At 36.6% G+C, this 43,649-nt stretch carries 29 protein-coding genes and 3 pseudogenes; 17 read left to right on the top strand and 15 right to left on the bottom strand.

Annotation, left to right across the window (positions count from 1 at the left end):
• The 3 genes from BOQ62_RS03460 to BOQ62_RS03450 form a co-directional block, all read left to right on the top strand.
• Positions 1-979, top strand: a 979-nt coding sequence (locus BOQ62_RS03460; protein ID WP_317127354.1) for an RHS repeat-associated core domain-containing protein, incomplete at its 5' end; no start/stop codon positions are given.
• The gene (locus BOQ62_RS03455; RefSeq protein WP_129037141.1) at positions 976-1,416 is read left to right on the top strand and encodes a hypothetical protein; all 441 of its coding nucleotides are present in this window, start codon (positions 976-978) and stop codon (positions 1,414-1,416) included. The genes BOQ62_RS03460 and BOQ62_RS03455, both read left to right, overlap by 4 nt.
• 162 nt (positions 1,417-1,578) lie before the next feature.
• Positions 1,579-1,944: an RHS repeat domain-containing protein gene (locus tag BOQ62_RS03450; RefSeq protein ID WP_129037139.1), complete on the top strand. Its 366-nt coding sequence runs from the start codon at positions 1,579-1,581 to the stop codon at positions 1,942-1,944.
• 219 nt (positions 1,945-2,163) lie between these two features.
• Here BOQ62_RS03450 and BOQ62_RS03445 read toward each other — a convergent pair whose 3' ends face one another.
• Positions 2,164-3,393, bottom strand: a complete 1,230-nt coding sequence (locus BOQ62_RS03445) for an aminotransferase class I/II-fold pyridoxal phosphate-dependent enzyme (RefSeq protein ID WP_129037137.1) — start codon at positions 3,391-3,393, stop codon at positions 2,164-2,166.
• 157 nt (positions 3,394-3,550) lie between these two features.
• Here BOQ62_RS03445 and BOQ62_RS03440 point away from each other — a divergent pair, with 157 nt between their 5' ends.
• Positions 3,551-4,009: an Lrp/AsnC family transcriptional regulator gene (locus BOQ62_RS03440; RefSeq protein ID WP_129037135.1), complete on the top strand. Its 459-nt coding sequence runs from the start codon at positions 3,551-3,553 to the stop codon at positions 4,007-4,009.
• Positions 4,010-4,032: 23 nt separating this feature from the next.
• Here BOQ62_RS03440 and BOQ62_RS03435 read toward each other — a convergent pair whose 3' ends face one another.
• The 4 genes from BOQ62_RS03435 to BOQ62_RS03420 form a co-directional block, all read right to left on the bottom strand.
• Complete coding sequence (locus BOQ62_RS03435) at positions 4,033-5,118, bottom strand: serine hydrolase domain-containing protein (protein WP_129037133.1); 1,086 nt, start codon at positions 5,116-5,118, stop codon at positions 4,033-4,035.
• A 200-nt stretch (positions 5,119-5,318) separates the two neighbouring features.
• Positions 5,319-6,350, bottom strand: coding sequence for a bestrophin family protein (locus BOQ62_RS03430; protein WP_129037131.1), 1,032 nt, complete (start codon positions 6,348-6,350; stop codon positions 5,319-5,321).
• Between the two features lie 117 nt (positions 6,351-6,467).
• A complete protein-coding gene (locus BOQ62_RS03425; protein WP_129037129.1) occupies positions 6,468-8,540 on the bottom strand; it encodes a thiamine pyrophosphate-dependent enzyme in 2,073 nt (690 codons plus the stop codon).
• 75 nt (positions 8,541-8,615) lie between these two features.
• On the bottom strand, positions 8,616-10,757 hold the full coding sequence (locus tag BOQ62_RS03420; RefSeq protein WP_129037127.1) for a S8 family peptidase: 2,142 nt from the start codon (positions 10,755-10,757) through the stop codon (positions 8,616-8,618).
• Between the two features lie 256 nt (positions 10,758-11,013).
• On the opposite strand from BOQ62_RS03420, the gene dnaE reads away from it, so the two are divergent.
• From dnaE to BOQ62_RS03405, 3 genes are all read left to right on the top strand, one after another.
• Positions 11,014-15,681: a DNA polymerase III subunit alpha gene (dnaE, locus tag BOQ62_RS03415; protein WP_129037125.1), complete on the top strand. Its 4,668-nt coding sequence runs from the start codon at positions 11,014-11,016 to the stop codon at positions 15,679-15,681.
• Positions 15,682-16,028: 347 nt separating this feature from the next.
• Entirely contained in the window at positions 16,029-19,562 is a 3,534-nt protein-coding gene (locus BOQ62_RS03410) for a T9SS type A sorting domain-containing protein (RefSeq protein ID WP_129037123.1), read from the top strand.
• 171 nt (positions 19,563-19,733) lie between these two features.
• Positions 19,734-22,061 carry a GEVED domain-containing protein gene (locus BOQ62_RS03405; protein ID WP_129037121.1) on the top strand — a complete coding sequence of 776 codons (2,328 nt, stop codon included), beginning with the start codon at positions 19,734-19,736 and terminating at the stop codon, positions 22,059-22,061.
• Positions 22,062-22,203: 142 nt separating this feature from the next.
• Here BOQ62_RS03405 and BOQ62_RS22340 read toward each other — a convergent pair whose 3' ends face one another.
• Entirely contained in the window at positions 22,204-22,362 is a 159-nt protein-coding gene (locus tag BOQ62_RS22340) for a hypothetical protein (protein WP_164976666.1), read from the bottom strand.
• Positions 22,363-22,405: 43 nt separating this feature from the next.
• Positions 22,406-23,233: an ion transporter gene (locus BOQ62_RS03400; protein ID WP_129037119.1), complete on the bottom strand. Its 828-nt coding sequence runs from the start codon at positions 23,231-23,233 to the stop codon at positions 22,406-22,408.
• 148 nt (positions 23,234-23,381) lie between these two features.
• Between BOQ62_RS03400 and BOQ62_RS03395 the strand changes: the two genes are divergently transcribed.
• Together BOQ62_RS03395 and BOQ62_RS03390 are read left to right on the top strand one after the other, a co-directional pair.
• Positions 23,382-24,479 carry a Nif3-like dinuclear metal center hexameric protein gene (locus tag BOQ62_RS03395; protein WP_129037117.1) on the top strand — a complete coding sequence of 366 codons (1,098 nt, stop codon included), beginning with the start codon at positions 23,382-23,384 and terminating at the stop codon, positions 24,477-24,479.
• Between the two features lie 2 nt (positions 24,480-24,481).
• The gene (locus BOQ62_RS03390) at positions 24,482-25,258 is read left to right on the top strand and encodes a zinc ribbon domain-containing protein (RefSeq protein ID WP_129037115.1); all 777 of its coding nucleotides are present in this window, start codon (positions 24,482-24,484) and stop codon (positions 25,256-25,258) included.
• Positions 25,259-25,752: 494 nt separating this feature from the next.
• Here BOQ62_RS03390 and BOQ62_RS03385 read toward each other — a convergent pair whose 3' ends face one another.
• Positions 25,753-27,531 (bottom strand): AMP-dependent synthetase/ligase, encoded by a 1,779-nt coding sequence (locus BOQ62_RS03385; protein ID WP_129037113.1) that lies wholly within the window; start codon positions 27,529-27,531, stop codon positions 25,753-25,755.
• 357 nt (positions 27,532-27,888) lie between these two features.
• On the opposite strand from BOQ62_RS03385, the gene BOQ62_RS03380 reads away from it, so the two are divergent.
• On the top strand, positions 27,889-29,028 hold the full coding sequence (locus BOQ62_RS03380; protein WP_129037111.1) for an acyl-CoA dehydrogenase family protein: 1,140 nt from the start codon (positions 27,889-27,891) through the stop codon (positions 29,026-29,028).
• A 22-nt stretch (positions 29,029-29,050) separates the two neighbouring features.
• Positions 29,051-29,416: a hypothetical protein gene (locus tag BOQ62_RS03375; RefSeq protein ID WP_129037110.1), complete on the top strand. Its 366-nt coding sequence runs from the start codon at positions 29,051-29,053 to the stop codon at positions 29,414-29,416.
• 267 nt (positions 29,417-29,683) lie between these two features.
• Here BOQ62_RS03375 and BOQ62_RS03370 read toward each other — a convergent pair whose 3' ends face one another.
• The 6 genes and pseudogenes from BOQ62_RS03370 to BOQ62_RS03345 all read right to left on the bottom strand — a co-directional run bounded on the left by BOQ62_RS03370 (position 29,684) and on the right by BOQ62_RS03345 (position 36,927).
• A complete protein-coding gene (locus tag BOQ62_RS03370) occupies positions 29,684-30,628 on the bottom strand; it encodes a DUF4349 domain-containing protein (RefSeq protein ID WP_129037108.1) in 945 nt (314 codons plus the stop codon).
• 326 nt (positions 30,629-30,954) lie between these two features.
• The gene (locus BOQ62_RS03365) at positions 30,955-32,346 is read right to left on the bottom strand and encodes a hypothetical protein (RefSeq protein ID WP_129037106.1); all 1,392 of its coding nucleotides are present in this window, start codon (positions 32,344-32,346) and stop codon (positions 30,955-30,957) included.
• A gap of 158 nt (positions 32,347-32,504) precedes the next feature.
• The gene (locus BOQ62_RS03360) at positions 32,505-32,945 is read right to left on the bottom strand and encodes a helix-turn-helix transcriptional regulator (protein ID WP_129037104.1); all 441 of its coding nucleotides are present in this window, start codon (positions 32,943-32,945) and stop codon (positions 32,505-32,507) included.
• 809 nt (positions 32,946-33,754) lie between these two features.
• A pseudogene (locus BOQ62_RS03355) lies at positions 33,755-35,349 on the bottom strand (peptide chain release factor 3).
• A gap of 161 nt (positions 35,350-35,510) precedes the next feature.
• Positions 35,511-36,221: a hypothetical protein gene (locus BOQ62_RS03350; protein WP_129037102.1), complete on the bottom strand. Its 711-nt coding sequence runs from the start codon at positions 36,219-36,221 to the stop codon at positions 35,511-35,513.
• A gap of 1 nt (position 36,222) precedes the next feature.
• Positions 36,223-36,927 carry a hypothetical protein gene (locus BOQ62_RS03345; protein ID WP_129037100.1) on the bottom strand — a complete coding sequence of 235 codons (705 nt, stop codon included), beginning with the start codon at positions 36,925-36,927 and terminating at the stop codon, positions 36,223-36,225.
• Positions 36,928-37,035: 108 nt separating this feature from the next.
• Here BOQ62_RS03345 and BOQ62_RS03340 point away from each other — a divergent pair, with 108 nt between their 5' ends.
• From BOQ62_RS03340 to BOQ62_RS03315, 6 genes and pseudogenes are all read left to right on the top strand, one after another.
• Positions 37,036-37,866: a CPBP family intramembrane glutamic endopeptidase gene (locus BOQ62_RS03340; RefSeq protein WP_129037098.1), complete on the top strand. Its 831-nt coding sequence runs from the start codon at positions 37,036-37,038 to the stop codon at positions 37,864-37,866.
• A 30-nt stretch (positions 37,867-37,896) separates the two neighbouring features.
• A pseudogene (gene rdgB / locus BOQ62_RS03335) lies at positions 37,897-38,483 on the top strand (RdgB/HAM1 family non-canonical purine NTP pyrophosphatase).
• A 69-nt stretch (positions 38,484-38,552) separates the two neighbouring features.
• Entirely contained in the window at positions 38,553-39,467 is a 915-nt protein-coding gene (locus BOQ62_RS03330) for a ribonuclease Z (protein WP_105702533.1), read from the top strand.
• A 7-nt stretch (positions 39,468-39,474) separates the two neighbouring features.
• Positions 39,475-40,245 (top strand): TIGR02757 family protein, encoded by a 771-nt coding sequence (locus tag BOQ62_RS03325; protein ID WP_410494173.1) that lies wholly within the window; start codon positions 39,475-39,477, stop codon positions 40,243-40,245.
• Between the two features lie 12 nt (positions 40,246-40,257).
• Entirely contained in the window at positions 40,258-40,815 is a 558-nt protein-coding gene (locus BOQ62_RS03320; protein WP_129037096.1) for a DUF1003 domain-containing protein, read from the top strand.
• Positions 40,816-41,018: 203 nt separating this feature from the next.
• Positions 41,019-43,379: a choice-of-anchor L domain-containing protein gene (locus BOQ62_RS03315; RefSeq protein WP_129037094.1), complete on the top strand. Its 2,361-nt coding sequence runs from the start codon at positions 41,019-41,021 to the stop codon at positions 43,377-43,379.
• Positions 43,380-43,462: 83 nt separating this feature from the next.
• On the opposite strand, the pseudogene BOQ62_RS22335 reads toward BOQ62_RS03315, so the two are convergent.
• Positions 43,463-43,649, bottom strand: a pseudogene (locus BOQ62_RS22335) (IS4/IS5 family transposase); the annotation flags it as partial.

The raw sequence follows: 43,649 nt of genomic DNA, 5'->3' as shown, positions 1-43,649 counted from the left end.
CGGTGCCAGAATGTACATGGCTGACATCGGAAGATGGGGCGTTATTGACCCGTTGGCTGAAACAAGCAGAAGGTTTTCACCATATGCCTACGCTTTAAACAATCCCATCAGCTTTATAGATCCTGACGGAAGAAAAGCATTGATACCTAATGAAGCCAGTGATATGACTCCTCAGCATCCGAACTCAGGATGGTGGATGGGAATTGCAGGAGAAAGAGGCGACAGAACCGAACCGACAGGTGTTGGACGTGGTGGAGGCCCATTTGTAGGAAACCTTCCAACATTTGGAGAAACACAGGCATATAGAGACCTAATGTTAGCTACGCAAAATGGAGGAAACTTCTCACTTAAAACCCACAATGGTTATATGAGCTGGTGGACAGGAGGAGCTGCTGGAAATGCGAATACAGCACAAGAAATGGTAGGACATATGTTGAAGCTTAGTGAGAATTTTCCTTCTAATAAAGAAATAACTCCTTGGCAGTTAGGCGTAGAATGGCTTTCAGGAACTGGTCCAAGGCATCGAGATTTTACTAATGGAGACTTAATGACAGAAATGCTAAGACAACATGATCATGTACAGGCCACTAGAGATATTATCTTATCTAAAATCGCTTTAAAACAAAATAGTTTAGAAGGTTCAAATTCTTATAAGCTAGGTGGTATTAAAGGAGTTGGACTTTATCTTAAAGATTATTCAACGTTGTTAACAGGTGGTTTAACAGGGAATTTAGCAGTAACATATTTAGGATCTTATAATTTGGAATATACGGCAGCAGCATATAATAAGAGTGTAGTTGTTTCATTTAATGTTGAAAATTCCTCTACAATGCAATCTGCGTCTCGCCCTCCTGTGCTTGGCTATCTTCCAATTTGGCAACAGACAGCGGGAAAACTTATTAATGAAAAATTTAAAACAGGTTGGGGATCTAAAACTACTCAATCATTTCACTGGACAGAAGTATTATATTTAAAATGAAAACAAAATTAAAATATTTATTAATCACACTATTATCAATTATGCTATATAGTTGTGGGGGAACTAAACCGAAACAAACAGATTTTATAGGTACTTGGAAATCTTCTGATAATGGATCTATCAAACTAAATAAAAATGGAACTTGCACTTTGAAAGGAGTTGATTATTATAAAATCAGTAGCTTTTCAAAAAATAAAAATAGAGAATTGAATGCTGAAGGAACTTGGCAGTTTATAGAAAATGTAGAAAGTGGAATTGTTGATAATATAGACAATGGAATTGTTATAACATATAATTTGCCCGATGGAACAAAAGGAGAAATTGTATTTTATATCTCGGGGCAAGGTATCAGTGGAAATAATCCACCTTGGAATATTTTTATATGGGAAGGTGATCCTGATGAAATGATGAAATATGAGTTTATAAAAAATAAATGAACAATAAGATAATGTGGTAATGTGGTAATGTTCCAGAGATGTTGGTATTCAATATTTGGAGTTGATACCTTATTTAGGATAAAAAGTTTACACTTCTTATACTTTCTAATTTGAGAGAATTTTATAAAAAATTAGGGTATTGATTTCAATACTCTAATTTAAATTAAAATAAGTTTTACTAAAAACAGCGCAGAAGCTCTTGAAGAAAACAATTATTATCCTTTTGGATTAAAGCATTCAGGGTATAATACTATAGAAGGTAACCCATCTTATAATTACCAGTATAACAGTAAAGAATTACAAAAGGAAACCGGATGGAATGACTACGGTGCCAGAATGTATATAGCCGACATTGGCCGATGGGGTGTTATTGACCCATTGACTGAAACAAGCAGAAGGTTTAGCCCTTATCATTATGCAGCCAGCAATCCTGTAAACTTTATAGATCCTGATGGAAGAAAAGCCGTCCCTGTTCCTTACGAAGGGATGGAGAACCACCTGGTGGTTCTTATATGTGGCAGATGTTAGGAGGCAGCTTTAATCCTCACCAGAAAGTTCCTAATGGAAGTTTACCAAAAGGGTAAGTCCTCAAAAAGGGTAAGTCTCCAGTAATGTTGTTGAATTAAAACCCTAATCCCAACTCCCACACGAATCCTTTCGTGTGGTAACAGGATTGAATCATATTTCAGGACGGGACAAGAAAATAAAAAAAGGCTGTTTCAAACGAAACAGCCTTTTACAATAAATTTAGATGATAGAAATGTTTTCATAGTGGTTGAGAACTCCTACTTTCAGCATACACTCCTTCATTTTCTGGTAAGTTCTTTTAATATCGTGGTCAAGACCGATGGAGAATCTGATTAGTCCGTCGGAAATACCTATGGAGGCTCTTTCTTCTTCAGGGATTTCAGATGAGGTAGATTTTCCTGAGCATGAGAATAAGGTTTTATAGAACCCTAAGCTCACGGCAAGATACCCCAGATTTTCTGTCTGCATCAGTTCCATCAGTTCGTTTGCTTTTTCTGTTGTTCCGGCATCCAGAGTCAATAATCCTCCGTATCCGTATTCTTCATGAATCATGCTTTTCATTAATTCATGGTTTTTATGAGATGGCAATCCGGGATAAGATACTTTTAATCCGTCTTTTTCAAATCTTTCGGCAAGGTACATTGCATTATGACTATGCTGTTTGATTCTGATGTGTAATGTTCTCAGATTTTTTAAAATACTTGAAGATCTTAAGCTGTCCATGGTTGGACCAAGAAGCATACAAGCTCCGGAGTTTACATTTTTAGTATCATCAATGAATGCCTGACTTGCACAATATACTCCTCCTACCGTATCACTGCTTCCGTTGATGAACTTTGTCAAACTGTGAATCACTACATCAGCCCCGAATAAAGTAGGAGAGATAGAAAGAGGAGAGAAGGTATTATCCACAATCAGCTTCAGATTATGTTTTTTACAGATTTCGGAAAGTTTTCTAAGGTCTGCTACTTCAAGAAGCGGGTTACTTACACTTTCACAATAGATCACTTTTGTATTAGGAGTGATTGCTTTTTCTATAGACTCAAAATTGTTGATATCAACAAATGTAGTTGCTACATTAAACTGAGGCAAGAAGTTTTTAAGAAAAGCATAAGTTCCTCCGTAGATCGTTCTGCTTGAAATAATATGGTCGCCACTTTTGCACACCTGCATTAGGACAGAAGTAATAGCTCCCATTCCAGATGCTGTAACATTGGCAGATTCTGTGTTTTCCAGCTTGGCAAGAGCCTGGGCCAGATAAAGATTCATGGGTGATGAATGTCTTGAGTACAGATAGCATCCTTCCGCATTTCCTTCGAAAGTATCAAACATGGTCTTTGCAGAAAGAAATGTATAGGTAGAGCTGTCAGAGATAGAGGGATTCACTCCTCCGAATTCACCAAAATACTGAAGATCCTGGATCTCGTTGGCTGCGTTAAAGTTTTCCATAAATATTGTTCTTATTTTATTGTCCCAATTTGCATTAATTTCCTAATAATTACAATATAAATTTGAATTTATAGAATATAAAACTGTAAAATATTGTTTATTTAGAAAAAATATTTAGTATCTTCGATATTATTAAATTTTTACCAAAAAAATATCTATGGAACTTGACGAAACAGATAAGAAACTGTTACTTTTTTTACAGGAAGATTGTAAGCAAACCACCAAAGAGCTGTCCGGTAAGCTTGGATTGTCGGTTACAGCTGTTTATGAGCGTGTGAAAAAGCTTGAAAACGCAGGCGTTATTTCAAAATATGTTGCCTTGCTGGACAGGAGTAAAGTTAAGAAAAATTTTATAGTTCTGTGTCATGTAAAACTAAGTCAGCACAAGAAGGAATTTGTACTGCAGTTTGAAAAAGAAGTGATGGATCTTCAGGAGGTTACAGAATGCTTCCACGTGAGTGGTGATTATGATTACATTCTTAAAATAGGGGTGAAAGATATTGAAGACTACCGAAGCTTTATGCTGACGAAACTTACGACACTTCAGCATATCGCCAGTACACACAGCTCATTTATGATTTCCGAAGTGAAAAACACAACGGCCATCGTATTATAAATTTTGAAAAATTTCGTGACTGATTACAGATTTTCTTTAGTCATTTTATCAATGAAATAGTGAAGTCTTTTGATTTCGGTTCTGCCTTTGTTTTTGTCATTCAGAAAGCAGGTGGTTACAATGACCATCTTTAAATCAGGTATGACACAGATAAGCTGGCCGCCATATCCGGTTGCTACAAAAGCCTGATGTCCGTTGGTTTTTCTTCTCCACCAGTAATAACCGTATCCATTGGCATTGGGCATTACATCCCATGAATCCAGCTTTGCATGTTCAGCTGTAGATTCCTGAATCCATTTTGAAGAAACTACCTGTTTGCCGCTAAATTTTCCGTTATTCAGAATCATAGTACCAAATTTCAGCAGATCTTCAGGCTTCATAAACATTTCCGAACCACCGATATTTCTGTTCATAGAATCTGTATCCCATCGTGGCGTATTCATTTTTAAAGGTCTAAAAAGATTTTCTGCAGCAAATTGTTTCAGATTCGTCTTTACAATTTTTGCCAAAGCAGCCCCAAAAAGATGGGTTTCACCACTGTTATAATTAAATACAGTTCCCGGATATTCTTCAAAAGGCAGATCCAGTACAAATTTTACGGGATCACCGGAAAAAGACATCGCTGTTGAAATTTTTGAATTTTCAACCCAGTCAAAACCGCCTTGCATGGTCAACAGATTTTTTAATGTTAATGTATTTCTGATGGAGTCATGAGCTACCTTTCCTTCAATATTGGAGATGTTTTTAAAACTGCTTCTTGAAATATTGTATTCCGGAAGGATTTTTAAAACCGGAGTGTTGAGGTTGGGAAGTATGTTTTTATCCTGTGCAATTCCTGCGAGTACAGAGACAATACTTTTCGTAACCGATTTTATACTGAAAATAGTTTCTTTGTTCGCTCCGTGAAAATACTGCTCATATATTACCTTATTATTTTGTGAAACAATGAAAGATCCCAGAGAAGGAATGCTGTCATTAATTTCTTTGGTGAATTTCTCTGAAAATTCCTTCGGTAATTCTTTGTTGAAGGCTGCCTGTGACTTCACTTTGGTGCAGAATAGGGTAAGACAAAGCATTGTCAAAGCCTGCAGGAGTTGCTTGGATCTCATTGTTTAAAAAAGAAGGGATAAATGGATTAGCTAATGAACAAGTAAAAGCTAAATCAATCCGGATGGATTAACATCGCTTATGCTTTCAATGCCTCTAAATTATGAAAAACAATGAACTTTTAAAATATATTTTGTTGGATATTTTAAATTTTTTTAATGATTCTTAAATTCATTTTTTGCTTAAAATGATACCTTAGGAATTACACCAACACTCCATGTTTAGAGGCAATAGGATCCGGAAGATCTGTTTCTCCACTCATCTGAAGAAGATCTATTTCAATCGTTCTGCAGATAGAAAGCATGGGAACGTCAAACATCAATCCTGCGAAAGGGTTTTCAGAATAATCTCCTACGAGTTCCATAATGATGTAAATCCATCCGATAATGATACAGAAAGGAATAGAGGTCCAGATTCCCCAGTCTCCCAATTTTGCAAATTCGTTGACTAATCCCAACGGGAGCAGCATAATGAACAGGATGTTAAAAACAAAAGCTGTACTGGCAAACTGTCTTGGAGAAGGGAACTTCTTAATTCTTTCTGCCTGCCCCTGGAAGTTGTAAAATTCATTCAGAGCATTTTGCAGCTGAGTCTGGTTGAATTCTGTAATGGCTCCCATGTTTTTAAGCTCATTGATGTCTTTTGCCTGCTGAGCAGTAAGATAGGTGGCGAAGTTTTTATAATCGTTTTTAAGTTCATATTCTTCCTCCGAAAGATATTTGTGAAGGAAAATAGGGGCTCTTCCGTAATCCGGAAAACCTGCTTTAATCAGCCTGTTTCTTCTTAGGTTAATATTCCCGAATTTATTATTTTCTCTACTGATATGCTCCCATTCCGTAGGTACCAAAAGCTGTTCACGGAAAGTATAAAGCCATGCAATGTGACGATAAACAATTCTTCTTTTGCGGTCTTCAAGATCAAAAACGCCAATTTCTTCATTTTTGGTGTCGAAAGCATAGACCATTGAAGCAAATGAACGGCTGGAATTCACAATTCCGCCCCAGATTTTTCTGGCTTCCCAAAGTCTGTCATAGGCCTGGTTGTTTTTAAAACCCACAAGGAACGCTTCTGCCGTACCAATCAATGCAACAGGAACCCAGGGAATTGTCATCCAGTGCCAGTTGAAGAAATAAAAGAAAACAGCAATCAGGGTACACCAGATTGAGATTAAGATAAGATGTACACCGGCAAGATTGAGAACCTGTTTATAATTGACGTATTTGGTTGTGATCATAGATTTGTGTGGAATTTTTGGTGTGCAAACAAACAAAATAGATACCAAAATAGGGCATCCATTCCGTTTATTAAAAATAATAAAAAAAACCTCTGATTTTTCAGAGGTTTCATTTATTTAATATTTCAGCATTTCTTCGATCTTACTCCTGAGCTTTTCAGCATTGGGAAGCATTTCTTTTTCCAACACCAGATTGATAGGAACGGCAGGTACATCCAGAGATCCCATTGTTTCTACAGGTGCGTCAAGATACTTGAAGCAGTTTTTGGAAATACGGTGTGCGAAAGCTTCTGCAAAAGAGTTGTTAAGCTGTTCTTCGGTCAGAACGATACATTTTCCGTGTGCTTTTACTCTTTCAAGAACAAGCTCTTCGTCCAGAGGAATCAATGTTCTTAAGTCAATTACCTCAACTCTTCCATTGAAATTCTTAGCGGCTTCTTTTGCCCAGTAAACTCCCATACCGTAAGTTACAACCAATAAAGTTCTGCCTTTTTCAGTTTCATTCTTATCAGCTTCGATGATTACTTTACCTTTTCCAAACGGAAGAACATAGTCTTCAGCCGGTTCTATCGTTTTAGCATCTTCAGTTCCCGGAACTTTACTCCAGTATAATCCTTTGTGTTCCAGCATTACTACCGGATTCGGATCATAATAAGCAGCTTTTAATAAGCCTTTAAAATCGGCAGCATTACTTGGATATGCTATTTTGATTCCTTTGATATTGGCTAAGATACTTTCAACACTTCCACTGTGGTAAGGACCACCACCTCCATAAGCTCCGATAGGAACACGGATGATGTTGCTTACAGGGAATTTTCCACCACTCAAATAGTTGGATTTTGAAATCTCTGTAATTAACTGGTTGATTCCCGGGTAAATATAATCTGCAAACTGAACCTCAACGATTGGTTTTAATCCAACAGCACTCATTCCGGCTGTAGATCCAATAATATAAGCTTCCTGAATGGCTGTATTGAAGACTCTTTTGCTTCCGAATTTTTTACCTAAAGTAACGGTCTCACGGAAAACCCCACCAATTCTTTCTCCAACATCCTGTCCGTAAAGAAGGGCTTCAGGGTGCTTCCACATCAATTCCTGTATCGCATGGATGGCAGCATCTACCATTACGATTTTTTCTCCGTTAGCAGGCTCACGTGTTCCAGTTTCCTCATTAATAGGAGTAGGAGCAAAAACGTGCTGCATTACGGTTTCAGGCTTCGGATCTTCTGCGTTTTTAGCTTTTTCAAAAGCTTCTTCGGCTTCAAGACGAGCCTTTTTGGTGATTTGCTTTAAAAGATCCTCATCAACACCTGATTCCAGTAAATGTTTTCTAAGGATTTCTCCCGGATCTTTAGCTCTATGTTTTGTTAAATCTTCTTCGTCTCTATAGAATTCTCTTCTTACTCCGGAAGTGTGATGGCCAATCAGTACAGTCTTTGCGCAGACAACCAAAGGTTTTCTTTCTGTTCTTACAAAATCTACGGCCTTTTTCATGGCTTCAAAGCTTTCCACGAAATCAGTTCCATCTACTCTCATTCTGCTTAATCCGGTGAATCCTGCAACAAAATCATAAGCATCGCAGGTTCTTGCTTCATCCTTCGTTACAGAAATTCCCCATTCGTTATCCTGAACCAGGAAAATAATAGGAAGCTGATGTAATGCTGCAAACTGTAATGCCTCACTTACTTCACCTTCTGTAACAGAATTATCTCCAAGGCTGCATACCACAACTGGATTATTTTCAAATTCCTGAAGATTGAAATCCTGAATATATTTGATTCCTTGTGCTACCCCTGTAGTAGGGATAGTCTGCATTCCGGTTGCAGAGCTTTGGTGAACAATTTTAGGTTTGTTTTCATCCCTGCTTGAAGGGTGGGAGTAATAAGATCTTCCTCCAGAAAAAGGATCATCAGCTTTAGCCAGTAATTGAAGCATTAACTGATAAGGTTCAAAACCGATTCCCAGAAGAATACTTTCATCTCTGTAATAAGGAGAAACCCAGTCTTCTTTCTTCAGCTGATAGGCTGTTGCAAGCTGAATAGCTTCGTGGCCTCTTGATGTGCTATGAACATATTTACAGACATTTCTGTTTTCTTCGTAAATATCGGCCATGGCTTTGGCCAGCATCATATGATTATACGCTTTGAGTAATATATCCTGAGAAACTTTTTCGTGAAGTGCATTTTCCATAGGAAGCAAATATACACAAAAAAACAAAATACTAACAACTGTTAGTATTTTGTAGAAAATCTTTGTAGATATAGGCTATTCCTTGATCACTTTTTTAGAAATAACATCTTTGTCTGTTTTTACTTCAATGATGTAAATTCCTTTTGTGTAAGTGGATAAATCGATCTGTTCTTTGTCATTATTGATGATACCGCTTTGTAATTTTTTACCGGTAAGATCATATACATTGAAGGTAGATTTTTTAGGTGCTTTAAGAACGTTTGTAAAATCTTTTGTAATGGTAGGCGAAATAGCAAGATTATTAAGAGGGTTGGAAATATCTTTGGTTCCTAATAGCTCAGTAAATCCTGTTACGATAACAGAGTAGTTTTGAGGAGCATTTCCGCCTGTGTTATTTTTCAAGATGCCTTTGTTGGTGATCTCAATTTTATAAGTTCTTCCTGCAACAGGAGTATCTACTACTACCTGTTCTACGTTGTCTACAATATTGTCTCCTTTTGTAGCTGGAGTCATTGGATTGTTAGCATCTAATTTCCATGGATAGTAAACTGTATTGGTAGTGGTATCAGTAATTTTCAGATCCAGATCATTAACTAGCTTCGAATTTCTGTTGTTGTAAATGTCACTCCATTGATTCGTAAAGTTGGTGAACTCAGGATCTATCCATGAAATAGTTACTTTTAAAGGCTCTGAACCTGATGCTTTTACTGTTTTTACATTAGCAACTCCACTGGTTAAGGTTTCATCATTAAAAATAATACTGTTGTTGGATTTTCCTACCAGTAGCTCAGCTCCTTTTTTAGCATCGATAAATCCCCATCCGAATTGTGGGTCAGGACCAATGTTACCTGCTTCTTTTGCAGAGTGTACCATTAGGGTTTTTGCTGATGCAGCATTTAATAAATTTCCTGCAAAAAGTTGTTTGTTAATTTGTGTCCAAAGCCCCACAATACCAGTTACTACAGGGGCAGAATAGGAAGTACCGTCTCCAATATCGATTTTACTTCCTCCTGTGGCATTATTATCAGTCCATGCGCTGGCAACTTCTGTTCCCACGGTAGTAATATCCGGCTTGATCCCTCCGTCATCTCTTGGTCCTGCACTACTATAGCTGGAGTGAATGACATCTGAAGAAGCTGTATACCTTCCGTCATTAGTGGTAATTCTATCCGTAGCTCCTACCACAATGATGTTCTTTCCAAGAGAACCAATCCCTATACAGTCATACCCAAGAGCACAATTGTTTTGTGGTAGTGTATCGGTTGGAGCGAATTCAACCAAATTACCACTATTGTCTCTGTAATATTTTTTATAAGTACTGGTAGCGGCACTAGGTCCTTCACCAAATGAATTTCCGGCAGACTTTACAATGATGTATGAAGGATTGTTGTATACAATTTGGTCATAATCCCTGTCATTGGTATGGTAAGTTCCCTGGGCGTCATAAGAGGTGTTTGGGCTCGCAAACGCCCCATTCCAAACCCATGAAGGTTCATTATTGATCAGCTGGGGATCTGCCCATCCCTGGTTGCTTCCATAGGAGTGGTTAGAGATATTAGGCTGGGCTGTAATAATCTTTTGAAATACAGTTTTTTGTGTTGTTTCTCCATCCAGTATAGAAGATCCGAAAGCATAAGCATCAATGGTAGAATTAGGGGCAATACCTTTGAAATTAACCTGTCTGGTTGTTCCATTCGTAAATGTTACCGTATAAGGATAGTCTTTGGCGCCTATAAAACTGGATACAGCTGTTGCGTGATCGCCATAATTAACGGTACTGCTTTCTTTATTCGTAATTCTGTTAGGAAGATTGTTGAAAAAAACATGGCCTGCAAATACTCTTGCTACCCCGGAAGAAGTACTCCCGTCAAAAATGGTAAACTTAATACCTTCTCCGTTAAAAGATCCTGTTAACCCTGTGATATTTCCTCCCTGTAAAAAATCAGAATTGGAATTTTTAATTTGGTCACCATCATGGGCCTGCATAAAATAAGGTCTGTTGTCTGGTAAAAAACCTGCCAGAGTGGCTCTCTGTAATTCAATCTGCTTTAAAATTTCAGGGCTTCTGTCAGAGCCAAACCGCTTAGCTACATAAGTATCAAACTTATCATTGTTCTCTATTCTCTGTCTTTCAAACTGTCTGTTTAATTCTTCGTTGTTTTGTGCGCTTAATAATGAAATAGCAAAAGAACTAATTAAAAGTAATTGTTTCTTCATTTTAGGTAGTAAATTGTTAAAAAATATAATGAATCAAAATTATAGTAAAATTTTAATAGTCAGTGATATTTTAATATATAACTCTAATTTTTTAATATTATTTTAATTTAACTTAAAAAATTAGAGTTATTGTTAAGATATTTCAGGTTTGGTATGTTTTGGGTATTATTGATTCTTTGTGTCGCGGCTATAAAACAATTATTGGAAAAAATGAAGTAACTTTACATTCTCTTTTATAAAAAAGTTAGAACATTATATGTATTTAATTTTTGACACAGAAACAACCGGTTTACCAAAAAATTTCAACGCTCCGCTTTCAGACTCGGATAACTGGCCAAGAATGGTTCAGATTGCATGGCAGGTGCACGATGACGACGGAAATTTGATTGAAAACCAGGATTATATAATAAAACCTGAAGGGTATGATATTCCCTTCAACGCAGCACGTATTCACGGGATTACTACTAAGATTGCCAATGAAGAAGGACGAGATCTGCAGGAGATTCTTGAAGAATTTTCTAAAGTCCTTGAAAGAGTAAGAGTAGTTTCCGGACATAATGTAGAATTCGACTATAATATTGTAGGAGCAGAATTTTACAGAAAAAACCTGAAAGATAACCTTCAGGAGAAGCCCAAAGCAGATACCATGATTTTGGGAACCGATTTCTGTCAGCTTGGCGGAGGTCGTGGAGGAAGATTTAAACCTCCGAAACTTGAAGAGCTTTATGAAAAACTATATGGGAGTAAATTTGATGAAGCCCATAATGCTGCTGCTGACGTAAATGCTACTGCCAGAGCTTTCTTTGAAATGGTAAGAATTGGAGTAGTACCCGCTGAAACATTAAAGATTTCAGAAGATCAGCTTGCTTACTTCAGGAGTCTTTATCCGGACCCGATAAAGCCTTTTAATATTGTTATCAGAAGGCAGGTTGCCGATTTTCATAATAAGAAAAAGCAGCAGGATTTCGGAAGTATTGATGAAATTGATTTAGGGAAATATTTCAATTTTGATAACCATAGTGTGTTCTCTACACTTATGGCTACTTCCAGCATCAATGATTTGATTAAAAAAGCTTCTGATGAAAACTTCCCGGCTGTCGGGATGGTAGATCTGGGGAATATGATGGGAGCTTTTAAGTTCGTTTCAGCAGTGGAAGGAGCTAATGGAGACAGAGCAAAGAAACATAAAGAATACTTAGCGAAAAAGCAGGAAGCAGAAGAAAACGGAACAGAATTCAACGAAGAGGAACCTGTTTCGGAACCGCTTATTCCAGTTGTAGGCTGCGAATTTTATATTTCGGAACGTTACGAACAAAAGCAGTTTACCAAAGATGATCCGGACAGAAGAACACAGGTAGTGCTTTTAGCAAAAGACTTTAACGGATATAAAAATCTGGCTAAACTTTCCAGTATAGGTTTCCTTAAGGGATTCTATTTTGGAGTTCCAAGGATAAGCCGTGAACTGATTGCTCAGTATAAGGAAGGAATTATTGCTTTGACTTCCGGAATTATGGGGGATATTCCCGATGCCATCTTAAATACCGGTGAACAAAAAGGGGAGGAGCTTTTCAAATGGTGGAAAGATACCTTTGAAGATGATTTTTATGTACAGATTCAGAATCACAAACTGCCTGAAGAAGAGCATTTGAATGAAGTCCTGCTGTATCTGGCAGATAAATATAATGTTAAAATTTTAGCTCAGAACGAAACCTTTTACACCAATAAAGATGATTCTAATATTCAGGATATTGTAAGCTGTATCAAAGATGGTGAAAAGCTGACAACACCAGTCGGAAAAGGATTTGGTAAAAGAAGAGGATTGGCGACAGGTGAATATTTTATCAAAAATTCTGATGAAATAAAAGAAGCCTTTTTAGCATATCCCGATGCTTTTGATGCTTATGAAGAATTCACAGCAAAGTTTAAGCCTTATACTCTAAAAAGAGACGTTCTCCTTCCGAAGTTTGATATTCCGGAAGAATTTATTCACCCTGAAGATGATATTGATGGAGGAAAACGTGGTGAAATGGCATATTTAACACATTTGACCTATGAAGGAGCTAAGGTTAGATATAAAGATACAGGGATTACGGATGAAATTAAAGAACGTTTAGACTTTGAGCTGGAAGTTGTTGCTAATACAGGTTATCCCGGCTATTTCTTAATTGTACAGGATTTTTGTAATGAAGCAAGAAAAATGGGTGTTTGGGTTGGACCCGGCCGTGGTTCTGCCGCAGGTTCCGCTGTAGCTTATTGTACCGGAATTACCAATGTAGACCCGATTAAATATGATCTCCTTTTTGAGCGATTCCTGAATCCGGAAAGGGTTTCCATGCCGGATATTGATATTGACTTTGATGATGAAGGTCGAGATAAAATTATCAAATGGGTAGTCGAAAAATACGGTAAAAATCAGGTAGCACAGATTATCACGTACTCAGTGTTGGGGGGGAAATCTGCCATCAAAGATGCGGGAAGGGTTCTGGATGTTCCAATTCCTGATACCAATAATATTGCTAAACTTATTCCTCCAAGTCCGGGGATGAACATTGCAAAAGCTTTAGCTAAATATGATAAATTAAAACCGGAAGAACAGATGCTCGTTGATGAGATGAGGTATGTTCTCGATAGTCCTGATGATGCCCGACACGGAGTTTTGGCAAGTGCCAAAAAGATGGAAGGCTGTATCAGAAATACCGGAATTCACGCCTGTGGTGTAATTATTACGCCGGAAGATGTGAGTAATCTGGTTCCGGTGACTATTGCAGCGAAAGATGCTGATATCTTAGTGTCGCAGTTTGATAACTCTGTTGCGGAAAGTGCAGGTCTTTTGAAGATGGACTTCTTGGGGTTGAGAACTTTGACTATTATTAAAGATGCATTGAAGCTGGTAAAAGCAAGATATAATATTGACATTGATCCGGATCTTATTCCGCTTGATGATGCTAAAACGTATCAGCTATTTAAAGAAGGAAGAACAGTAGGTATTTTTCAGTATGAAAGTCCCGGGATGCAAAAGTATATGAGAGAACTTAAACCAACGGTTTTTGCCGATCTTATTGCCATGAATGCCTTGTATCGTCCGGGTCCTATTAAATATATTCCAAATTTCATCAACAGGAAACACGGGATTGAAGAGATTGTTTACGACTTACCGGAAACAGAAGAATATTTAAAGGAAACCTACGGAATCACTGTTTATCAGGAGCAGGTAATGCTTTTGTCTCAGAAACTGGCCAACTTTACCAAAGGTGAAGCAGATACTTTGAGAAAAGCTATGGGTAAAAAGCAGATTGACGTCTTGAATAAAATGTACCCGAAATTTATTGAAGGAGGTAGAAAAAACAACCTGAATGAAGAAAGGCTAGAGAAAATCTGGAATGACTGGAAAGCGTTTGCTGAATATGCCTTCAACAAGTCTCACTCAACATGTTATGCTTTCATTGCTTATCAGACCGCATATCTAAAGGCAAATTATCCTGCAGAATATATGGCGAGTGTAATGAGTAATAACATTAACAATACGGATTCAATTACTATGTTCATGGAAGATTGTAAAAGTATGGGCGTAGACGTATTAGGACCGGATGTGAATGAATCCCAATACAAATTCTCGGTAAATGAAAAAGGTCAGATCCGTTTCGGACTGGGAGCTATCAAAGGAATTGGTGAAGGACCAAGCGAGGGGATTACAAGAGAAAGAGAAAACGGAAGATTTAAAAATATTTATGATTTCTTTGAAAGGATTCTACCTTCGCAAATGAATAAAAGGGTAGCGGAAAGTTTAGTTTTGGCTGGAGGATTTGATGAATTGGATTCTTTCCACAGAGGTCAGTATTTTGATATCGATATGGCTGGAAGAACAAATCTGGAAAGATTGATCAGGTACGGACAAAGCTTTCAGGAAAGTAAAAATGAGATGGAACATTCTTTATTTGCTGATTTTGCTGAAGAAGTTCAAATAGAACAACCTAAGCTGTTACCTTGTCCGGAATGGCCTAATATGCATAAGCTTAACAAAGAAAAGGAAATTATTGGTTTCTATCTTTCTGCACATCCGTTAGATGAGTTTAAGTATCATTTCCAGTTTATGCAGGGGCAGCTTTCTAAAAAATCGGTTCTTGAGAAAAATGAAGAAGATAAAGTAGTTACAGATGAAGCGCCTGTTTTGGAGCAGGATACTCAGGATGATGCTGTAGATCTTACAGGAATTGTATCTGATGATGTGGTGGCAGGAGAAGAAGAAGTGATAGAAGAGGTAACTAAAAAGGCGGAACCAAAAGGTAATTTCTTATTTCTGAATCTGGATGAAGTAGATGCTTACAAAGAACAGGCTTTTGCAAATAAGCAGGAAGAATTATTTGAAGAGAAGAAGAAAGACTGGAAAACGTTGCAAAAAGAAAGAGAAAATGGCGGCGGTGGGAAAGAATATACGGTGGCAGGCTTGATTACAGAATATGTGGTGAAAGATGGTTTCAGAAGTGGTGAGAAAGTGGCTTTTGTTACCTTGGAAGATTATTCAGGATCGTATTCATTCAGGTTGGGAGACAGAGATTATATGAGATTGAAAGAGAAGCTTGAAGTTCAGAGATTTGTTATTTTTAAAATAAAATTTGCTCAGGTTAAAGATGGGAGAGTCTTTGTGAATGTAAATGATGTGATAGAGCTTCAGGAAGCATTTGAAAGGTTTGCAAAAAGCATATCATTGGTGATGGATGTGATGGATGTAAGGAGGGAAGATCTAGACTTTTTCAGAACAGTTCTTGATAGAAACAAAGGAAATCAAAAGTTGAAGTTCTTCATTAAAAACCTGGAAGATGACTCACATATTGAAGTACAGTCTATGAAGCATGCGGTAGATCTGAATGGAGATTTAATTAAAGAAATTCAATTGTTGAATAAATATGAATTTTATTTGAATTAAAATCCAATATGTTATTTAAAAAGAGTGGCTTAGGTTACTCTTTTTTTTGTTTACATATTGAGAATATTGATGAAAAATTCTAAATAGTTTTTTATGTTAAATAGAAAATTTTTCTGAAGTCTATTTTAATTATATGGTAATTTAATATTTTGATTATCAGATTATTAGATTTTTTCATTGTATTGCGAAATAAATATTAAAATTAAATAAACGTTTGATTTTATTGTGTTTTTAAGAGAGTTTTAATTGTTTTTATTTAATATTTTATGATAATTATTAATATTTCTGTTAATAATTAAATTTATATTTATATTTTTACAGCCCTAACTTTTTATTATTATATATTTATGAAGAGATTATTACTTTCGTGCCTGACCGCATTTTATTATTGTGTGTCTGCGCAGGTGGGGCCGCCTCAGCTTGCCACCCCGAACACAAGTAACGGATATGGCTTTGCGCAGTCTTCCGGTACTTATACACCATTATCTGCAAGCAGGACAGTATGGCAGTCTGGTGCGACAATAGGAACAGATTTAGTTTCAGGAGCTATTCCTTTGCCAGGTTCTTTTACTTTTAATAACCAGAAGTATAATTCTGTTTATATCAGTAATAATGGCTTTATTACATTTGGGATTCCCGCTTCCAGTTCTACTTACACGGGATTATCTTCCGATATTTCACCAACTACTTACGAAGGAGCTTTTGCAGGCTTTGCTGTCAACCTACGTCATGCAAATACTACAACTTCTGAGATTGCCTATGAAACAGTTGGTTCGAAATTTATTGTGCAATATACAGATGTACAGGGGAATTCTGCCTCTTCAGCCCAGCTTCTTAATTTTCAGATTCAATTAGACCTTACTGCAAAGACAGTTGCTATTGTGTATGGAAACTGTGTTTCTGGAACTTCAACCCTTACTGGACAGGTAGGGATAAGAGGATCGGAAAGTTCCGATGTCAATAATTTAACAGGAACAAACTGGACTTCTCTCGCTGTAGGAAGTTCAAACAGCTCTACAGCGACTCTAGGAACTACCAACGGAACAACAGTTCCTGCCTCCGGATTGACATTTACTTATACTCCTGGAACATGGCAAAACCCACCCGTAGCATATGCTTCATTACCTTTTACAGAGAGCTTTAGTGCCTGGGAAAATGGTAATTCAACCTCAGATCTGCCAAGTGCCGCCTATTGGAGAACATGGCCGGCAAGAGGAGATAACTCATGGAGACAGAGCGATATTGCAACAACAGGATTTACCTCCGCTTCTGGATGGTCGGGCACTAGTGGATCTGCTACAGTTGCTACGCCTGCAGTGGCCCCTGCTGCCCGATTCCACTCTTACAACTGCCAGTATGCTTCAGGATATATGGACTTGTACGTCAATCTCTCCTCGGGTACAGGAACCAGATATTTAAGTTTTGATTATATCAACCCTTCAGGAAGTGATGTTTTAAAGATTCAGATTTCTACTGATGGAGGAAATACATTCACAGATGTAGGTTCTGCTTTAGGTGTTGCCGCATCATGGACGTCTAACTTTTTAGATTTGGGATCATCCAGTCCTAATGCAATTGTAAGATTCCTAGCCAAAGGAGATAACGGAAGTGACGATATCTACGTAGATAACGTTAAGATTTCCGCTATTACAATTCCGGACTGTACAGTAATTACAGCACCTGCTAATGCAGCAACAGGAGTATCTGTAACACCAAATATCAAATGGAATCCTACAGCGGGAGCAACTTCTTACAAACTAAGCGTAGGAACTACACCAGGAGGTACAAATGTAATGAACGCAGTAGATGTAGGAAATGTGGTGACGTATACACTTCCGGCAGCAAGCCAGTTATTGTATAACACCACGTATTATGCAACGGTACAGCCATCCAATAGCAACGGTACAGCTAGTGCATGTAACTCAATATCATTCGTTACTAAAAATATCGGCTGTCCTTCCGTTACTGCACCATCATCAGCTGCAACAGGAGTTTCTGTAACACCTGCAATCACCTGGGGAGCGGTAACAGATGCTACCGGATATAAACTTTCCATTGGTACTACAACTGGTGGAACTGATGTGATGAATAATGTTGATTTAGGAAATGTTTTAACTTATACACTTTCCACTCCATTAAGCAATGCGACAAAATATTACTATACAGTTAACGCTTATACATCAACAAGTAACTCTGCTTCTTGTACAGAACGTAATTTTACAACAGTTTGTAGTGCAGAAAATGCTCCAACAGCACCGCAAAACTTTACCACATTTACTCCAATGTGCTGGTCAGTTGCCAAAGGAGATGTTACTGCTTCATCTACCCTAACATACGGATCAAGCAAATGGGCGACTGAAGCAGGTTTTGCCAATGCAGGATCTAATGCAGCCGTAAGAATCAATTTATATGGAACCAATACCGGAGATTGGCTGATTTCTCAACCAATTAATCTTGGTGCTACCCCAGGTATGTTTAGAATGAAATATAAAATGGCTGTTACCAGCTATTTGGGAACTACTTCACAAACAACTTTAGGTACTCATCAGGTTAGAGTTATTGTCTCCACAGATGGTGGTACTACTTGGAGTAATACGAACATAATAAAAACTTATACAGGAGCAGCAACTTATTCTGCAACTGGACAAACAGAAACAATAAACCTTGCAGGATATTCAGGGAATGTTAAAATTGCTTTTGTTGCAACAACAAGCTCCAATACTCCTGATATTGACTTCCACGTTGACGACTTTGTGGTAGAAGCTATACCAACTTGTCCGGAACCGGTTTCTCCTGTAGTGGCTAACCCTACAGTTTCTACAGCAGATTTATCCTGGACAGCTCCTGCTACACCACCAGCTAACGGTTACGAATATTATTACAGTACAAGTAGTACCGCTCCTACCGCTGCTACAACAGCTAGTGGAACAAGCAGTACTGTTTCAGCTCCTTTATCCGGACTGGCTTCTAGCAGCACCTATTATGTTTGGGTAAGATCTGTTTGTAGTTCTAGTGATAAGAGTCCTTGGGCTGGGCCGGCTGTTTTCAATACACTTTGTGGTACAGTGATGGCTCCTTTTGCCCAGAATTTTGATAACGGAGTAGTGCCAAACTGCTGGAACAGTGTAAATCCTACAGCAACCGCTACGGATGCAACTCTTTTCTGGAAATTCTCAGGAAGTGCAGATTACGGTGCTAATACAGCTAATAATGGAAGAGCAGCCAGTACTTATGCATGGGTAGATGCAAGCTCCCCATACTCAGGATTAGGTGCCAATACTGTTCAATTGATTACACCTTCAGTAAACTTAACTGGATTAACTGCACCTATAGTTTCTTTTGATTGGTTTAAAAACCACTCTATGTCAACCTCAACAACGGTTACTCCATCTACTTATGATAATAATAAACTTACTGTAGAGGTAAACGATGGAAATGGCTGGGTTGCTATATTTAGTGATAATACAAACTTAAATCAGTGGAGAACAGTGGCTATTCCTTTAGCAGCTTCTTATATAGGGGCTACTATTCAGGTGAGATTTACTGTTGATAAAAATGTGAGTGGTAACGGATATTTCTATGATGATGTTCTTTTAGATAATGTTGAGGTAAAACAAAATCCTAACTTGGCAACTTCTGAAACTGCAGTAAAAGAAAATAAGATTAATGTATATCCTAATCCGTTTACTGATACATTAACAATCTCTGATATATCAAAAGTGCAATCTATTTCTATCATTGATGTTTCCGGAAGACTGGTTAAAACTATAGAAAAACCTTCTTCTGTTCTTCAGTTGAGAGATCTTAAAGAAGGATTATATTTGGTAGTATTGAATATGAAAGATGGATCTAAACAAACCATTAAGGCTATCAAAAGATAAAAAAATCTTTTAAAAATAGAAAAGAGAGACTGCTCAAACTGAGCAGTCTCTTTTTTGTAGTAAAAATTATCTATTATTAAAAGAAAAGATTATTACGTTGTGATATTGTGATAAAAGTATTTTTTTTGTTAATGATTTTTAACTAGATTTGATTAACTAATAATATCTTATATGAAAAATATTTTACTCGTTGGTTTCTTAATGACTGGCTTTTTATCCTCCGCGCAAACTTATTGTACGCCCGAATTTGCTAGTGGGTGTAGTGGAGGAGATGTAATTGATACTTTTAAAATTCCAGGTGCTGGACTTGACCATCAGAATACAGGCTGTTCTGCTGGTGCGTATGGAGATTATACATCTATGACTATTAACATGAGTGCAGGGTTAAACTATGATTTTACTGTCAAACATGATTATAGTGATCAGAATATACGCATTTGGATCGATTTTAATAATGACGGAACTTTTGATGATACTGCACCAGAACTCGTAGCTTCTGCAAGCAGTGATTTCGTAGGGGGTGCCAATATTACTGCCGGACAAATAACGATCCCTGCGACAGTTACTCCGGGTACCTATAGAATGAGGGTAGGAGACCGATTCTCCAGTGAGCCTATTCCTTGTAATGTTGACGGATATGGAGAAGCTCATGATTATACAGTAGTAATTGGGGCGGTTCCAACCTGTTTTGCTCCAACTGCTTTAATGGTGTCTGGAATTACTACCAATACAGCTCAGATTTCATGGACGGCTCCGGCTTCTGCTCCGGCTAGTGGCTATGAATACTATTATTCAACTTCAAGTACTTACCCTGCGCCAACAGCAGTAGTGTCCGGAACAAGTACTACACTTACAGCCAATTTACCTTCTACACTTACCCCAGCTACTACCTATTATGTATGGGTACGCTCTGCATGCAGTACAACAGATAAGAGTGCATGGTCTCCGGCAGCAACATTTATGACATCTTGCGTTTCAGTAGGGGTACCCTATGCATTGGATTTTGAAAGCGTAACAACTCCTAGTCTTCCAACATGTACTTCAGCAGTCAATGATGGCTCCGGAAATATGTGGAAAACCGGTGATCTGGATGCTCAAGGATTTACAGGTAACGTTCTTCAGTATTCATATGATTATGCAAATAACGCCAATACATGGTTCTTCACTAATGGGATTAACCTTACTGCAGGTGTTGCGTACAGAATTAAATATAAATATGCTAATGCGGAAGGATTTGTATATGAAGAAAAATTAAAAGTGGCCTATGGAACTTCAGCGACAGGTGCAGGAATGACCAATACTTTAGCAGATCATCCAAGTGTTGTTACAAGTACGGCAACAAGTGCTTTTGTGAACTTTACGCCATCTACTACAGGAGTATATTATTTTGGATTCCAGGCATATTCTGATGCCAATATGAATCAATTATACGTTGATGATATTAATATAGATGTAGCCCCTTCTTGTAGCGAGCCTACAGCTGTAGCAACTTCCAATGTTACGGCAAGTGGAGCTACGGTTTCATGGACAGCTGCTACTCCAGTACCGGCAAACGGATATGATATTTATTACAGTACAACCAATACAGCTCCTACAGCAACAAGTACACCTAATTTTACAGGAGTTACGGCTACTACCTATAATATTCCTAGTTTAGCATCTGCAACTACTTATTATGTTTGGGTGAGATCATCGTGTAGTGCTTCCAGCACAAGTGCGTGGAGTACTAATACTACGTTTACCACTCTTTGTACAAGTGCTGCTTTACCTTATACTGTTGACTTTGAAAATGTTTCTACACCGGATCTTCCTGGTTGTACAGCAGCTGTAAATGCAGGATCTGGGAATAATTGGGGAACGGTGAACCCGCCTTCTGATAGCCAAGGGTTTACTACCAATGTGCTGAGATACCATTATAATTCTTTTAACCCTGCTAATGCATGGTTCTTTACTCAAGGGTTGAACCTTACAGCGGGAGTACAGTATACAATCAGTTACAAGTATGGAAATAATTCCACTACTTATGAGGAAAAATTAAAAGTAGCTTACGGAACTTCACCAGTTGCATCCGCTATGACTAATTCAGTAGCAGATTATCCAGCAATCAATGATGCTGTGGCACATACAGAATCTATCACCTTTACAGTTCCTACAACGGGAGTGTACTACTTTGGATTTAATGCTTATTCAGATGCGGATCAAGACAATCTGTATGTTGATGATATTAGTGTTAACAATGCAAACTTGGCAGTATCTGAAGTTTCTGCAACGAAGAGCGGTATCAAAGTATATCCTAATCCATTTACGGAGGTATTGAATATTTCTGATGTTAAAAACGTTAAAAATGTCTCAATAACAGACGTTTCAGGAAGATTAGTGAAAACTATTGCAAATCCTGAGTCTGTGATCCATTTAAGAGATTTGATGCAGGGTGTTTATTTGGTGACTTTAGAAATGAAAGATGGTTCTAAACAGACTATCAAAGCCATTAAGAAATAATTTATCATTTAAATAAAAGAAAGAGACGGGTCATTGATGATCCGTCTTTTTTATTAAAACAAGTATTTACTTTGAATGTTAAGATATCAAAAAAGATGAGCGATATTATGTTGCTTATCTTTTTTATTTTATCATATGACTATTATTTATTGGGTACCGGCTGTATTTCTCCTTTGTTCATGAGGTCAAAAACTGTAGGGAAGAACATTGCTAATATGAAATAAACAATGATCATCAGTACGATGAGTGCAAAAAGAATAATCACTAAATTATTGGGTCTGTTTTTCTTTTGTGGTTCCATGATTTTGAGGTATTTGGTGAATAAATTTTATTTATACCCAATATTAAGCTAATTTCTTGCCACATTTCTTGCAGTACCTTGCATCGTCATCAATATCATCATTCCCACAGCGTTCACATACTAATTCCATGTTTTGTCTCTTATTTCTCATTTCTGCAGTTACAATACCTGTAGGAACCGCAATAATGGAGTAACCGGCAAGCATCAAAACAACAGCAAAAAATTTTCCTAAAGGCGTAATGGGGGATACATCACCATATCCTACGGTGGTTACAGTAACTACCGCCCAATAGATAGATTGAGGTATTGTCTCAAAACCAGGTCTCCCGCCTTCCACCATAAACATCAGTGACCCTACAATAACCGAGAAAATAATCAGGAACAGAAGGAAAATATAAATTTTTCTTGAACTGTTTTTCAAAGCCCTTACAATAAGATAACCATCGTTCATAAAATCCAGCAAATTGAAAATTCTGAAGATTCTCAACATTCTCAGCATTCTGAAAATCAGGAAATACTTAGTGATAGGGAAGAAAAAGCTGAGGAAGAAAGGAACCAAAGCAAGAAAGTCTATAACCCCGAAAAAGCTGAAAATATAGTTTCTTTTGTTTTTTACCACTGCGATCCGCATAGAATACTCCGCCGTAAAGAAAATAGAAATTACCCATTCAAGAATCAGGAAGGTATAATGAAACCTTTTATCAAGCTGAGGTACGCTTTCCATCATGATGATAGCAGTACTTGCGAGAATTAACGATAATAAGATAATATCGAAAAGTTTTCCGAGTCTTGTATCGGAACGGTAAATTATTCGGTAAAGGAATCTTTTCCAAAGGGAGTCTTCAGGAATAAGATTGTGTTCTCTTTCCATTTGTAGAGGATTGTTTTAAGCTGAAGTTAGCGGTTTTTTAAAGTATAAGGTAAATATATGACTGTTAAAAGAATTGTACAACTATTAAAATATTCTTTAGAATTTTAGTAAAATTAATATCTTCGCTGTAACGGTAAAATATATATTAATGAAGCTAAAAACTGTAATAGCAAAGATTGAAGAAGAAATCAGTATCAGACAAGCTGAAGATTTTGATAATGTAGGATTGTTGTGTGGCGTTTATGACCGTGATGTATCCGGTATTCTGGTCTGCCATGATGCTTTGGAGAATGTAGTAGATGAGGCTGTTGAGAGAAACTGTAATCTGATTGTATGCTTTCATCCCATTATATTTTCCGGGCTAAAATCTTTAACAGGAAAAAACTATGTAGAAAGAGCGGTTTTAAAGGCTATTGAAAATAAAGTTGCCATTTATGCCATTCATACCGCATTTGATAATGACTTCTTTGGAGTGAATCATGGGATTTGCAGCCAACTGGGATTAAAGAATATGAAAATTCTTCAGCCGAAAGAAAATAATCTAAAACAACTTACAGTTTTTGTTCCGAAAGAATACTCAGAAAAAGTAAAAGAAGCCATGTTCTCAGCCGGAGCCGGAAGTATAGGATTTTATGACGAATGCAGCTTTACAGTGAACGGAAATGGAACATTCCGACCGGTAGAAGGCTCAAATCCTTTCTCAGGTCAGCAGGGAACCCGTGAAAATGCAGATGAAGACATGATTTCTGTAATTTTTGAAGGCTTTAAACAAGGGCAGATTGTAGGCGCTATGAAAGCTGCACACCCTTATGAAGAAGTGGCTCATCAGATTTATAGTCTGGATAATAAAAACCATCATGTAGGGTTGGGAATGTATGGAGATCTGGAAGAGGAAATGGATGAAAAGGATTTCCTTGGGTTTGTAAAAGAAAAATTTAATTTGGAAGTGATAAAACATTCGTCTTTCAACAATAAAAAAATCAAAAGAGTAGGGGTGCTTGGAGGTTCCGGAGCCAGTGGTATACGATCTGCAGCAGCTAAGAAGTGTGATGCTTATCTTACCGGAGACCTTAAATATCATGACTATTTTTTAGCAGAGTCTAAAATGCTGATCTGTGATATAGGACACTATGAGTCTGAACAATTTGTTGCCCAACAATTATTTGAAATTTTGTCACAAAAATTTAGTACATTTGCAATTTCAAAATCTATTGAAAAAACAAACCCAGTAAATTATTTCATTTAAATATGGCAAAAACCAACGATATTTCAGTTGAAGAAAAATTAAGAGCTTTATACGATTTACAGATCATTGATTCAAGATTGGATGAAATCCGAAATACTAGAGGAGAATTGCCAATTGAAGTTGAAGATCTTGAAATTGAGATTGAAGGACTTGAAAAAAGAGCTGAAAAATTTCATGCTGATATCAAAGATCAGGACGATCAGATTAAAACGAAGCATGAAGTTATTAACCATGCTAAAACTTTAATTGAGAAATACAAATCTCAGCAGGATAATGTAAGAAACAACAAAGAGTTTGAAGCATTAGGAAAAGAAATGGAATTCCAGGATCTGGAAATTCAGCTTGCTGAAAAAAGAATTAAAGAATTCGGAGCTAAAATTGCTCACAAAAACGAAACTTTAGGTGAACTTACTTCAAAGATCGACGATTTGAAAAACCACCTTAAATTCAAGAAAGAAGAATTGGACGGTTTGATCTCTGAAACTCAGAAAGAGGAAGAATACCTGATCGAACAATCTAAAGAATATGCAGGTAAAATTGACGAGAGATTGCTGGCTTCTTATAACAGAATCAGAACAAACTCTATCAACGGTCTTGCAGTAGTAGGATTAGAAAGAGGAGCTCCAAAAGGATCTTTCTTTACTATTCCTCCTCAAAAGCAAATGGAAATTGCTCAGAGAAAGAAAATCATTATTGATGAACACTCGGGAAAAATTCTTGTAGATGACGAGTTGGTAATGGAAGAAAACGAAAGGATGAAATCTGTAATTAAATTCTAATTACTGGTTTTACAATATACAAAAGCTGTTTCAGAAATGAGACAGCTTTTTTTGTATAAGCAATAAAATATGTTTAATCTTCTAGCATGATGTCATTTTACGGTGTACTTGTCATTCCGCAGGAATCTCTACACATGCTTTTAATAAGGTATGGATTCCTACGGAATGACATAGGTGGCGTTAATCATAACGGTTGAAATAGCCATGGGGGAATACTCAATAGAAACGGGCTAAAGCCCGTTTGATCTTTTAGCATAATGTCATTTTTTACGGTGTCCTTGTCATTACGTAGGAATCTATGCCTTATTAAAAGAATACGTAAAGATTCCTACGGAATGACAAGGTTGGAGTTAATTATTACGATTGGGAGAACCAATAGAAGTCATCAATAGGAAGGGGCTTTAGCCCGTTCGTTTATCAAAATAAATATTCCTATGACTTTAGCCAAAATCTATAAAAAACCGCTTCAAAATGAAGCGGTTGATATTATTTTTTTAATCCTGATGATCATACATCTTATTGTACAAAGCAATAAACTTCTCTTTTACCGCTTTTCTTTTCAGTTTTAAGGTTGGAGTAAGCAATCCGCTTTCAATGCTCCAAACTTCAGGAGTAAGCTCAATTTTTTTGATTTTCTCCCAGTTTCCAAGATGTTCGTTGATGCCTTCTATCTCTTTTTCAATTCTTTGCTTCAGTTCAGAACTTTTTGCAATCTCTTCCGGTGTAGAACCAATATTCAGATTGTTTCTTAAAGCCCAGTTTTTAGCAAATTCAAAATCTGGCTGTACCATAGCACATGGCATTTTTTCACCATCACCTACCACCATCACCTGCTCAATGAATTTGGAAGCTTTCGCTAAATTTTCAATGGTCTGAGGAGCAATATATTTTCCACCGGATGTCTTGAACATTTCTTTCTTACGGTCAGTAATCTGTAAAAATCCATCGCTGTCGATATGGCCAATATCTCCTGTTTTGAAGAATCCGTCCTCTGTAAAGGCTTCTTTCGTCATTTCTTCATTCTGGAAATACCCTTTGAATACGGACGGGCCTTTTACCGTAATTTCACCGTCTTCCTGAATTTTAACCTTTAAATTATCCAATGGAATACCTACGGTTCCCACTTTCATTTTATCAAAGCTGTTTACAGAAATTACAGGGGATGTTTCTGTTAAACCATAGCCTTCCAAAATAGGAATACCAGCATTTTGGAACATCAGGTTAAGCCTTGTAGACAATGCTGCAGATCCTGAAACCAACGTTACGATTTCACCACCTAAACCTTCTCTCCATTTAGAAAACACCAATTTATCAGCAATCATTTCCTGAAGTCCGGATGGCTTGGAGATTACTTTCTTTTTACTGATTAAGTTCAAAGCCCAGAAGAAGATTTTTGATTTTAATCCTCCGGCTGAAGACCCTGTATTGTAGATTTTATCATATACTTTTTCTACCAATCTAGGTACAACAGTCATGTAATGCGGCTTCACTTCTTTTACGTTTTCACCCATTTTCTCAATGCTTTCAGCGAAATAAAGAGAAAAACCGTTGTATTGATAAAGATAAAACAGCATTCTTTCGAAGATATGGCAGATAGGAAGGAAGCTTAAGGCTCTTGCATCTTTATAATCGAAACCTCTCTTTTTGGGAATCCTTGGAATAGCTCCTAATATGTTAGATACTATATTATTATGCGTAAGCATTACCCCTTTAGGTCTTCCGGTAGTTCCGGAAGTATAGATAATAGTAGCAAGATCTTCCGTATTGATCGCATTGGAAAGATCATCCACTTCAATTTGTGTAGATTCATCTTTACCCAGGTCCAGGATTTCTCTCCAGTTGGCAGCGCCGCTGATATTATCAAAAGTAAAAATACCCTGTAAGCTTGGAATATTATGTTTTACTTTCATTACTTTATTCAAAAGTTCTTTATCAGAAACAAAACAGTACTGAATTTCAGCATTATTGAAGATGAATTCATAATCTTCAGGAGAAATACTAGGATAAACCGGTACGGAAACAACTCCGATTTGAGAAAGTCCGAAATCCATAATAGCCCATTCAGTACGGGAATTAGTGGTAATCAAAGCGATTTTGTCACCAGGTTTTATACCTAGCTTCAGCAATCCTCTGGATATCTTATTTCCCTCATTAATAAACTCCTGGGTAGAAGTTTTTTTCCACTCACCCTGATACTTGGTAACAAACATATCCGTTTTAGGATATTTTTCTAAAGCATAGTGCGGTATATCGAATAATCTCTTGATCGTCATGATTTTTTACGTAATTTATAAAGAAACTTAAATATAAGCATTTTTTTTAATTGAAAACATCTGCATGCAATAATTAGAAATAAGTTAAATGCTAACCATAATATATAGAATCAAAAAAGAGGCCGGAAGCCCTGAAAATGGGATTTTATATTTTAAATTGATCTTTTGGGAATTTTTATTTTTTCTGAAGAATCTCATCTTGTTTTTAGATCTCATCACTCCCAATCCCAAAACAGGCATCCAGGATCGTTAAACTTCCCAAAATGTCCTTTTCTTGTTCGTTTTTCCGGCTTTCAATTTAATTTTTTCAGATTTGCTTAAAAAGTGTAAATTTACGGCTATCTAATTATTTTTTTTATGGACTTTAATTTATCGGAAGAACAGCTGATGATTCAGCAGGCAGCAAGAGATTTTGCACAAAACGAATTATTACCAGGAGTGATTGAAAGAGACCGTGACCAGAAATTCCCTGCAGAACAGGTGAAGAAAATGGGAGAAATGGGACTTTTAGGAATGATGGTAGATCCAAAATACGGCGGTGCAGGTATGGACAGCGTTTCTTACGTGCTGGCGATGGAGGAGATTGCAAAAATAGATGCTTCTGCAGCTGTTGTAATGTCTGTAAACAACTCATTGGTTTGTGCCGGTCTTGAAAAATTTGCTTCTGAAGAGCAAAAAGTAAAATATCTTACTCCACTGGCAAGCGGACAGGTAATCGGAGCATTTGCATTATCTGAACCTGAAGCTGGTTCTGATGCTACTTCTCAGAAAACAACTGCTGAAGACAAAGGGGATTATTACCTTTTAAATGGAATCAAAAACTGGATCACCAATGGTGGTACAGCTACTTATTATATCGTAATTGCACAAACGGATCCTGAGAAAAAGCACAAAGGAATCAATGCTTTCATCGTAGAAAGAGGATGGGAAGGTTTTGAAATCGGACTGAAAGAAGACAAATTAGGAATCAGAGGAAGTGATACTCATTCTTTGATCTTTAATAATGTAAAAGTTCCAAAAGAAAACAGAATTGGTGCTGACGGATTCGGATTCAACTTTGCAATGGCTGTATTGAATGGAGGAAGAATTGGTATTGCTTCTCAGGCTTTAGGTATTGCTTCAGGGGCTTACGAACTGGCATTGAAATATGCTAAAACAAGAAAAGCTTTCAAAACTGAAATCATCAACCATCAGGCTATCGCATTCAAATTGGCTGATATGGCTACTCAGATTACTGCAGCAAGAATGCTTTGCTTCAAAGCAGCATGTGAAAAAGATGCAGGAAAAGATATCTCTGAAAGCGGAGCTATGGCAAAATTATACTCTTCTCAGGTAGCAATGGATACTACTATTGAAGCAGTACAGATTCACGGTGGATACGGCTATGTAAAAGAATACCACGTAGAAAGATTAATGAGAGATGCAAAAATCACTCAGATCTACGAAGGAACTTCTGAAATTCAGAAAATCGTGATCTCAAGAAGTATCGCAAAATAACATTTTATAAAACACACTCCCTATGAAAAAATCTTTGTGGATCATCCTCGGTGTTGTACTGTTGTTACTGGGCGTTTTTGTCTGGTACAAGTATTATTTCGTTTTTGGAGAAGGCGTAAAATCCGGATACCTGAACTATGCAATGAAAAAAGGCTATGTCTTCAAAACCTATGAAGGTAAGCTGATTCAGGAAGGATTCGGAAGCGGAAAAACAGGAACTATTACAAGTTATGAGTTTGAGTTTTCTGTAGATGACCCTGAAGTTTTCAAACAACTGGAAACCAACAGCGGAAAAACCTTTGACCTGCATTACAAAGAATACAATGGTGCTCTTCCGTGGAGAGGAAATACAAAGTTTGTCGTAGATAAAGTAGTGAATATGAAATAAAACAAATAAGGCTCTCAATATGAGGGCCTTATTTTACACCAAATCACAAAATATTAATATATGAAATAAAAATTTCCAAACTTATTTTGAACCTTGTCTTACAACGAAGATTCCTTACATTTTGCTTATACTTAAAGTTAAGAGGAATTTTCCTAATAAGCAAGTCCTTTTTTTAATCTTGGATAAAATTAAATATAAGAATTGAAGTTCAAGTCCAAACCTCATTAAAAAAATATTAAAAATCCACCCCTGAGGATGGATTTGAATTTAGTGAGAATCATTATTAGGAATATTTTTATTCTTCTTTTTATAAAAATAGTATCCAATACCTGCAATCAGGAATAATGGCCATAAAGGAAGGATAAACAAGAAAATAGAAGTGATCACATCCCAGCCTGATTCAATAGCCGCCAAAGATTTTCCACCGAAAGTTTTAGGCTCTGTTTCTGTTTTAGCTTGATCAGTGATGTTGATATTGATCATACAAATAGTATTATCTACGTAATTTCTTCCTGAAACCTGAATATCTTTTGTATCAATATCTCCTACATTATCATTGATTGCATCCATTAAACCATCAAAATGCTGGATAGGAACTTTAATATCAAGATTGTATACTTTTTGATCATCTCCATGAGGGCGGGCAGATTCTACATAAGAAAGATTTTCACTTTTGATGTAGCCATTATTTCTGTTAGCTTCTTCTCTGATGATTTCCTTCACTGTTTCAGCGTTCTCTGCTCTTATGACAAGATATCCTGATTTTACCATTTTATCTTTAGGCATATTCAGTTCATAACTGTCATTTTTAGGTTTGTCTTTATAAATAATCTTGGTTTCTTTAATAACTTTTGGAGCCGGAGCTTTTACAGCAACCTTTTCAGGTTTCTTCTCAACAGAGTCCTTTTTCTCTATCTTGGATTCCAGTTTTGTATTGGCAATTTTATCAGATAAAGAATCTACCATTTTGGAAGTGTTCTCTATTTTTTGCTGAATGTCATTTTTAGTGTTTTCAAAATCTTTTATTTTAATACTGGCAGAATCCAGAACTTTATCTGCTGTTTTATTGGCATTGTCAATGGTTTCTGTAGCAACAGCTGCAGCGCTGTCAGCGGTATGAATTACTTCGTGAAGCTTATCTTGTGCAGCTTCTCCTTTTTTACACATAATGAAAGTGCTGGATACAGCAGCGAGTAATATGAACTTTTTCATAACATTAATTTTTTTGATGAAGTAAAATTAGAAGGGAAGTTCTTGTAAAGATTGTAAATGAAATGTATTGTGCTGGTAAAATGATAACTGTTATATTTCCAGTGTTTTGTGTTTGTTTTACAAAAGATTTACAAAACGTTTTTGGTTTTAAATACAATCATGTCAATGCATCACTGAATCTTCATTTGATTTAAATAATGCTTGAAAATCATTTAAATGATATCAAAGCCACACTCCATTGAGTGTGGCTTTGATATATTTTTTAATTTTGAATGTACCTAAAGAAAATTCATATGTGTGTAAAATCTTTTTTAAAAGCTCTTAGTTTAAAATTGCTCAGCGATAATAAGGAATGTATAAGGGTTAGGTCCATTAATATAAAAAGTAACTCTGTAATAAATATTCTTAGCATAATCTACAATATTTAATACATTGAGTTCCCCTACAGCAATAGAGTTTGCAGAACCTGAATAGAGATTTTGATAGGTAGTATAGTTAGCAGAAGTAAAAGTCAAAGGATTATTAATGTACTCATAACCATTAGTGGCAAAATTTGTTTGACCACCAACATAAATAACTCTAGAGCTGCCAGGATCTGAAACCAATCTTATTTGTGGTCCTTTTCCACAGCTGGTGCAAGGTACTCCACTATCAAACCTAAACATCATATCTCCAACTATAATCACCTGATTGGCATCACTTGTTGTACCGGAATAAAGTAGCTTTTTTACTGAATTTCCAGATGCTGCAAATGTTCCTACATTAGCTGTACACCCAGGTGTCCCAAAAGTGCTTCCTAATGCAAATGATGCGAGGTTAGGACTGCTTTGTGATGGAGTCCCGGTTACCAGATAAGTAAGGCTTCCATCTCCCAGATTTAATTTTCCTGGCTGTAATGTTGCCGTTAATCCTGTGTTCCCTGTAGATGGGATTGGAGTTCCGCTTCCATAGCTTGCTCCATTTCCACCGGTATACGGGACATACATATAACCTGAATAAGGTACATTAGCTATTAATTGGGTCGGAGACAGTGTAGCTGCATTACATTGTAACGAAGTAATGGAAGGATTCACTAGAGTGGAGTTTTCTAAACTTCTCCACTCACTCCCATTCCAAAATACATATCCTACATACTTAAGGCTATCTGCTCCCGTATTATATACCAAAATACCAGTAGCAGGAGTATTGATTGTACTTTGATCAGTAATACTTTTCAAAGCTACCCTTGGTAATATTACCCCTCTGTTGGTTGATGTAATATCCAAAATAGCAGATGCATCCGGCAGATTGGTTCCTATACCGACCGCTCCGTTATCTTTGGCTACAAAATCTGTTCCTGCATTTCTGGCTGTGGCTCCGTCAGACTGGGTTCCTAATTTTACCATGACATTTGATGTGTCATTTATCCACGCATCATTGGTATTATCTCCGGAAGCACCTCCGAAACCAGTCCATGCTGTACCATTCCAATAATAAAACCCTTGTGTAAAAGAACCTGTATTGCTAACTAAATACACCAATTGCCCATTTACTGAGCCATTTACAGTTAAATCATTTACTCTTGGTACAAGTACTCCGTCTGTGGAGCTCACAGTACCTAAATGATTTTTAGCTCGGATATCTAAAGTGGATTCAGGCGAAGATGTGTTTATACCCACCTGTGCGAATGTAAATGATGACACTGTAAGCATTACAACTGCTGATAATAATTTTTTCATTCTTTAAAATGTTTTTATTGTGTTTGTTTTTTCTTCTGGTAAAATTATATTAATGAGAATGAACAGAAGTATAAAGTACTCACGCTAAAACACTTATGTGTCCCCTTAAGATCACTCAAATTGGTGATGCTTTGATTTTTAGTGGTTTATTTTGGGAATTATATTTCATTAAAGAATAACATTAGATTGATGCCTGAATCCAGATTCAGCTTTTTTCTCACCCTGTATTTGATGGATTCAATCGCCTTATAAGTAGAATTTGTTGCTATGGCGATTTCCTTTGTTGTAAGTCCCAGCTTTATTAAAGCACAAACTTCCAGTTCAGTATCATTAATTTTAGGACATAATTCTCTGATTTTATTCACGAAAAAAGAATCAGTGGTCATAAACAAAGGCATAAAAGATCCATCCCCTCTGTTGATGGCCTCGAAAATATCAGTCAGTTTTGTAGAATTCGTTTTTTCCTGTACTATATAGGTAGATTCTTTTGCCAAAGATTTGTTTTTAAACCAAAAATCTGCGATGTAATAAAAAAGCAAGCCTATTGCAAATGCGGAAGTAGCGCGCAGGTAGCCAATATATACACTGCTATCTCCCATAGATCTCAGTGTATTATTTTTTCCCTGAAAAAGAACAGCAGTAATGTAATGCTTATGATGATCAATAAATATAAAATAATCCTTTGTACATCCCTAAATAAAAAGAAAGCATATAAGTATAATAAACAGAAGACAGGAACAAAAAATAAATCCAGAGAAAAGTAATGACACAGAAAAGAAAAGTACACGATTACAATTACCATGCATGCAAAACTTAGTTTTTCTATAGCTGGCTTATTAATATTAACCAGTAAAATAAGGTTGAATATCCATACAGCCAGAGTAGGGTATAATAGTATTTTTTTACTGCTGAAAAAGAAATCAGCAACACCTATAAAGAAAAATATGATGGAAAGAGTGATAACTGCTCTTAATAATAATTTTGTTTTTTCATTTTTCATTTTTTCTTTCATGGCATTTAATGTTTAAAAAATCTTCATAATAATAGATGATAAGGGGACATATTTTGTAGAGATTAAGACATCACTTAAAAACCCTTATTGTCTCTTTTTATGATACTTCTGATAAAGAATGCTGTATTCTATATGGTTTTCGACTTAGATCTGCAAAATTAGCGGATTCAGACAATCAAGTATTTTAAATATAAGTGAGATTTAAAATTTCACTATTTTTTTATAAATGATTTTAAATCATTATTTTACATAAGTTATTATAAAAAAATGAAATAATTATAGTAAAGAACTTTTTTAAAGAATGAAGAATTATTAAACATAAAAAATCCGCAGAAATTTTTCTGCGGATTTATACTGTAAACAACTTCGCTTTTTCGCGATTTTGTGTTTTATTGTCTAGTTCTCTCTGAACTCACTGATGAAGTGTAATTTCACATTCGGGAATTTCTCCTGCGTCATATGAATAGTGAAAGAAGAGTCTGCAAGGAATACCAATTGATTGTATTTGTCCCTCGCAAGGAATCTCTGTTTTAATCTTGCAAATTCTTTGAATTCTTCAGACTTTTCATCAGCTTCTACCCAACATGCTTTGTGCATTGATAGAGGTTCATAAGTACATTTTGCACCATATTCATGTTCAAGACGGTATTGAATCACTTCGTACTGAAGGGCTCCAACCGTTCCAATGATCTTTCTGTTATTCATTTCAAGGGTAAATAACTGTGCAACTCCTTCATCCATTAATTGATCAATACCTTTTGCCAATTGCTTAGCCTTTAATGGATCATTGTTATTGATATAACGGAAATGCTCCGGAGAGAAGCTCGGAATACCTTTGAAGCTTAGTTTTTCCCCACCAGTCAATGTATCTCCAATTCTGAAACTTCCTGTATCATGTAAACCAACAATATCTCCAGGGAAACTTTCTTCTACCACCTCTTTTTTGTCTGCAAAGAACGCGTTAGGAGACGAAAATTTCATTTTTTACCTTCTCTTACCAGTAAATAGTTTTCGTTTCTCTTGAATGTTCCGGAAACAATCTTTACGAAAGCAAGTCTGTCTCTGTGCTTAGGATCCATATTCGCATGGATTTTGAAAACGAATCCTGTGAAAGTTTCTTCTTCCGGTTTTACCAGACGGGTCTCACTTTCTTTGGGTTGTGGCATTGGAGCAATATCAATGAAAGCATTTAATAATTCACGCACTCCAAAGTTATTTAAAGCTGATCCGAAGAATACAGGCTGAAGATCACCATTCATATAATCTTCACGATTAAACTCAGGGTAAACAGATTGAATCAGATCAAGTTCCTCTCTTAGCGTTTTTGCTGCCTTTTCACCAATCACGTCATCAATAGAAGTATCATTGATGTCATCAAACTTAATAGAATCTCCAACTTTCTGTTTTTTCTCTTCTAAGAATAACTGAATATTGTCTTCCCAGATATTATAAATTCCCTGGAAGTCACTTCCCATACCAATTGGTAAAGAAAGCGGACACACTGTTAATCCTAATTTTTGTTCTACTTCATCCAAAAGATCAAAGGCGTCTTTACCTTCACGGTCAAGTTTATTGATGAAAACCAACATCGGAATGTTTCTCATTCTACAAACCTGTACCAGTTTTTCAGTTTGTTCCTCAACCCCTTTTGCAACGTCAATTACGACGATTACGGAGTCTACAGCCGTTAATGTTCTGTACGTATCCTCAGCAAAGTCTTTGTGACCGGGAGTATCGAGAATGTTGATTTTGTGGTCTCTATATTCAAAAGCCAATACGGAAGTCGCTACAGAGATCCCTCTCTGTCTTTCAATTTCCATAAAGTCGGAGGTAGCTCCTTTTTTTATTTTGTTGGATTTTACCGCACCCGCTTCCTGAATAGCACCCCCGAAAAGAAGTAACTTTTCTGTAAGAGTTGTTTTTCCGGCATCCGGGTGGGAAATGATCCCGAAGGTCTTTCTTTTTTGTATTTCTTTGATTAAGTCTGACATATCGTATTTTGAAGTTGCAAAAATCGTGATTTTTTACGAGGTTTTCAAATTTAAATGAAGACAATATTAATTAGACAGAATAATAGAAGGATATTCAAGTTTCAGAATGATGAATATGGCTATGAACCGGTCAATAGATGGCTTTTCTTCAATACAGCTTATCAGACTATTATTTTTATTAGCAACATAAAAACATACACCAATCCTGCAGCAATCAGGATAACAATGGCTGCCATGACGTATTCAAATATCCCAAATTCTGTTTTTTGTGGTTCTGAACTAAGGTTATACTGATTAATCGCCTGCTGGCTTATTCTCAGATCCGGACGAAAGTGTTGAACACCTTTTAGAAATTGACAGTACAGATCATATTGATTACTTAAGATAATCCATTCAAAATTGAAGTCAATAGTTGTTGGTACAATTTCACCTGTTTTATTTTTCAGATAGACCTGCAATGTCGTTTTGCCGTATTTTATGGGCTGGGTGTTGTATACATGTACATCGGTGGATGAATTTCGAGCTGGCTTAAGGTCGTAATATAATATAGTTTCCATGATTACATGCTGATGGTTATAGAATGTAACTCCTTTTTCATCCACAACCGCTTTTCGTATCTTTTGTTTTTTTCTGTAAGTTAAAGCCATTATCAAAGCGATGCAACACAAGATAAGAAGGAGCTGGGCAATAAGAAGCGTGAAAAAAATACCGAGATCATGTTCCAAATATTGCCTGAAATTATTGTAAATAAGATCGAAAACAACTCCTATTACTACAATAATCAGAATGACAGCTATCCACATCATTCCCATTAAAAACCAGGTGATGGGTTTATTGATTTTAGATTCTATAGTCTGGAATTTTTCAATCATATTAATTCTTGATTTCAGTTACTAAAAAAACAAGTCCACATATAATTGCCGTGATAATAAGAGCTGCCAGCATTAAAAGCCAGCCTCCCAAAGAAACCCCTTTGTTATTCACTTTCCATGTCTCTGTATCAATAGAATAGCTGCGAAAAACCAGAGGGTCTATCTTTAAATCAGGACGGAAAGTAACAATGCCGTGTAGGAAATGGGCATACAAAATAGATTTGTTTTTTACCACTTTTAAAGGAAGATTCATATCAATACGTCTTGCAGTCTCGTCTTTTTTATCTGATATAACTGTTACTTCCAATAAAGGAGCAATACCTGATCCCACAGGATTGACTGTGTAAATATCAAAACTCTGTTTTGAAGAGTGGAGATTTGTATAGAGGATCTGATCAGCAATTTCATTTCTTGAATTATAAAATAAAAGTCCGCTTTCATCAACCACAATTGTATGGGGTAGTTTTTTTCTTTTGAAAATATAATACCGAATGGCAGGAATTAGAATGAGCAATGAAAGTCCCCAACCAATCAGCGCTGGGTAGAGCATGGCTTCAAATCCTCTCTTATAAATTCCGTAAACAGGCCCTAAAACGAAAATCAAAGCGAAAGGAATGAGAATAACAAAGAAAAGGGCATTTAGAACAATCGTCATAAATCTGTTTGTTGTAGACTCAATTCTTTGGAACGGAGATTCTGTATTCATTTTGTGATGTTCATGGATAAAGGAACGAAAATAAGAAATTCCTTTTTTAGTTGCCTGTAGCAGTCAAAAAAATTATCTTTGTTTCTCATAAACTTTTACAGAAAAAGGATGGAAAATAGCAAATATCCAAAGTTTACGTTTACTTGGTTTGGCGGTGTTGTTTTGGTGGTTGGATTATTCGTGGGAACAATGGCCGTTTCTTTATTCAGCACTTTTTGGAAAGTTGTTTTCAAGGAAAATCTTGAGCTTAAAGATTGGTTTATTATGGTGGTAAATGCTGTAGGATTCCTTACAGCTATTGCCTTCTTCGATTTTTTCATTGTAAGACGTACTACTCAAAAGAAGCTGAGCTTCAATTTATCATCAGTTAATTTCTCCACCTATCTTCTCATCTTTCCCATGATGGCAGGAATGATGTTTATTGCTGAATTTATTGCTGCTCAGATTCCTACAACAGGTCCTTTTTTTGGTAAATTTTATGATTATTTTACTCAATTGATGAGTCAGTTGACTGATAATCCTGTTGTAATGATTATCATGACCGTTATTATGGCTCCTATTTTTGAGGAAATTATTTTCAGAGGAATTATCCAGAAAGGATTGATCAATAAGGGAGTAGAACCATGGAAAGCGATTTTGTACGCTTCCATCATTTTTGGAGTCGTTCACGGAAATCCGTGGCAGTTTATCAGTGCAGTGATGCTGGGCTGTGTGCTGGGATTGGTTTATCATAAAACAAAATCTTTACTGATGCCGATATTATTGCATGCGTTTAACAATTTAACCCTGTCATTATTGGTTCTTTATGGTAAAGATGAAAGTTTTGCAAAAGTTCTGCATGTTTCAGAATGGCTGGTTCTGGCAGTGGGAATTGTACTTTTCTCTTTGTTCTACTATCTGTTTATGAAAAAGTATAAAGTACATTATGCTGAAATGTAATTAACCTAAGCTAAAGAAGTAAAATTGAAAATGAATATAGAAATGGAATTATTAGTCGCTACACACAACGAACATAAAAAAGAAGAAATTCAACAGATCCTGGGAAGTGGTTGTGTTGTAAAAAGCCTTACCGATTATAATATTCACGAAGAAATTGTGGAAGATGGAGACTCTTTCCATGCCAATGCTTTAATCAAAGCAAAATATTGCTTTGAAAAACAGGAGTTCCAAGTTTGGGTGATGACAGCGGTTTGGTAGTAGAATCTTTAGACGGAAGACCGGGAATTTTCTCAGCCCGTTATGCCGGAGATCATGATTTCGCAAAAAATATCGAAAAGGTATTGGAAGAAATGCAGAGTATTGAAAACAGAAAGGCTTATTTTGTGACTGTTCTGTGTTACTACGATGAAAACGGAGCGCAATATTTTGAGGGAAGAGTTCACGGAAATTTATTGACAGAAAATAAAGGCTTCAAAGGGTTCGGATATGATCCTATTTTTGTTCCTGTAGGGCATGACAGAACCTTTGCTGAAATGGAGCCGGCAGACAAAAATAAAATCAGTCACCGTAAACAAGCCTTAGACTTATTTATGGATTTTTTAAAAGTGATCGATTAGGTTTAAATATTAAAGGTAAATCAGCCATTTAGATTTTCTGTCGTACATTTGTTATCATAAATTATTGATTTGAGTACTTATTTAACAATATTAGGCTTTAATTCTGCTATCCCAACCATCAACACATCACCCACAGCACAGCTGCTGGAAATGGAAGAAAGACTCTTCCTGATCGATTGTGGAGAGGGCACGCAGGTACAGCTGAGAAAAGCAAAAGCAAGATTTTCAAAAATCAATCATATTTTTATTTCCCATCTTCATGGGGATCATTGTTTTGGACTTCCGGGGCTTATTGCTTCTTTCCGTCTTTTAGGAAGAGATATGCCTTTGCATGTTTATGGTCCCAAAGGGATTAAGAAGATGCTGGAAACCATTTTTCAGATCACAGAAACCCATCGGGGTTTTGAGGTGGTTTATCATGAGCTAGACAAAGATTATTCTGAAAAAATATATGAGGACAACAGGATAGAAGTATATACTATTCCGTTGGATCACAGGATTTACTGCAACGGGTATCTTTTTAAAGAAAAACCGAAAGACAGGCATCTTAACATGAAAGAAATTGCCAAGTACAGCGAGATTGAAACCTGTGATTATCATAATATCAAAGCAGGGAAAGACTTTGTGCTGAGTGATGGTTATGTGCTTAAAAATGAAATTCTGACGCTTGAGCCTGCTCCGTCAGTATCTTATGCATTCTGTAGTGATACCCGTTATCTTGAAAGCGTCATTCCGATTATTAAAAATGTGACGGTTCTCTATCATGAATCAACATTTTTACATGATCTGAAAGAAATGGCTGATTATACAGGTCACACCACAGCGTTGGAAGCGGCAACTATTGCTCAGAAAGCACAAGTTGAAAAATTGATTTTAGGACATTTTTCCAACAGATATGGAGATCTGACCGTGTTTACCGATGAAGCCAGAGAAATTTTCCCCAATACATTTTTGCCAAAAGCATTGGAAAGTGTAAAGATTTAGAATGAATATGCTGAAATTTGAAGAACTGAGAGATTTTCTCAACGAAAAAGCGGATCAGTACAATGCCCCCGATTTTATTGAAAATGATCCGATACAGATTCCGCACCGCTTTTCTTTAAAACAGGATATTGAGATTGCAGGATTTCTCGCAGCTACAATCTCCTGGGGGAACAGAAAGTCTATCATTAATTCTGCAGATAAAATGCTGGATATTATGGGAAATTCTCCCTACGATTTTGTGATGAATTATTCCGAAAAAGATCTGGAAAGTATTCAGGATAAAAGCATTCACAGAACGTTCAACGGGCAGGATTTTTCCTATTTCATCAGACAGTTCAACAGAATTTATAAAGAAAATGAAAGCCTGGAAAGTTTATTTGAAGTAAAAAAGACAGAAAATAACTTTCTCCACGCAATAGAACGTTTCAGAAGCGGATTTCTGGAAACAGAAAAACACAGAAGTCATAAACACATCAGCTCACCTTATAAAAACTCTTCTGCGAAAAGGATTATCATGTTTTTAAGATGGATGGTACGTAAAGATAAACGGGGTGTAGACTTCGGAATCTGGGAGAATATAGATCAGAAAAATCTGTCTATTCCTTTGGATGTACATACCGGAAATATTTCCAGAAAGCTGGGATTGGTTTCCAGAACACAGAATGATTGGAAAACAGTAGAAGAACTGGATATTGCCATCAGAAAATTTGATGAAAAAGATCCCGCAAAGTATGATTTTGCATTGTTTGGATTAGGAGTAACCAAAGAACTGTTGTAAAAATAAATAAGGATGAAAAAATATAACGAAAAAACAGAAGTTCTTGAAAAAATAGCAGACAGTATTACATCATGGATAGGATCTATTCAGTCTCTGATTGTGCATACCCTGTTGTTTCTTACTTCGTTTTTGCTTCCGATGCTGAATATTGTAGATTTTGATAAGATGCTTCTGATTCTGACGACGGTACTTTCTCTGGAAGCTATTTATCTGGCTATTTTTATTCAGATGTCTGTTAATAAAAGCCACGAAAAAATTGAAGATATTCAGGAAGATATTGAAGATATTCAGGAAGATATAGAAGAAATCAGCGAGGATATTGAAGAAATTAGTGAAGATATCGAAGAGATTAATGAAGATATAGAAGATATCCAGGAAGACATTGAGGAGATCAGTGAAGATATTGAAGAAATTAATGAAGACGAAGACGAGGAAGATCACAACGAAAGAGCCAAAAATGTAATACTGAAAAGTAATGTAAACTCTAATAAAAATGAAATTAAAGCCTTAAAAGATATTATATCTCAGCTTCAGGGTGAGATTGATCAGTTGAAAAAAGAGGATAAATAGCCAAAACATTGGCGATGAAAATACAAACCAGATCAATATTTTGATCTGGTTTTTTCATGAATGAATTTCTGGTTTAAATAATTATGAAAAATGTAATGATAAGAAAAATTCATTGTGAATGTAGGTGTTGAATGATAAAATAGTGGTGGATAAGAGTGTCTTAGTACAATTATTTTTGCTACATTTGAACAAATGAAAACAAAATGTTAATCTATAGACTAAAAAACTATTTTTTCCTTTTTTCTTTTTTATTGATTTCTGTTTCTGCATTTTCTCAAACGAGACCAGTCAGAAAATCAGAGAAGATAAAACCTTCTGCTGCCGCTCTTAGGGCTGGCGCATTTATAGATGTCAATGTACCTCCTTATACCCCCTCAAATTATACTCCCGAACAATTGGTGAAGAATATTTTGATCAACGGTGGTACCAATTGTACAACAGCTAACGTTACCAATGTTACTGTATCTCCAAATCATGATGTAGGCAACAGCAACAGATTCTGGGGGTATTTTCATAAAGGAACCACAAACTTCCCCTTTACTGATGGTATCGTTCTGACTACAGGATATGCTTCAGAAGCAGGTAACAACTATGTAGCAGCGGTTGGGCAGTCAACAGGAACAGGGAGTGATGCAGATCTTGTAACAGCAACCGGAGCTACGGTGAGTTTAACAGATGCTGTAGCACTTGAATTTGATTTCGTCCCGAATTCCAATCAGGTAAAATTTAATTACATATTCGTTTCAGATGAATATACTTCCAATTATCCTTGTACAGGATATTCCGATGCTTTTGCACTTTTGCTGAAGAAAGTAGGGGACCCTACGTATACTAATCTTGCTGTATTGCCAGGTAGTGCAGGACCTGTAAGTGCTACCAATATTGTTCCTGCAGGAAATGGATTCAGCTGTGGACCTATCAATGCAAGTTATTTTGGAGCGCTGGCAAATCCGCATCTGGTTATTAATTATTTTGGAAGAACAACGCCATTAACTGCAATCGCAGATGTAATTCCAGGACAGACCTATCATTTTAAAATGGTATTGGCAGATGCAAAAGACTCTTCTCACGACTCAGCAGTGTTCTTAGAAGGAGGATCTTTTGATGTTGGAATTAAAATCGTAGACGAAGCAGGAGTCGTTTTACCGGGCAGCATCAACATGTGTGATAATACCCCGAAACAGTTGAAGGCTCAGGTGGCAGCAATTCCGGGTATGACTTATCAATGGTATAAAGATGGAGTTGCTATTCCGGGAGCAACCAATGCTGTTTATATTGCTAATCAGCCAGGAGTATATACGGTGAAAGTAATGGTTCCTGGCAATCAATGTCCTAGTGAAGCAACCATTACCATTATCGGCGGAACAAGTCCTACTGTTCAGAATGCTGAGCTTAAACTTTGTACAACCCCTACGGTTACTACCTTTAATTTAGAAACAGCAAAACCTTTAATCAGTACAACGCAGGGAGCGGTATTCCGTTTCTATGCCAATCAGGCTGATGCACAGGCTCAAAATAACAGTTATATTACCAATCTGACCAATTATACCGGAACTGATGGACAAATTTTATATGTATTGGTTTCTAATGGTGCTTTTTGTAGTAAAATAGCAACCTTAACATTAAGAAAAGAAGAAACGCCCACAGCTTTAGTAACTGCTCCAAGATTAAAAATCTGTGCCGGAGAATCTGTATTGCTGACTGCTACTGGTGGAGTAACATACCAGTGGTCTGATAATGCAAGCACTACAGGTGGAATAAGAACAGTAAGCCCTACCCAAACCACTACCTATACAGTATACGCTATCGGAGCACAGGGATGTAAATCTTTACAGCCTGCACGCATTACCATTGAAGTGGTACCAGCCATTGTTTCCAACTTAAAAGGGGGGCATATTTGCCAGGGAGATAAAATTATCTTAGATGCAGGTTCAGGACCTAATTATACTTACCAGTGGAGTAGTGGCGAAACAAGCCAGAGCATTACCGTTGGAACTCCGGGAGAATATTCTGTAATAATCAGCAATGGAGTATGTTCTAAAGAATTCAAAACTCAGGTTATTAAAGCGGTAATCCCTGAAGTGATAAAAGTGGATTATAATGATAAAGGAACAATGATCATTACTGCAAGTAATCCAAGTAACGGTATCCTGGAATATTCAGTAGATAATGGTGTTACATGGCAGTCTTCCAATGTATTTAACAATGTACCTAAAAATAAAGTTATTGCCATCAGAGTAAGAGTGAAATTTACAAGTTGTGTAGGCTTCCTTGAGTTCTTTACATTCGTGATGAAAAACGTTATTACGCCAAACGGAGATAATGTTAATGATATTATTGATTTCAGCGGAGTAGTTAATTATAAAGACTTCAGTGGGCAAGTATTCGACCGATACGGAAGAGAAGTGTTCAAAGCATCGAAGATAACACCATATTGGGATGGATATTTCCAGGGTAAAAAATTGCCTACCTCCACGTATTGGTATCAGGTGACTTTCGAAGACCCTGCGAGTAAGGAAATTACAGTAAAAACCGGATGGATATTGCTTAAAAATATAGAATAATTTAAACTATATTAAACGATAATAGAAAGACTGGCTATTTTGTTAGTCATGGTCGGAAGAAATTTCCGACCATTTTTTATGTTTTAAGTTTTGAAGACTTTTGCAGGATCACCCCCCGCAAATATTATTAAAATTGCGGTAATCATATCCCGAAGTTCCATAGCGATGCGTCTTTTAGCTGTTTTATATCCTAAATTGTTTACTTTTTTGTAAATCAAGAGCAGCATAGAAGCAATCATTGTCATGTAGAGCATTACTTCAATTCCGTTT

The sequence above is a fragment of the Chryseobacterium sp. CH21 genome (genome assembly GCF_004119445.1).
Classification (GTDB): Bacteria; Bacteroidota; Bacteroidia; order Flavobacteriales; family Weeksellaceae; genus Chryseobacterium.
The sequence above is the reverse complement of the archived record's forward strand: the minus strand, read 5'-3'. Positions and strand labels throughout refer to the sequence as shown.

Coding starts and splice junctions, on each gene's coding strand:
- BOQ62_RS03455 (WP_129037141.1), top strand. CDS start 976: ATGAAAACAAAATTAAAATATTTATTAATCACACTATTATCAATTATG.
- BOQ62_RS03445 (WP_129037137.1), bottom strand. CDS start 3,393: ATGGAAAACTTTAACGCAGCCAACGAGATCCAGGATCTTCAGTATTTT.
- BOQ62_RS03440 (WP_129037135.1), top strand. CDS start 3,551: ATGGAACTTGACGAAACAGATAAGAAACTGTTACTTTTTTTACAGGAA.
- BOQ62_RS03435 (WP_129037133.1), bottom strand. CDS start 5,118: ATGAGATCCAAGCAACTCCTGCAGGCTTTGACAATGCTTTGTCTTACC.
- BOQ62_RS03430 (WP_129037131.1), bottom strand. CDS start 6,350: ATGATCACAACCAAATACGTCAATTATAAACAGGTTCTCAATCTTGCC.
- BOQ62_RS03425 (WP_129037129.1), bottom strand. CDS start 8,540: ATGGAAAATGCACTTCACGAAAAAGTTTCTCAGGATATATTACTCAAA.
- BOQ62_RS03420 (WP_129037127.1), bottom strand. CDS start 10,757: ATGAAGAAACAATTACTTTTAATTAGTTCTTTTGCTATTTCATTATTA.
- dnaE (WP_129037125.1), top strand. CDS start 11,014: ATGTATTTAATTTTTGACACAGAAACAACCGGTTTACCAAAAAATTTC.
- BOQ62_RS03410 (WP_129037123.1), top strand. CDS start 16,029: ATGAAGAGATTATTACTTTCGTGCCTGACCGCATTTTATTATTGTGTG.
- BOQ62_RS03405 (WP_129037121.1), top strand. CDS start 19,734: ATGAAAAATATTTTACTCGTTGGTTTCTTAATGACTGGCTTTTTATCC.
- BOQ62_RS22340 (WP_164976666.1), bottom strand. CDS start 22,362: ATGGAACCACAAAAGAAAAACAGACCCAATAATTTAGTGATTATTCTT.
- BOQ62_RS03400 (WP_129037119.1), bottom strand. CDS start 23,233: ATGGAAAGAGAACACAATCTTATTCCTGAAGACTCCCTTTGGAAAAGA.
- BOQ62_RS03395 (WP_129037117.1), top strand. CDS start 23,382: ATGAAGCTAAAAACTGTAATAGCAAAGATTGAAGAAGAAATCAGTATC.
- BOQ62_RS03390 (WP_129037115.1), top strand. CDS start 24,482: ATGGCAAAAACCAACGATATTTCAGTTGAAGAAAAATTAAGAGCTTTA.
- BOQ62_RS03385 (WP_129037113.1), bottom strand. CDS start 27,531: ATGACGATCAAGAGATTATTCGATATACCGCACTATGCTTTAGAAAAA.
- BOQ62_RS03380 (WP_129037111.1), top strand. CDS start 27,889: ATGGACTTTAATTTATCGGAAGAACAGCTGATGATTCAGCAGGCAGCA.
- BOQ62_RS03375 (WP_129037110.1), top strand. CDS start 29,051: ATGAAAAAATCTTTGTGGATCATCCTCGGTGTTGTACTGTTGTTACTG.
- BOQ62_RS03370 (WP_129037108.1), bottom strand. CDS start 30,628: ATGAAAAAGTTCATATTACTCGCTGCTGTATCCAGCACTTTCATTATG.
- BOQ62_RS03365 (WP_129037106.1), bottom strand. CDS start 32,346: ATGAAAAAATTATTATCAGCAGTTGTAATGCTTACAGTGTCATCATTT.
- BOQ62_RS03360 (WP_129037104.1), bottom strand. CDS start 32,945: ATGGGAGATAGCAGTGTATATATTGGCTACCTGCGCGCTACTTCCGCA.
- BOQ62_RS03350 (WP_129037102.1), bottom strand. CDS start 36,221: ATGATTGAAAAATTCCAGACTATAGAATCTAAAATCAATAAACCCATC.
- BOQ62_RS03345 (WP_129037100.1), bottom strand. CDS start 36,927: ATGAATACAGAATCTCCGTTCCAAAGAATTGAGTCTACAACAAACAGA.
- BOQ62_RS03340 (WP_129037098.1), top strand. CDS start 37,036: ATGGAAAATAGCAAATATCCAAAGTTTACGTTTACTTGGTTTGGCGGT.
- BOQ62_RS03325 (WP_410494173.1), top strand. CDS start 39,475: ATGCTGAAATTTGAAGAACTGAGAGATTTTCTCAACGAAAAAGCGGAT.
- BOQ62_RS03320 (WP_129037096.1), top strand. CDS start 40,258: ATGAAAAAATATAACGAAAAAACAGAAGTTCTTGAAAAAATAGCAGAC.
- BOQ62_RS03315 (WP_129037094.1), top strand. CDS start 41,019: ATGTTAATCTATAGACTAAAAAACTATTTTTTCCTTTTTTCTTTTTTA.